A 40,422-nucleotide genomic window follows, 5' to 3' on the forward strand; every position below is an offset into this window, starting at 1 on the left:
GTCGATGATTTCGCGGTACTCTTTGCCGCCATCTTTCTGGTACGCACTTTTGCCATACCAGAACGCTTCGTTCATGGGGACGCGAACACAGTTGGCGTGCCACTGGTCGATGGCGACCACAACGGACTTGATCACTTGACGATCGTGGGGCAATGTTTCTAAGCCGCCCGCGTTGACGCCTTGCAGCCATACTTCGTGACCGTTTGTGTCGTGCAATCGGTTGCCCACCACACGCAGTTCGCTTGGCCAATTCGACCGCTTGGGTTGTTCCGGTGGAACATAGCGAGCCTTTGCTTCCGCTTCACGCTGCTTGGCCGCAGCGATCAACGCGTCCGGGCTAACAGGTCGGAGTGCAAAGTCATCCAGGTCGAGTGTGCCCGATTGCACCTGAAACAAACTTGGCATCAACACCAACGTCAATGCGTCCTCGGGAACTAAGAACTGAGTGCTGCGGTCGGTCCAGCCATCGGTGTCTTTTTGCGAATACGGAGGTGAGGGTGACTGCTTCAGCTTCTTTCCATCGACCCCTAAAAACTCCATCATGATCCGCGCATCAAACCAAGGCGAAGTGCCCTTTTTCAGACCGGTCACACGCTGACGCCATGTCAACTCAAGTGCTTCGGTCGCGGCAGGAAGATCGATGGTGCGATACGCCATGACCATGGTGTTCGGCGCCGGGGACTTCAGTCGCAAGAAGTGATTGTCTTGCTCTTGTTCCCAGCTTCCGCCGACTTTCAATCGCCCCCAATCGTCCGGCCAGCCGTCGGATTTCGCGTCCGTTTCAAAGTCGCCATTGGTAATCAGTGAACGGTGTTCGGCCAGCACGCTCGCCGCTTTCGACCTGCGTTTCGCTGCATCGGCCGCAAGCTTCTCTTGTCGCTCTGCTGCAGCGGCCTCGGCTTCGCGTCGAATCGGTGTGGCGTCCACGCTGCGTAGGACGACGTCATCCAAATCGAATGTGCCGGAGTGAACCTGAAAGAGACATGGCATGAACTTTAGTGTTTTCGCGTCTTCAGGCACCAGGAACGTCGAACTCTTTTCAACCCAACCATCGGTATCGCTACGCGATGCCGGTGCCCGCGGCGTTGGGGTGACCTTTTCACGCGATGCGTTCAAAAACTCCATCAGGATGCGGGCGTCGAACCACGACTGCTTTCCGACTTTGAGTCCACGAATCCGCTGCTTCCACGAAAATTCGATCGCCTCGACACCCGCCGGAATGGCAATCTCCTGATACATCATCACCATCGTTCCAGGCGATGGGCTGGTCATTCGCACAAAGTGGTTGCCGTCTTCTTCGACCCACTTTCCGCCTGAGTTGACCTTGGCCCAGCCATCGGGCCATTGGTCGCCATCTTGATCCAATTCGAATTGGCCATTGGGAATCAGTGCCCCCGCTGGCGTGGATTGAGCCTGCGACTCCGCTGTCAATAGACTTACAAGTAGTAGCGACAGCAACGTCACGAATGATCGGTGGATTTGCATCATGGCTTCAACTTGTTTCGGACGCGTTGCATCGGGAAGTTTTGAGGATCACTTTAACTGAAGCATCTTAATTTACCAGCAATCGCAAGTCACTTGGACGATCGCCCGTAGCGAAAGTCGCCAACGACTTTCGTTTCATTGCGTATGCCCTCCGAAACTGAGGCACGAGTTTAGCTATGACCTGAAAATGCTCGCCGCGTTGACCGTCATCCCTGACCGCCTTCACATCCTGGTCATCCCTATCTGTCTCTTGAACATCGCCGCGATGAACGCGTTGTTCGGCCAATGGTGGTCTGCCACCGATGACGCCGATGTTAGCCAGCCTTGATTGCTTGTGATGTCACCTAGTCTCTATTCGCCACTGCGGCCCCACCCTCGCAGCGATGGCTGTTAGAATGATCGGTCCGTTCGTGACGCGTGTGCCCTGCTGTGAACCAAACGTCATGATTCAGCTGGATTGTTTATCTGAACTGTTCGCTTTACCTCGTTTTGTCGGATTACTGTTTGTTTGCGACGAGCTCACGACCGCTTCGGCTGATCCGCATCACGCTGTTGCTCGCAGCCATCCTCGGCGTGGCGGGATCGATTGGATATAGCCGGCAACTGGCTCGGCTCCGCCACACGCACGCGGAGTTGCGCGAGCAGGTGGGATTGTTAGACGTCGAAGATCCGACGAAGGTGGCCATCGCGTCTGTTTCTTACTTGCAGGAGGATATCCCGCCGGGGGTGGACCAAGCGTATGTGTGGCAATACCGCATCCACATTCCGGCGAACTATGGTCAGCGTTATAAAACTCAGCGTGGATTGGTGACGGCGGATTCGCCACGCGGTCGTGGCAGTTCGGGTGGAAGTTGGAGCGGTTCAAATTCCCAAGCCGAGGAAGTGCTTGTGACGATCGCACTGATTCACGCCGACGGCAAATGGATGTTCTGTCGCACTACCGGAGGCAGTTCCAGTACGGCGACCATGCCTGACGAATTCGTAATCGATGCACTTGAGGATCTCGTCATCGACGTGCCGGTAACGCCCGAACAGGCCACCCGTACTTTTGAAATCGACGAGGCAATCTGTTTGTTTCGACTGCGTGAAAAGAGTCTTGCAAAGAAGCGAAATGGCGATCCCGAGGCCGACTTGTATCCAGGACTCGTGGTCTACCTCTACAGCGACAAACACAGCGACGCCTTTGACACTTGGGCTCGCGGAAAGGCCGGATCGATGCAGGAAGCCATGCCATGAACCGATCGGATTTGTGCACGCAGGTGCAATCAGATGAGTCGACAGGCAGCGAACCGGTGGCACCTGCGGCAGTTAATCGCCGATGGATGCGATTTGGGTTACTCGAGTTGCTGTTGTTGACCACCGTGGTCGCGACGTGGTTGCCCGTTATCTTTGCTCGGCGTCAAATTCCGATGCTCGAGTCCGAGATTGAGACGATGCGGTATGCGACTACTCAATTGATCATTCTTGACGACCAGAAACTAAATGTTCGCTCGTTGCCAAGTATTTGGAACCATATCAACAGTTGGCGATGCCATGTGCCCGCAGGTTCTGATTTGGAATTGAGGTTGGCCACCGAATCAATCAATGGGGTTGGGTTCCCTGCAGACTACAAAGCCGTTGCCTTGCCCGACGGAGAGCATGTCATTCATTTAAAGTGTACGAAGGATGCCGCGGGGCACCACAGTAAAGTGTTCATTGATGACGAGTTGGTGTTACAACAACATCATCCTGTGACGTGGATCGAGTCCTATGGCAGTTCAAGTACTGGCAGCGTCTCACGTCAATCGAAGGCGTATCCATTGGACGTGCCGCTCAAGATCAAGGTACAACGTTACTCGCTCAAGCATCCGCTGAAAAAGTACGGATCGATGGACGTGCCCGATGTCTACGACAGTAAAGGGAATTGTCTCTGGATTTCGCCTGCGTCTACTGTTCCCACGCCATCGCCTCGGTTCTACCTGCCACAGGAGCGGCACGGGCACGAAGGCATCGGGCATCGCGAAGGGATCAAGGTGGTCCGAGCCCATCGATCGAACTTGGTTGGATTGATTGGCGTTGTGCCGTCGCTACGTTCGGTCATGGGGGACGACCTAGGAGGGTACCCGTATTGTCCGCTGGGCATCTCGGTCCGCCCTATCCTGGAGCGCGATGTGTCCGCTGCTGAAATCCCCGAAGCCCAAGCAAATCTTTCGGATGGGATTCCTGTTTCACTGCGGGAATCGATCGTCCCGCCCACGCAATACGACGAAAGCTATTCGCGTGAATTGATTAGCGAGAATGCGATTCAGCAAGATGGTACGACGATGCGGATCTTTGCGCACTTTAAACCTTTTCCATCGGGAGCCAAACCGATTGTGGAAATCATCTTTGATGCGGCCCACCCCGATCGGGTCGGCTTTCTGCCCCACGCCGCTCCTGATAGCCCGCCGCTGAAAGCGTGCCAATTGGTGACGCGTTTTGATGCAAAATTTCATTGGCGTGAAATCGAAATGTTGGCTGATACTCAGGACGCTTCCAGCGAGTTGAGCAATCTGTCGCGTGAACCACTCTCCGTATTCTATGCCGATATCGATTTTGCAACGCTTGCAGGTGACCGCGGAGCGGTTGCTGAACCGTTTGGATGGCGAAGGTTACCGGTGAATCGGCTGCCGCGAATCGCTGTGCCTGAAAGTCAACGCGAAATGACTCGATTAAGTTTGACGACGGATGTGGCCGACTCAACAAAGTTAGCGTACCCACCAGGACTGAGTCGTCATTGGCAATACGAAGGCATACCGAATCGGCAAGTTTGGTGGCTGCCAACCGCTGATGTCCAAAAGCAAGACGGAATCAAGGTCGAGATTCAGGGTGGAGCCGAATACCCGCAAACCACGCTCCCGATTCCCGGCGGCCCTGCGATTCAGAATGTTCGCATCACGGTGCCAATGCCGGCGAAGAGCCCCGTATGGCTAGAGATCGCCGCCGAGCCAGAAGTCAACTAGCGTCTACTCTCATCATAGGGACATAGCATTTTGTTGACTTGGTGTTTTGTACTCTCAGATTAGGGACATAGCACTTTGTCGTAGCACTTTGTCGGAGTAACTTCCTTCACCCTGATAGACTGGGCATTGGCAAATCGGCGAATCTTTGGCGAGGTTCGACTTCAATTTGATGCAATTCGCGTCTTCACTAACGCTGTGAAGCAAGAAAGTTAGTGACGGGGCGCAACATCATTTATCGGAGAGGACTATCCGCTCGCTGCAACAAAAAGAGAAAAAGGCAAGTACCCGCTAAGCCAGCGTGGTTAGTAGTTCGCGTGCCCGTCGCCGCAAATGATAGCGGCGGTGCGTGCGATGACTTCGCATCGAATCCACACACTCCGGTCGCCCGGCCACCGTGCAAAACAACTTGCCAAAGTCGGTGACTAATTCGCACCATGAGGCCGCGTCTAGTCCCAATCGCTTCAGTACCGGAGGCACGTTGGCAGGAGTCCGCCCACGTTTGCCCGGCGCCACCTGTCGAGCCGTCCAGTCGAGCATTTGAAGATAGTCTTCAAGCGACATCGCCAGAAAACCTTTGTCACTGCAACGCTGGCCAGATTCGCTCTCGCAGGGGCCGATCGGATCGGATTGCACATCGATCTTCAGCGGAGCAAGGAAGCGGTCCATTGCGTTGCTCTGAACCGTTGAGCTCGGTTCGTCCCCGCCGGTCACATCCTGCGGAGCAGTGGTGATTGCTCGGATTCGCCGCTGCACCGAAGTGTGATCGCTCTGTTCGAGCGTTTCGGCCATCGCAGCTCGAATCGGATTGAGGTCTACGTAGGCGGCGCAAGCCAGAAGCGACGCTTCGTCAGCAATCCGAGTCGCACGGAAGCGATCTTGGAAAAAATGTCCCGATTCTTCGTCCTCCTGGTTGGCCCGCATGGCGACACGTTGGCAGAGCAGTCGCATCCACCAACTGATGCTGCTGAGTCGCTTGCGAATCTCGCCGCATTTGTCCGGACATCCCGCGATCGACTGAATTTCGGGTTCTGTCGGCGGCATCGGCAACCCATCAGCACTGCGGCGATGCGGACAAATCATCATCCATCGCCGGGCCACCTCTTTGTCATTCCAAGTAGCAACCACATCCGGGCGAGAGCGAAGAATCAAGTGGAAATGTGTCGAGAGAATCGCGAAGCCTAGTAAATCTACGCCAAACGCGGCTGCAAATTGAATCAATCGCTGTTCAATCCAAACTTTGCGATGATCAAAGTTTTTTCCTGAGATTGGATCGTCGCCCATCAAGAAGCATCGCCGGACGGTGCGATTATAAGTGTGAGCGATCGCGATTTCATCGGGATCGAAGACTTCCGAGCGTGCCAAGCGGACCATCACACACCTCACCCAGATTGAAGGGACCAGCAACGTCACCAAAGGAATCCTTCCCCTCGTCGGACGCAAAGTCAACCCCCGAAAAACAAGCTATGTCCCCAGGCGGATGATGTCACCAGGAGATGGCTGTTGGGGGTTTGCTGGCTGCGGAATGGTTAGGTCACACCGCGAAGACCTTCTTCGACTTGCGGCAGATCGTCAAGCGATTCGAGTTCGAAGAGCGTCAAGAATCGCTCGGTCGGGTAATAGTGCGGGACCGCGCGGCCGCCTTCCTCAGGAATTTTACGTTCGATGCTGAGAAGTTGGCGACGCACAAGTTGGTTTAGCAGCGGACCACATTCACGGCCACGTTGGTCTTGAACCTTTTGAGCGGTAATGCCGGGTTGGTAGACAACAAGCGCCAAGACCTCGATCGCGGCTTGGGCGAGTTTTGCTTCGCGGATCTTGCCCAAAAATGATCGTTTGACATTCTCGACCTCCGGTGAGATCGTCATCCGGTAACCTTGGTCGTCGCGAACGATACGCAGCGCCTGGTCGGCTTCGCGATAAGACTGATTCAGCTTTGCGATCAACTCGACCACTTCTTCGGGAGTGACCTCACGCATCAACGAGGCGAGACGTTGCTCAGTAATCAGCTTGTTTTCAGGGTGCCCAATAAACAACGCCCCTTCGATGATGGCCTCGGGTGTTACTAGCTCGTCTTCTTCAGGCTCTGCCTCATCCTCGAGTGCCGCGTCGAGTTCGTCTTCGGACGATGCGTTCGCCGCGTCGGTGGCCTCTTCGCTGGGAGCAAAGGCTTCGGGATCATGCTTGGCCGCGGCTCGCGCATAGGCCGCTCCGAGATCATCCAGCGACAGTTCTTCGCCGTCGTCGTTCCACAGCTCGTCACCCGTTTCTGCCGCGTTATCATCCTCCGCATCATCATCCTCCGCATCATCATCCCCTCGCGTCCGGTGGTCACTGCCCGCGGCCTCGTCGCTGGTTTCTAGTTCGCCGTTCTCTATCTCTAGCTCATTGGTTTCTAGTTCATCGTTCGGTACTTCCGGTACTTCGCCCGCCAGCTGCGCATCATCTTCGGCTGGTTCGTCGACATCCTTGTTAGGGTCCACCATTGTGTTTCCTGTTGCAAGCCTGCGAGGGGAACTTCTTTTGGATTGAAGTGTATCAGTTCCGCGAGTGAAAGATCAAACCGCGATGGTCTCGGTCATTCCGGTTCGGTCGCTGGTGTCTTTCGCTGGAACGCTTTCGGCCGCGACTCGTGATTCGCCGGTGCGTTGCACAAAGATCCATAAGATGATGGTGACAAACAAAATCGAGACGATGGCCGCTGCCCCTTCCGTCAAAAGTACCGAACGCATTTTCCCGACCGGCGCCATGACTTTTGAAAGTCGGTACTGCACCAACACCAATAGATCGGTGGTCTCTTTGGGGATCTCGCTGCCGGGCGGATATTCAAGACTTTCGGGATCAGGCAATTCCACTCGCTGCATCGCGACGATCCAATCGCCGGCGTAGGGTTTGCCATCGACACAATTGGAAACGGGATCGCGGTAATCGACATCGCCTCCTTCCATTATCCGGTCGATCAATTTGGCATCGACTTGGAACTTTTCGCCTGCCAACGTTTCACCTGCTTCACGTCGCTGATCCATCAGGGGGTGTTGCAGCACCGTGCCCCGCATCGGGCCTTCGCGTGCTTCGATCAGCACGGCGATTTGGTTCGCTCCCTGTTCGCTTTGCAGCAATTGGAAATCACCGAGATTGATCGTGGCCACGAACACCGCGTCGGGACGAGAGTGGTCGTCGGTGAAATAAATCGGAGTGCTGACCGCAATTTTCCAAAGCCCGGTTGCCGTACTTTGAAAAGCAGCTGACAAATGAGCTCGTTGGAGCGGGGCGATGGTTTCAGGTGGAGTATCTGGATCGAGATCGTTCCGCCCACCATGGAAATAACCACGGAACGCAAAGTTACGCCCCGCACTGTTTTGGGATCGTGGAATAGTTTCGTCGTAGACGATTCCAATGATCGTTCCCATCGCATCGGTGATGAACATCGTCGCGAAACGTGGTCGACGCGACGAGGGAGATGGATCATCGTATCGCTGCAATCGTTCACTCAGCCAACGGTCGATTCTTAGCCGAGGTTCAGCGTCAAGGATCGCTTCGCGAGCAGCGATTTTCTCGGCCTTGCTGCTTCGCGAGGATCCAATGATCTCGCGTGCCGCTTTCATCTCGGGGTGGTTGAATGATTCTTGCAGTAGTTTGCGAAGTTCCTGACCGCGTGTTTCCGTTCGCGCGGCTTGAAAGTAACGTTCGATTTCGCTTTCCAGCGTGCGAGCGGCAAACTTGGCCGCCAATTGATTGCTGCCAAACGCTTCTTGGCGAAGCGCCTTGATCGTGCTCTGGCTTGCGTGCTCGACGCTGCGAGCTGCGAAGATCCCGGTTGCCAGCAAAACCAACAGCGGGCCGACGATTCCCAGCAACATCAGCGGGCGACGCGCATGGGTGCGTTCGCGACGATTGAGGTCCTGCAGGATTTGCTGCACATTCTCGTAACGATCAGCTGGATTCGGAGCGAGGCATCGGTTCACGATCCGGGCTAGCATGCGATCCACACCGCGGACCAAGAAATGGCCGTTAGGAGGCTCGCTTTTCTGAATGGCTTCGCGATACCGCTCGAGTCGTTTGGGAAGCGACCCGGCGGTATCAATTTCGTCGACGATGGTTTCGTCGCGATACGGCGGCGTTCCCGTCAGCAACCGATACAAGATGGCACCGGCGGCGTACACGTCCCACTGTGCATCGGGACTCGAGTTTAGATCGGCTTGCTCGGGAGCCATGTAAAACAGCGTTCCCAACGCCGGCGTCTGGTCATGCGACATCCGGCTTTGCCCAAAATCGGCCAAGCGGGGCTCGTTGTCGTCGCTGAGCAAAATGTTGGCGGGTTTCAGGTCACAGTGCAGCACCCCTTTGCCGTGGCAATGGTTCAGCCCCACCACGATTTTGCGGAACATGTCGACCGCTTCGGTTACGGGCATTTGGTGGTTATGTTCAAGGAAGTCTTCGAGCGATCCCCCGGTGACTAATTCCATCACGTAATAGGGTGGAACCGCGTCCCAACCGACCTCGAGCACTTGCACGACGTGGCGATCCGCGGAAAGTTGGACCAGATTTTTGACTTCGCGACTAAGTAGCGACCAATTGACACCTCCGCGGTGCAGATAGAATTTCACAGCCACGCTGCGTCCGGTGTTCAAATCGAGTCCGACCCAAACTTGGCCAAACGCCCCGGCGCCAAGAAATTGCTGCAGCCGATAGCCAGGAACTTCCGCGGGGGGCGTGGTAGCCTCTAGCGAGAGTTTTTGGCTGGCCGATTGGCCGCCTGCCGTCTGGTACTCCGTTCGATCCATGTTCACCCGTGTTTACCAACCAATGACATTCAATGACCCAAGACGATGATGGCTAACTTAGACGACGTTATTGTACCGGAGAATGTTCATATGGCTGCCGCCCAAACGTGGTGCCGCCGCAAGAACATGCCAATCACTCGAACCGGAAAAATTTTCTTCGCAAACCCGCGTCGTTTCACCCATTTTGCGATAACCGCGATGCCGCGGATCATTTCAGCGGTTCTGTGCGTGTGCGTCGTCTTATTTCCAATGTCCATCGCCGCCGGACAGTCGCCTGAATCGCCTGAATCGAACAAAAACGCTACGCTCGCTGCCCCCCCGGACGCTCCGCTGGACGGGCGTGACGGCCGAGAGCTTTTATTGCGGAATTTTCGTCCTCGCAGCCAGCTTCGTGTGCCGGCCCACCCCCGCACCCACGCGGCGTTTCCCGTGGTCGATGTGCACACTCACTTCTATTACAAGTTGCGGGGGAATTCACAGGCGATCGACGACTTTGTCCAGCTGATGGATCGCAATCAAATTGCCGTGTGTGTTTCGCTGGACGGCAAACTTGGCAGCCAGCTTGATGCTCACATGAAAGAACTGTGGACCGAACATCGCGATCGCTTTGTGATTTATGCCAACATCGATTGGCAGGGCGATGGCGCCGCCGAGGATCCTGCGAGCTGGGATTGTCATCGCCACGGGTTTGCACAGCGGACCAGCGAAAAACTGCGTGATGCCGTAACCAAAGGCGTCAGTGGGCTGAAAATATTCAAGCGATTTGGACTCGGTTACAAAAACCCCGACGGATCGCTGATCAAGATTGACGATCCACGCTGGGATCCAATCTGGCAGACGTGTGGCGAGCTGGGCATCCCGGTGATCATTCACACCGCCGATCCCGCCGCCTTTTTTGATCCCATCGACGAAACGAATGAACGTTGGGAAGAACTGAGCCGGCACCCGGATTGGAGTTTTTACGGTGACGAGTTCCCGTCGCGTGATTCGCTACTCGCCGATCGCAACCGTGTGATCGCACGGCATCCGCAAACCCAATTCATCGGCGCCCATATGGCGAACAATGCCGAAGACTTGGCGACCGTTGCAAAGTGGCTGGACACGTATCCCAATCTTTGGGTCGAGCCTTCGTCGCGGATTAACGAGCTGGGACGTCAACCGTATACCGCACGCGACTTCTTCCTGCGTTATGCCGATCGGATTCTGTTTGGGACCGATGGCCCGTGGCCCGAAGCGAGGCTTCGCTACTATTGGCGGTTCTTTGAGACCCGAGACGAGAACTTTCCGTACAGCGAGAAAGTGCCTCCCCCGCAAGGCATGTGGACGATCGATGGCATTGATCTGCCAGAGGACGTGCTCAAGAAAATTTATCATGAAAATGCCGCGAAATTGATCCCCGGAGTCGCAGAGCGGCTCGCCGCATTTCGCCGCAATCTCCCCAACCGTACCCCCGAAAAGTCTCGCAGTGAATAAGAAAGCACCATCAACGACACCGTCCTCAGGTCCTTCGTTCGCAATGATGTGTTGCGCCTACGGGGCCGAGAAAGCGGTCAAAGCATCGATCACGTCCGAAGGCTGGCGACTCGCGTTTTCGCGGCCTGGATTTGTCACGGCCAAACATGACGAATCCCGCACCCCGCCTAAAGGGATCTTTATCCGAACCTCGGCGTCATCGCTTGGACAAGCACGCGGAACCGATGGAGCATCGCTGATCAAAACGCTTCGCGAATTGCTCGAACAGCGTTATCCCGCGGAATTTCGCTTTGACCAATTGCATCTGTGGCCCAAAGATCGTGCCCCAATCGGTCGATTCGATTTTGAGCCAGGAATTGACGAGGTCTCCCGAGCGATTGCAGAGGAAATTTATGCAAAGATTGCAGCGGATTGGATTCGCTCGGACGCTCCGAACCGCGTCGCCCAGCCCGGCGAAAAAATTCTTGATGTCGTCTTGCTTGAACCGTCACATTGGTTCATCGGCACGCACGAAGCCGAGACATGGCCAACACGTTGGCCCGGAGGAATCCAGCCCATCGATTTGGCCGAAGAACCGGTTTCGCGTGCCTATTACAAAGCCGCCGAAGCGATCCAGTGGAGTGGGTTTGAGATGCAGCGAGGTGATCTTGCCGTCGAGATCGGGTCAGCGCCCGGCGGCGCCTGCGGTCGTCTGCTTGAATTAGGCATGGATGTGATCGGGATCGATCCAGCCGAGATGGATCCGCGAATCGCCCAGCACCCTCGTTTTCGCCACATCGTCGCCCGCGCTGATGATTTGCCTCGCCGCGAGTTCCGTGGCGCGAAATGGATGCTGGTCGATTCCAGTGTCACGCCAAACCAAACGTTGGCGACCGTCGCCAATATCGTCACCAATCGCAACAGCAATTTTCGCGGTCTATTGATCACGTTAAAGCTGGGGGACTATGACGCTGCCGAGCGAATCGAAGCGTGGCGAAGGAAGGTCGAGTCCTGGGGAGCGACCGATGTTCAAATTCGCCAACTCGCTCGCAATCGCTGCGAAGTCTGTTTCGCGGTGCGGTTGCCAGGACGACATTCGTCATGATGAAACGAAAACCTCCCGCTGCGATGCTGGTGTCGCAGCGGGAGGTTGATTCAACGTTGGGCTTCAATCGAATGCGGGTTACAGCCGAATGCGATTACGAGCCGAGTTCGACATCGATCTTCGCTTCGTTGGCAGCTTCACGCAATTTCATCAACGCACGGACTTCGAGTTGACGAATACGTTCCTTCGTCACACCCATCTCGTCGCCAACCTCCTTTAGCGTGAGCGGTTCGTTGCCACGGCCGAGGCCGAAGCGAGCGGTGATGATTTTCTGTTCGCGTTCATCCAAGCGGTCCAAGATTTTTGACAGCTCACGTTGTCGTGAACGCTGCACGGTTTCTTCGGCATAAGGATCAAGTCGATCGTCCTGACGCGACAGGAACAATTCTTCGGTCGTCGTGCGGAATCGATCGCGATGTTTGAACTCGCTTGGAATCGTACGAGCAAAGTTCTTCATGATGGCCCACGAAGCGTACGTGCTAAATTTGTTGCCACGTGAGTAATCAAATTTTTCCACCGCCCGAATCAGCGACATATTGCCATCGCTGATCAAAGCGAAAAAGTCATCGCTGCTGGCAACGTGACGCTTGGCGATCGAAACGACCAAACGCAGGTTGCTTTGCACGATCTTGTTCTTCACTTTGACCGCTTCTTCGTACAGCGAATCAATTTGGTCCATGATCGCCGTACGCGATGCACCGGCCGTTTCGAGACTGTCTCGCAATCGGCTCGCCTTGTGCTTCAAGTAGTTCATTTTGCGGAACAAGTGGTATTCTTGTTCACGATTCAGTAGCGGCACGTCGTACAACGCGGCCAAGTAGCTTGGCAATCCGCTGGGCACACGCACTTTGCGTGGCGGCGTGGTGGCTTCAGGAAGCGGAGCCAAAATTTCGGCTTCGCGGGCTTCGAGAATTCGTGCTGGTGCGTCAAAGTCTTCGTTGTACATGTAGTCCAACGGCAACTCCATCACGTGCTGCATCCGCATGTCCAACAAGATCCGCTGGATACTTGAACGCGTGCGTTTGAATCGCTTGCACAACTGGGACACCGAAGCGCCCTGCGTCGCCAATTTGAAAATGGCGCGTTTGTCGTCGTCGGTCAACGTCGCACGATGGTTGGGGAAGATCGCCAGCGACTGGTGATCGGCATCAAAATTCTTCAGCGTGTAACGAATCGTTTCCGGGCTGCGATTCATTTGCTCGGACAATTGCCGGGTGACGTCGGACAGACTCGCTCCGCCTTCGACCAATTGGCGGGCGCGTTCGACCATCTCGCTCTTTTCGTCATCACTGAGCTGGCTAAAGCGTTCGCCGCGACGGATTTTTTCGCGGTTATTGGCAATGAACGCCTCGACGCTGCTGTGCAGGAATCCAACGCGTTTTCGTCCGCCGAAAAGCAGTCGGCGGCTGACCAAACCGGCATCACGCCAACGGCTGATGGTCTTGGTGGAAACACTGAACAAACGGCTCAGGTCATCGACGGTGTGAACCGGTTCACTGAACTCGTTAACCGCCACGTCGGCCGAATCGCTGAGGTCTTCGATCAGCAAATGCAGATCGTGCTTCAGATCCGCCGCCTCGACGTTGTGTCGACTTGGCTTTTCGGGACGATAATTCGTGATGCGGAAACAAAGGTAATCGAACGAGTACGGCCGATTGGGCTCGATCTCGCTGCAGAGCTTTTCTGCCAGAGCAGCTTGCTCGACCTTTTTTGCCTTGGGGGCAAATCGAGTCAGCTGATCACGGAGTTCCTGAATTTTTGCGTCGCGATATTCTTCGTGCATCGCCATTCCCTTCCCAGTGCTATGGTACGTGATGTCGATTGAATTCCCTGCGACCCCGGCGGATCGCTCGACTTCGTACCGGTGTTGCCCGGGTATCACCCTATCCGTAGGGCAAGATACTGTTTGTTTCGCTTCCGAAAAACGCGATTGGAAAGAAAGTTTCCAATCCCACTTCGCGTTGCGAAACCACCAACGACTCCTTGCCATTGGCATTCACTCATAGTACGCGAAAAACGCACACTACGTTTCCATTTCTGACCAATTAAATCCGGTGGATGTTCACTTTTTTCTAAGGATTAAGCAATTTCACGCGAAATCCGACTTGGAGGTGCCTTCGCACTGAAAACTAACCACCGGCTAACTGACCAACGGAGATGTATAGGAAATTTGGGGCCAAAGTGTGCCGATTCAGACAAAATTCTTCCGAAAAATTTACGAAACTTGTTCGTCTGCAACGCTTTAGCGTCCCTCCAGCAGAATACCCGTTCTGGGGCTCTGCCCGCCAATAGTCCAGTTCGATTGTAAAAATTTCTAAATGTTTGCAAGTTTCGTCCCGTCCGTGGTCACCTCGTCTCATTACGAGACTGCCTCGCTGCACATGACAGGTCAGCTAATGCTACAGGGGGGTGTCGCTGCTGTCGACCCTGCTGCGCCGATTGGGGTGATTGTTGTCTGCGAAGAGGGATTGCAGATTGCGAATTGCTGCCATTGTGCTTGTCCCGTTGGCGGCTGGGGCGAGCGAGGGTTTGTTCACCGCATTGCGCCGTTTCTGTGGATTGTGCCGGTTTTTTCTTAGCTGTCCCCCTCAGGATGGTCGATCAAACAGAGGCATGGTGGACGCTTCGTAGCGCGGATTTCGCAACCGCCACTCGCCATGGTCGCAATGGTTTTCGAAGCTCGTATTAACTCTGATTACTGAAATAGGTTGGATATGTCACGCCAAATTCTTTCGAACGCCCTGGCCCGCGAAACCACCGCAAGTCGGCGAAAGTTCTTAGGAATGGCCTCGGTTTTGATCGCAGGCACTGCGGTATCAGCCAGTTCGGTCTCGGTCGCTATGGCCCATGCAGAGGAACCGGCGGCGGCCCAGACCGCCAACGAAGTGAGCGAGCCCGTGACACTTGCGGTCGATGCTACTTCGCAATTGTTCCGCGTTCGCATGGAGCTGGATGTCGAAGGGAATGTCAACATTCCCGCCAACTCGTTGGTGTCGCGAAAAAAAGCGATGGTGGTACCGCTGAAAAGCGAAGCGGTGTTTGACTACGAAGAACGCTACCGATTGCCCAGCGACGCAGAGATCGGTTCGTTTGTTACGGCGACCGAGCGTTTCTATCACGAAGCCGCAAGCATCAATGAGCTGAACGGTCTGAAACGCCACTCGAAATTGCGATCGGCGGTGGCGCATATGATGTTGCGTCGAGACACGTTGCCCGAGGTTTTGTACTCGACGACCGAATCGCTGACCAATGATGAACTCGGTTTGTTGCGAGTTCCGGTTTCGAGCGTCGCGGTCGACGGGATGTTGCCTAGCGATGCAGTGGTGGTTGGCGACCAATACGTCATTGATTCCGAACCGATGCGTTATCTATTGAATCTGTCATCGGTCGAACAGAGCGAAGTCAAAGCCGAAGTGGTCTCGGTTACCGCAAGCGATGCTCGCATTCAAATTCGCGGCAACGTGGACGGCAGTGTGGAAGGCGTCCCGACCAAAATCCGCGTGGTAGGCAAGATGACGTTCGATCGTAAAGCGGGCGTGACCACTTGGTTTGCGATGGCGGTTCACGAGACCCGCGAAATCGGGATTGCGGTTCCTGGATTTGACGTGGCTGCGACGATCAAGATGGTTCGGCAGCCACTTGCAAAACCGATCAAAATGTCTGCAGAGCCGCTGCCAACGGATGTCACCGCAGCGGTCGATCCCACCCATTTGTTGGTGGAATTGCAGAGCGACCAAGTGGGAATTTCCACTCGAATGGATCGACGTTGGCGGATGATGACCGATTCCCGCGGGGTGGCGATGATGCGAATGATCGAGAACGATCGCAGCATCGCGCAGTGCGATTTCCGGCGTCTTTCCAAGCTTGCCGAAGGCAAACAGTGGACGATCGCGGCGCTGCAGGAAGACGTTAAAAAGACGTTGGGCGAGCAGTTGGTCCAATTGGAATTGGCCAATGAAACGGTCAGCGACGAGGGGCTTTCGGTGTTGACCGTGATTGCTCGCGGCGCGGTTCAAGAGGTTCCAATCCGCTGGATTATCCAGCATTTTTCCGATGATTCGGGCCGTCGTGTCCTTGCCACGTTTACGATGGAAGGTGATTCCGTCGACGCTTTTGGCGGCTCGCATGTACAATTGAGCGAGACGTTGCGGTTCCGTGATCCCAACGTCGCCGCTGAAGGTCATGTTGAGATCGCCACCAGCGCGAAGATCCAAACCCGTCGCGATGGCGACCAACCGGTTTCCTCGGCAAGCGACGTGCGGTAATCGTCGTCCCCATTGCCAGATTCAAAATCTTATAGCCGTAATGATTCCTCACCACACCGATGGTATGAATATGTTTTCTCGTCGAGCCATTTTATCCTCAGGGCTTTGTCTCGCCTTTTTCAGCAATACGTTCGCGCAAGAGGCGGCCAAGGAAGCAGCGGATGCTGTGAAAGATCCCTCGTCGACTGAGCAGACCAAGTTCGCTCCGGGCGTGGTGACGGTGATCCCGCCTGCTCCGGATCCCGTGGAAACGTTCGACGGACCGCTGACGCTACAGACCTTGCTCGACGGGCATCCAGAAATTCTGTGGGGCGGCGATTCGCATCCCGAAGGGACACCTCATTTTGATCCACGCAGCCGAATGTTGGCCGAGATGGCTCAGCAGGTGTTCTTGCGGCGAGAGATCTATTGTTTTGAATTTGCCTTCAAACCGCTTCGCCAAATTTTGATCGACGTACCGCGTGCCGATGGGCGATTGCAGCGGAAATTGGTGTGGTACATGGTTTTCCGCGTTCGCTATCTCGGTGGCGATCTGCGTCCCGCCGCGGACGAAATTGGCGGCAAGGACGTGTATGAGCGGATTGAATCGGTCAGCTATGAATCACGCCGCGTGTTTCCGATGTTGGTGCTGAACAATCGGATCACCGGAAAGCGTTACCTCGATCGAATTTTGCCGACCGCGAAAGAGAAGATTGCGATTCGCGAACAAATCACCGCTCCGCTGTACAACACCGTCGAGATTTCACGCGTCAACGTTCCGCGAACCAGCGACCCTGCGGCGCCAGGCGTCTGGGGTGTCGCGACGTGGGAGGATGTCGATCCGAAGTTGGACTTCTTTTCCGTCGACGTTTTCGGTTTGACCAACGCGTTTCAGCAGGATGGCGAGGGGGCCGATGCGCCGTATCGCAAGAAGGCCCTGCAGCTGAACTTTTATCGCCCCGGCGACGCCATCGCTCAAAACCTCGACACGATTCGGTTTGGCGTGCCAGCTTACGAGAAAGCGAAGGAACAGAAGTACGTGTTAGAGCACTACGGGCTGGACGAGCGACTCGACTATCGCTGGATTTTCAGATAGGATGCGTTTTAGCTGCATGATCGAGTAAAAGCGAGTTTTCACCCGCTGCGAAAGTCCGTCAACTTTCTCGGCAGAAACCCGAAGCACGCTTGGCATCCGAACGCGGCGCGTTGCCACCATCCAACCGCGGCTGGCCCTCATTTCACTGGGGTCAGCCGTTTTCTGTTCTGTAAGAATCCCCAACATGTTCGTTGATCGCGTTCGAATCGAGCTTCACGCCGGCAAAGGTGGTGATGGCTGTATGAGTTTCCGCCGTGAGAAATTCGTTCCACGCGGTGGCCCTGACGGTGGCGACGGGGGGGATGGAGCTAGTTTGATTCTAGAAGCCCGTGACGGTGTGAACTCGCTCGCCGCGTTCGCCAACCGGCGGATGTATCGAGCGACCAAGGGGCAACCTGGACAAGGCTCGATGCGAAATGGCCGTCGAGGCCAAGATCAAACGCTGTTTGTGCCTCCGGGAACCACGGTGATCGATGCCGAAAACGGATTTGTCATCAAGGACTTGGCCGAGCCAGGCGATCGCTTCGTTGTTGCCCGCGGCGGCAAAGGCGGCCGCGGCAATGCGTCCTTCAAATCCAGCACCAACCGCGCTCCTTATGAAAAAACGATGGGCGAGTTGGGCGAGTCTCGTGATGTGATTCTCGAACTCAAATCGATCGCGGACGTCGGCTTGGTCGGGATGCCGAATGCCGGCAAAAGCACGCTGCTGAGCCGCATCACCAGTGCTCGTCCCGAGATTGCCGATTATCCATTCACCACCAAACACCCGAACCTTGGCATCGTCGAGATCGGAATTGAAAGATCGTTTGTGTTGGCGGACATTCCGGGATTGATCGAAGGGGCCAGCGAAGGCATCGGACTCGGCCACGAATTTCTGCGTCACGTTGAACGAGCGGGATTGTTAGTCCATCTTGTCGAACCCTCACCCACCGATGGCACCGAACCGCTACACAACTATCAAGCGATCCGCGCCGAATTGGCGCAGTACGATGCGTCGCTAGGGGAACGCGAAGAAATCGTCGTGGTTAGCAAATCGGAAATGGAAGGCGCCGAAGAACTGCGCCAATCGCTTGCCGAAGTGACGGGCAAGCATGTCCACATGATCAGTGCCCTCAACGGCGAGGGGCTCGAGGAACTGAAAAACGAGATCATGGATCGGGTGCAAAAACGCCGTGAAGCCGCATTGGCCGCCAAGGCAAAAAAGAACGCGCCCGTTAGCGATTCGTCCGCGGATCAGCCCGACAAGCCCCACCGGCGCTTGCCACCTCATTTGGCTGGTCCGACGGCTTTGATGTCCGATGACAATCAAGCGACCGACTTTGACCTCGAAGCATCGCAGGAAAAAGCCAAGTCAAAGTCGGAGGATGCGACGTGAAGCGGCCGGCCGGCGTGATCGCGGTCGATGTGGGCAACACGGCAGTGAAGTTGTCGCTCCGTAGCAATAGCATGCCTTCGTCAGCAGTGACTGCGGACGAAGCAAACTCGGATTGGATTCATCAGTCCTTTGCCTTGGATCGGTCGCGATGGTGCGACTCGGTTGTCGATTGGGTACGCGAACAAACACGTGATGACAGCGACGCATGGCAGTGGCGAATCGCCAGCGTCAATCAGCGTGCGTCGGATCCGCTGTGGAAACAAGTCGAGCAGTCATTTCCGCAATCGACGCGGCGTCTGATTTCGTATCGCGATGTGCCGATGGCGATTGACGTCGATTCGCCCGCCCAATTGGGAATCGATCGATTGCTCAGCGCCTTTGCCGCACACAATCGCTACGCGGCTCCGTTGATCGTGATCGACGCAGGCAGCGCCGTGACCGTCGATTGGGTGAACACCGAGGGGGCGTTTGCCGGCGGAGCAATCTTGCCGGGATTGACCCTGCAGACCAACGCATTGACCATGGGCACCGCGGCACTGCCGATGATCGATTGGCAGAATCCAGACGTCGTCTCGATTCCAGGACGCAACACCGTGGCCGCGATCCGGCTCGGGGTGTTGACGAGTGTAACGGCGTCGATCGACCGATTGATCGCCTTCTATTGCGAGCAGTCCGCTGTCGACGGGCATACCGCCGCAGAGAAGCCACCCGTCGTAATCCTCTGTGGTGGCGACGCCGCAGTGATCTCGCCACATATTCAAAGCAAGCACGTCACCCATGCGCACTTGGTTTGCCAAGGCTTGTTGGATCTTGACTGAAGCAATGTCGCGAGACGTCGCCCCGGCGTCGGCAAAACGAGTGGGAAAGCCGTCAAGCCGGTCATAGCATCCCCGGCTCGCTGGAAAGCCTTTTCTACATTGTCAGAAGTGCAGTTCTAGCGTCGGCGGCGATGGTCACCACTTGATGAGTCATCGCTATCCCACATCATGCGGTTTCGGTTTCGGCCGCGACGTTGTCCGGCGCGGCGTGCATGCGCCTGCATCGCACCGCCTGCGGCATGCGCCATTGCGTTAATCAACACCTGCGTCATCGGATGTGTTGCCGCTTGGGTGATCTTTTCGGCTGCGGTGGGCCCCCAGCGTTGAGCCGACCGGATGCGTTCCCACAAACCATTCACATCACTGACGTCACGGGCCCGGTACAGGTCGTCTAGCACGTCGAGCGTGCCGACGAATTGCGACCGAGACGAATCGAATTGCAACGCGCGAAACCGCTGAATGACTTGCCCCAACGCATCCATCATCGCTTGCATGTGGACCAAGCTGTCTCGCCGCGACTCCACCGTTTTTTCTAACTCGTCGATCTCCAGTTCGACTCCCACCAATCGGGCCACGATTTGGTCGTCGGTCAACTCGGGAGTTTCCTTGGCTCGTTCACGCAGTTCACGGCTGTCGGTCTTTTCCAGCATGCCTCGGAAAATAGAAATGGCTTCGCGATAGTACGGCCCTCGACTGTCATCAAGCTCGGTTAATTCACGTTCGATTCCATGAGTGCTTTCGGTCACTTCGTTAAGAACCTGCAATTGAGCTTCCCGCTTCGCTTCGAGATGTTGGCGTGCTGAAATTTTGGCTTCTAACCCCAGCTTCCTGGCGACATCGTCCCGATGCCGCTCGAGTTCATTCATCACGGTGTCAAACGCTTGGCGGTCCGACGCAATGATCTCACGCATTTTCTCGGGTGTCTGTTTTAGAAACTCGTAGCTCTTTCTCGCCTGTTGGTAATTGATGAACTTGGCCAACCAACGGTCCGCCCGTCGTGCGAATCCGCGTTTGGTGTATTGCTCGGTGCCAAAACGCTCATCGTATAAATAGCGGAACAATGCACTGTCGTCATAAGCGGGCAATTTACGAGCGGCGTCCTGATCGATCTCTTGCAAATTCGCTTCCGCGCGTTCAAGTGCCGCTTCGGCCACGGCGGCGCGATCCGAAAGCCGCACAAATTCGTCCGATTCTCGCAGCCGTTGTTCGACTTGGTCAGCAATTTCTTGTTCGGCCTCCCTCGCGGCATCCAATTCGATGTTGATTGCCATCAACTCGGCCTCGAGCTGCTCGCGTTTGCGATTGGCGTCGGCGAGCGACTCACGCACGCGGCGGCGATGATCTTCTTTCCGCATCAAAACGTCGGCGACACTCGAACGAACCTCGCTCCACGTTTCACGGATCGCTTCGACGCTCAGTTCCGGCAAATAATGCTCGGCCAATTCGACCAATGCATCGCCACGATGATCTTCGAGGTTTTCGCGTTCCCCTTTGGAAGACGAGATCCGTTGCCGTTCTTGTTCAAGCCGCGTTTGCGCGTTGGCATAAGCTTCAATCAATTGACGATGAACCACGGGACCGGAAATAGGCATTGCAGTGAAACCTTGTAGCGAAGCAGATCCAACCGACACGAACGCGAACTAATCGACCATTTCAAGCAAACAAATACCACAGTAAACCGCTCGCGGCGGCAAGCGTGCCCGCACCATAGAGAATGCGATCTCGCCACACCCAACAATGAGCAAGAAAGCTTTTTAGTCCCGGCTCTGGATCTTCGTAGGTGTGCAGCGTCGACAAGTACTGATCGATTGCCGCATCGATTTCGGCTTCGGTGACGTTGTCGCCTGACAACTGAGCGGCACGCGTTAATTTTTTGCGAAGGTTTGTCCGCACGTCGTCGTGGCGAAACATTTCTTCGGCGGTTTGACGCTGGTCCCGCATCTCGCGAGCGACGTCCATCACTCGCAATGTTTCTTCGAGCGTCAAGTTTTGGCCGGGCAATTCGATCGCTGACATCGAATGCGGACGTGCTCGGCGTGGAGCCTGTTGCTGTGCGTTGGCGTTGGGCATTACACGTGGGATCTGGCAAACGAGTAAACGGGTGGGCGCGAAAACAAACGAGGCATGTCGCTTGGTTATTCTATGCAATCGTGCCTTTTTTCCGAGTGTGTTAGCTGCGAGTGACCGGTAAAAACATTTAGTTTCCGCTGAAACGTACCCGTGGAATGCCTTCACATGATGCGACTGCGGGATTCCAACGGAATTCGCGCTAGGCTGAAAAAATAGCCGGCCAGGGCGCGGCATTCCAAGTCGCTCCGGCACCCCCGTGTATGATTGCCATCTGAGCTGGTTGCCCCTAATCTAATGAGTGCAATGACTGATCACTCCGGCAATTTTATTGCCAATCAATCGTGGAGAATTACGGCATGTCCGACCAAGCACAAGCGTCCGCACCCGAACCCCAAAAGAGTGAGACTCGCTCGGCCGCCGAAGTGGCGAGGGAACGTGATTCCAAATCGATGCGTGAGTACCTCGATCGCGCGCTTAACGTGTTGCAGAAATTTGGTGGCGCTAGTGCAAACGAAGCACCTCAAGAGTTGATTTCGCTGCTCGAAAATGTTCGTCACTTGGACGAAGGCAAAGTGATTGCAATCGCCGAGGTGATCAAACACATGAGCGCGTTCAACTCGCTGGTACGCGACAATGTCGAAAGCATTCAAATCGGCAACCGCTACATGGAGATCACGCAAATGTTCGACTCGGTCCGCGAGGACAGCAAGCGGCTGATCGGACAGCTTGATGATGGCAAAATCAGTGGCACCGAAAAAGTTTCCAACTGGTGGATGAAGCTTCGCCGTGGGACCCCGAGCGATCGCTTTGAAAAGATCGTCGAGATCTATGGAGACGTGGCCAAAGACACCAAAGAAGCTCTGAAGACCGAAGAGCTGATCATGGATGCCTATATCGATTTCCGTTTCGCACTGAAGGAAGCCGAAATCCTGGCTCGCGAATTGTTGGATATGCAGGTTCCGATTCTCGAGGCGGCAAAGGCCGATTTGGCGAAAACGCAAGAGGCACTAGACAACTACGCCGGTGACGACGAAGGGGGCAAAAGCAAAGCCGAGCTCGCTCGCGATGAATCACGTCACCGCTACGAGAAAGAGGACGAAACGTACCAACTGCTCAAAGACATCGCCGAAAATTTAGAGATCGGCTATGACGTCGGTGAAACGTTGATCACCAAGCTAAAGCAAACGCACGACGTGAAAGAACGCGTTTATCGCCGCTCGGTCACGTTCTTTACCACCAACGAACACGTCTTCACCATCCTTGGCACGGTCTACACCAGCCAACATGGGTTGCACGAAGTCACACAGGCGACCGAGGCGATGAAGGCCGGAGTGAACAAGGGGCTCGAGGACGTTGCCACGCTCGGCCGCGAACTTGAACGGGCCGCACTGAAGGCTGGTTACGGCAGCACGATCGATCCGGAATCGGTTCAGAAATTGGTGGATGCGATCAGCGGATTCCAAGTCGAATCGTTGGAGATGATTGCCGAGTTACGACGCGAAAGCGAAGAGAGCACCAAGGCGATTCGCAAGAGCGTCGAAGAGGGCAAAAAGAAGTACCAAGAAACGCTCGCACGCCACGCCCGCGGCGAATTGGGCAAGAGCTAAACAAGCTCGCTGCTACTTTCCCGTAGCTACCTTCGCCAGAAGTGTGGTGATTCATATCTGCGCGGTAACCATCCACGCTCTGGCGAGCGTAGCTACAAAACACAAAAACTGCATTTGTCACCTCAAAATGCATTACAGCGTTCGGCTCTCGCCTCGTCATTTCTCACTCGGCAGGTAGGAGCCAGTGGTAGTGATTGGCGAGACGTCTCAAACACCACAGCGGCTTAATCCTGCGTGCTGAACCGATGCACGGTCACTTCGCTGAAGGTTTGTCCGGGCCGCAGCAGCGTGCTGGGGAACGATTCATGGTTCGGTGCGTCAGGGTAATGCTGGGTCTCTAAGCAAAATGCATCGTGACCACCCGCACCCGCGGAATGTTCGTTGCCCGGTAGATGGTTGGCACTGTACAACTGCATTCCCGGCTGAGTGGTTTCGATTTCCAGTACGCGTCCCGATTTTGGATCAACCACTTTGGCTGCTTTTCGAAGCGTTCCTGCGTCGCCGCGAACGACGTAGCAATGGTCATAGCCTTTGGTTGCAGGAAGCTTTTCGACGCGGTCGCCAATCGCAGTGGGGGTGCGGAAATCGAGCACGCTGCCATCGAGGCTGTTGATTTTTCCGGTTGGGATCAAATCGTCGTCGACATCCAACACTTCGTCCGCTTCGATCGTGACGATGTGATCCAACGCCGTGCCGCTGCCGGTGCCGCCAAGGTTCCAATAGCTGTGGTTGGTTAAATTGATGTGGGTGGGGGCGTCCGTGGTCGCTGAAAATGCGATCCGCAATTCGTTTTGGTCGTTCCAGCTGTAATCGACGGTGGCGTTGACGGTGCCGGGAAAGCCTTCTTGCCCGTCGGGGCTGGTCAAATGAAAGCGAACGCCGACGGCCTTGTCGTCCTGGTAGCTCTCACCTTGCCAAAATTGGTAGGTAAAGTTCTTTTTGCCACCGTGAAGGGTGTGTTTTCCGTGGTTCAAGGTGACTTGGTAATCTTGGCCGTCGATCGTAAACTTTCCGTTTCCGATGCGGTTGCAGAAACGGCCCACGGTGCTGCCAAAATAGGGATGCCCCGACAAATAGGGCTCGAGCTCTGAAAATGCCCAGTTGACGTTTTCAACATTGCCCTGTGAATCCGGGACTTTGACGTCCAACAGCGTGGCTCCCCAATTCATCACCGAAACCGAATTGCCGTGCGAATTGGTCAACGTAAAACGTGTGACTTCGTCACCATCAGGCGTCGTTCCGAATCGGCTTGTTTCAATTTTCATGGTCGGCGGAGCTTTAGCTATCGTGAAGGAAGGGACAAGAATGGCCAACAAGAAGGCACAGAATTTGAATGCTGAATTTAACATGACGCCTCTTTTTTGAGTATGTGCCACCACCGAATCGGGCATGAACGGGGCAACGTCCAGAAATCATCGATAATATGACTACCACATTTCAAACACGACCGCTCACGATTGGCAACGTCTCGATCGGATTTCCGGTCGTTCAGGCGGCGCTATCGGGCTACAGCGATTTGCCGATGCGGGTGATCGCACGCCGGCACGGGGCCAGCTATACCGTTTGCGAGGTGATGCTGGATCAGTTTTTGGTCGCACTGAGTAAACGCCAGAAAACCAAGCACTTTCTCGAAATCGATCCGGATGAACCGCCGGTCGGAGGCCAATTGATGGGAGCCGAACCAGAGCAGTTCTCTGCCGGCGCGATGAAATTGGTCGAAGCGGGGTTCAATATCATCGATGTCAACTTCGGCTGTCCCGTCAAAAAGGTGCTGGGCCGTTGCCGAGGCGGTTTCCATTTGTCGCAGCCCGCGGTGGCGATCGAGATCCTCCGGCGAACTCGCGATATCGTTCCCGATCACATTCCGGTCACGGTGAAAATGCGACGCGGCATGGACGACACCGCAGAATCACGTGATGCGTTTTTCGAGATTCTCGATGGCGCCATGGATGCCGGGCTTGCCGCGGCGACGGTTCATGGACGCACGGTCAAGCAGCGCTACATCGGCCCGAGTCGCTGGGAATTCCTCAGCGACGTGAAACAGTACGTCGGTGACCGGTTGAAGATCCTTGGCAGCGGCGATCTGTTTTCCGCAGCCGATTGTTTACGAATGCTCGAACAAACGGGGATCGATGGGGTTACGGTCGCACGAGGCGCGATCGGCAATCCGTGGATCTTTTCGCAGGCCCGGGCACTCGCCAGCGGTGATCCGTTGCCGCCACCACCGACGCTTCACGAACAAGCACGTGTGATTCAAGAACATGTTGAACTTTGCGAGCGAACGTACACGCCCGAGCGAGCATTGATACTGATGCGAAAGCACTGCATCAAGTATTCGCAAAGCCATCCCAATCACGAAGCGGTGCGTCAAGATTTGGCGAGAGTGCGAGAACGGACTGAGTTCGACGCCGCACTCAAACGTCATTACGGCACCGATGGTCCTGGACGCTATGTTCCCGATGATTACCATCGCAAGGAAGCCGAATAAGCACGCCGCCTATATTCCATCGCCCCCGTAGCGGAAGTCGCGGGCGGCTTGTTGTTTTAGTCGTACGATGGGCTTCCTAGTCCGTCGAATCCACCATTGACGGACTAGGAAGTTCATCCTACACCCCTTGCCGCAGGAACCTTCACTAAATCAACAAGCCGTCAAGACTTTCGTGCGTTCCGCATCCCAAACGAAACTTTTGGCGAGTTTCGCAGCGCTGAGTTTCGCAATGCCGGTTACTGCTACTCGGCTTGTTCTTCCTCGCCGCCTTCTTCTTCGTTCTTGTATTGGTCCAATCGGCGATACAGCGTTCTCGCCCCAATCTTCAAGATTTTGGCTGCTTCCTCGCGATTTCCGCCGGTCAATTTCAGCGTCTCTTCGATCGCCCAGCGCTCGACCGTGCTGAGCGGTTGACCGATCAAACTGGATTCGCCGCCGCCCACCAATGCAACCGGTTCGCTGCTCTCGGGGGCCTCGTCGGCCAATTCCGGTGGCAGGTCGTCGATGTCGAGTGAGCCGTCGGTGTCGAGCACCACCATGGTTTCGACAAAGTTACGAAGCTGGCGAATGTTGCCTGGCCAATCGTAGGCAAAGAACCGTTTGGTGACCGCGGGGGTGAAGTGGGCGGTTGGTTTTTCGTGTCGACGCAGAAACATCTTGCGAAAATGATCCATCAACGGGATCACGTCGTCGCGGCGTTCACGCAGTGCGGGCAACTCCACCGTGACGACTTTCAAACGAAAATACAGATCGTTTCGGAACACGCCCGTTTCGATCATGTCTTCGAGCGGCCGATTGGTCGCCGAGATCAAGCGGACATTGACCTTGATCGATTTGTTGTCGCCCACGCGAGTGATTTGGCTTTCTTCGAGCACCCGCAGCAATTTGATTTGCGTGCTCATCGGCATGTCGCCGACTTCGTCCAAAAATAAGGTCCCGCCATTGGCGTACTGAAACGCTCCGACGCGATCGGCAACCGCGTCGGTGAACGAGCCTTTGACATGGCCAAACAGTTCGCTTTCGACCAGGTTCTCGGACACCGCGCGGGTGTTCAGTGCGACGATGCGTTTGTTGCGGCGTGGGCTGTTTTGATGGATCGCCTGAGCAATCATCTCTTTGCCCGTTCCGCTTTCGCCCGTGATCAGTACGGTTGCGTCGGTGGCAGCGATCCGTCGCAAGCGATCGATCACGCCTTTCATCTTGTCGCTGGTGTAGACGATCCCTTCGAAACCATAGCGTTCGTCCAACCGCTGCATCAACTCGGTGTTTTGTCGACGCAACGCGACCGCATCGGCCGCTTTTTCCACGATCGCGCGTAGTCTTGCGGGCGTGATCGGTTTTTCGAGGAAGTTGAACGCCCCTTTCTGCATCGCTTCGACCGCGATCGGAACGGTGGCGTGACCGGTCACCATCACGACTTCGCAATCAGGCAACTGTTTGCGCGCGAGCTTCAGTATCTCCATCCCGTCGACATCGTTCATCACCATGTCGGTGATGATGATGTCGTAGGTCTCTCGCTGGACAAGCTTTGCTGCTTCGGGGCCACTGGTGGCGACTTCGCACTTGTAACCGACTTTTTCCAGGCTTTCCGTCATCGCCCGAGCATGCGCGGCTTCGTTGTCGACCACCAGTAATCGAAGTTCGCCCGGATCGTACAATCGGGCCGACTCACTAGAGGCGTTTGGATTGGCTGACTCGTCACTCATGGATCACTCATTGTGGAACCGATCTCGCGTCGATGGGTAAATTCCATCGAGCGAGACCGCTACGCGTGGCAAAAAAGGGGCCTCGATTAGGTTACAGCGAACGGGCGTAACGGGTTTGCAGCGATTCGACTTCCATCGAACCTTCACGCATCGCCGTCATCGCTCGAATCGCGGCATCGGCAGCGTCCACCGTGGTAATGCATGGCACACCGGATTGGACCGCCGCAGCGCGAATCTTGCCTTCGTCCGTCCGGGCTCCTTTGCCGCTCGGAGTGTTAATGATCAACTGCACGTCGCCATTTTTCAAGTGATCGATCAAGTTGGGATGCCCTTCGGCGATCTTCTTGACGCGAGTCACCTTGACGCCGACTTCTTCTAGCTTGGCCGCGGTGCCACTGGTCGCTAGCAACTCGAATCCAAGCTCTGACAAGCTTTTTCCGAGCGTCACGACCGAGTCCTTGTGGCGTGGGGCGAGGCTTAAGAAAATCTTGCCCGACTCGGGAAGCACCGATCCGGCGGCAATTTGGCTCTTCGCAAACGCCAGCGAAAACTTCTCGCTGATCCCCATCACTTCGCCTGTGCTTCGCATTTCCGGGCCGAGCACGATGTCGACGCCGCTGAACTTGCGGAACGGGAACACGCTTTCTTTGATCGAAACGTGACGTGGAATGGGTTCTTCGGTGACTCCCTGTTCTTTCAGCGATACACCGGCCATCACCTTGGTTGCAATGTTGGCCACCGGAACGCCGGTCGCCTTGGCGACAAACGGTACCGTACGGCTAGCACGCGGATTGACTTCGAGGATGTACAGCGTCGGAGTGCCGTCTTCCATCTTGATTGCGTATTGAATGTTCATCAAACCGACGACTTTCAATCGCATCGCCAATCGCTTGGTGGTCTCGCGGATTTCCGCCAAGATCGGCTGAGTCAAGCTGAACGGAGGAATCGCACAAGCCGAGTCACCCGAGTGAACGCCGGCCTCTTCGATGTGTTCCATGATTCCCATGATCACACAATCGGTGCCATCGGCGACCGCGTCGACGTCCACTTCGGTGGCGTCTTCGAGGAAGCGGTCAATCAATACAGGTTGCCCATCGGCGACAATAAATGCTTCGGCAACGTAACGTTCGAACTGCGATTGGTCGTAGCAGATTTCCATCGCGCGTCCGCCCAGTACGAAGCTAGGACGTACCAACGCGGGGAAGCCGATCTTTTTGGCTTCGCGGCGAGCTTCGTCCATATTGCGAGCGATGCCGCTCGGAGGCTGACGCAGCCCCAATTCTTCGATCAGATTTTGGAACAGCTCTCGGTCTTCGGCTGCTTCGATTGTCTCGACACTGGTTCCGATAATCGGCACACCGGCTTCTTTCAATCCACGAGCGAGATTCAACGGCGTTTGGCCGCCGAACTGGGCGATCACCCCATCGGGCTTGATCTCGTCACAGATGTTTAGCACGTCTTCGATCGTCAACGGTTCAAAGAACAGCACGTCCGATGTGTCGTAGTCGGTGCTGACGGTTTCAGGGTTGCTGTTCACCATCACGCTTTCGATACCGATTTCACGCAACGCGAAACTGGCGTGACAGCAACAGTAATCGAACTCGATTCCCTGGCCGATTCGGTTCGGACCACCACCTAGGATGATCACTCGCCGTTTGCCTTCGACCGGCGGCGGAAGCTCGTCCTCGTGCTCGTACGCGCTGTAGTAATAGGGCGTGTACGCTTCGAATTCAGCGGCACAGGTATCCACGCTCTTGAACACCGGTTTCACCCCGTGGCTCAACCGTTTGGCTCGCACTTTCAATTCCGTCGTGGAAGTCATTTTGGCGATTTGACGATCCGAGAAACCGAATCGCTTCGCTTGCCAAAAATCATCCCGCGTCATCGTGTCGATCGATCCGATGGCACGGATTCGATCTTCCTCTTCGACAATTTGGAACATGTGGTCCAAGAACCACGGGTCGATGTGAGTCAACGAATAGATTTCTTCCAACGACATGCCCGCCTTGATGGCGTACCGCATGTAGAAAATGCGTTCGGCACCAGGCGTGCTCAACTTGGCGACAATCTCGTCTTTGTCGGACTGGTTCTCGGTACCCCAGGTGTCTTTGTTGTCGCAGCCCAAACCAAAGGCGCCGACTTCCAAGCCACGCATCGCTTTTTGCAGCGATTCTTTGAACGTACGGCCGATGGCCATCGTCTCGCCGACGCTCTTCATTTGCGTCGTCAACGTCGCATCGGCTTCGGGGAATTTTTCAAAGGCAAAGCGTGGCATCTTGGTGACGACGTAGTCGATCGTCGGTTCAAAGCACGCTTTGGTTTTCTTGGTGATGTCGTTGGGAAGTTCCCACAACAGATAGCCGACCGCCAATTTGGCGGCAATCTTTGCGATCGGATAGCCCGTAGCCTTACTAGCCAATGCACTCGATCGGCTGACACGCGGATTCATCTCGATCACGATCATGCGGCCCGTTTTCGGCTCGATCGCAAATTGGATGTTGCTACCGCCCGTTTCGACGCCGATTTCGCGAATGACTGCCAACGAAGCATCACGCATGCGTTGGTATTCTTTGTCGGTCAAGGTTTGCGCCGGAGCGACGGTGATCGAGTCGCCGGTGTGAACCCCCATGGCATCAAAGTTTTCGATGCTACAGATGATGATGCAATTGTCGTCGCGGTCACGGACGACTTCCATCTCGTATTCTTTCCAACCGATGATCGATTCTTCGATCAACACTTCGGTGACCGGAGATTGATCGAGTCCATTTTGGACCAGCGAATCAAATTCGTCACGGTTGTACGCAATCGCCGATCCCGAACCGCCCATCGTAAAGCTAGGTCGTACCACGGCTGGCAAACCGACGTCCGCCAATGCTTCGCGAGCTTGTTGTAGCGTATTGACGGTGTGGCCTTTGCAGACGTCCAAACCGATCTTTTCCATCGCCTCTTTGAATTGGTCTCGCTCTTCGGCCTTGGCGATCACCTTGGCGTTGGCGCCGATCATCTCGACACCGTATTTCTCGAGCACGCCGTTGGCTTCGAGATCCATCGCGACGTTCAGCCCGGTTTGTCCGCCGAGCGTGGGCAGCAAGACGTCGGGACGTTCTTTGGCGATGATTTTTTCAACCATCTGCCAGGTCAACGGTTCGATATAGGTCGCGTCTGCCGTCGCGGGATCGGTCATGATCGTCGCCGGGTTGCTGTTGACCAAGACGACCTCGTAGCCTTCTTCGCGCAAAGCCTTACATGCTTGTGTACCGGAATAATCAAATTCACAAGCCTGCCCAATTACGATCGGACCACTACCAATAAGCAGGATTTTCTTGATATCGTCTCGACGAGGCACGGAGTTTTCCCGAATTGTTGGGGGATGGAAGTTGGTTCGAAATCCGACACGCGGGGGCAGCGAACGATCCGGTGGCGGCGAATCCTGAGGAAAAGACGGCTGCTCCGGACGCTGCTAAACCAAACGCATGCAAATTGCCGCAAAGAATAGCAAAGAATCTTCCGTTGCCGTAGTGGTCGCTCCGCTCAGAAACGTGTTGTGTGCCTCTTAATGTCGCTGAACTAGCCTTTAGGGAAGTCAGAATCGATGGCTTGTCGCAGCCGTTTTTGGCTACGGACGGCTCCAAAATGCTCGAAAATCATGCACCCGGTTTAGATGCGGGGCATTCAAACGATCCGCCTTCTGAATTTGCTCGGATTGCTGCCGAGTGGGGGGGTAGGTGGTCATCTGCTTAAACGGCAAAGGCTCTGCACTTTGCCCACTCAGCGTGTTCAGGTCGGCGTCTTTGTCCCAACCAACGCAGTGCAGGATAAAGTCCCGTTTCCAGCCCGGGGGTGGTGAATCGACAGGAGCCGTGAACTGCAATGCGATCTCATCGCCGCTGCCCATCACCACCATCGCGTCGTCCCAAGCCGCCAACAATTCAGCGCAGTCGCCGTAGCGGGTAAAGCGTCCACGCAGCGGTGGCCAGCGAGGCGACTCGCTGCTTTGTTGGTAGTCGTACCATTCCGGCGTCTGTGGCGATTTTTTGATTCGCCTCGAAAAACCGCGATAATCGAGTTTGGCATCGACCAGCGAAAGCGAGTGCGTCTGGTACGTCGCCGGTTCGGAGGCGATGGCCAACTGAGCCGCATCCCAGTAAATCTGTGCCGACGTGCGAATCCGCATTCGTGGATCGTCGCGATTGATCGCGTCGGTCACGTCCACGACAATGGTCTTGGTCTTGCCGCCGGGGAAACCGATAAACGGAATCGCTTTCCGCCATCCATCCTTTTCCCCCGCGTCGGGAACCCACAACGAAGGAAACTCGATCGGTTGCAGTTCCGGGTTCTGGTCGATCTGAATATTCAGCGACGTGTCGGTCGGTAGGATCCAGCCGGTCAAGACCAAGTAGATCGATTCGTTCGACGCTGATTCGCCTGCTGCCGAATCCGTTGTTACCGATGGCTGCGATAAAAATTCGGAACCAAAATCGACGTCGATCCAATGAGGCTCGCACAACCCCTGACGTAATCGTCGATCAAATCCCTGCACAAAATTCCGGTCGATCTGCGAAAGCTTTTCACTGACGTCGCGACCGTGGGTGTCCACCGCGTGCTGTAGCGTTGACAAATCTTGCTGGTCGAATGCATAGATCGTCGGGGTGGCAAGTTCAGCTGGCCCGACTTTCTCATTGGTCCAAATGTCGATCGCCTCGGGATGGTCGACCGCCATCAACGACACATGGTCAAAGTAGGCGACTTCCCAAAGTTCTTCGGTGATTCGCAGTTCGTACTTCCCGTCTCGTTCTCGGACGTGATCGCCATCAACTTTCAAATACTCCCATGGCCGATCCTTTGCCACGACGCCGTCGGCGACTTGCAATCCCAGTGGCGCGGCCCACAAACAATCGGTCACAAAGACATATTGTTGGCCATCCCAAGCATACAAATAGGGGCATGACCCCTTTAGCGTTTGCTCTTCTTCGACCAATGCGTCGATTTTGGGATCCCGAATCGTTTGCGTTAATCCGTTGGGGAAAATGACTCGAAGCGATGCGGATCCATCGAACGAACCGAGACCAAAATGGGTGACAGGCGACCGGATCACTTCCGCTCGGTAATGCGGTCCAAATCGCAATTCGACCACCGAACCGATCGCATAATGATTCACCCGCCCGCTGTTGGCGTTGTTGTCATCAATGCCACGAAAACGGACATCCAGATAATGTCCGTCGGATTCGGTTTGATTGAGCGAAACGAGGACGTTGCCGTCGCGGATTCCAACGACATCCAACAATCCGTCAGAGTTGAAGTCGGCAGCCCGAAGCGAAGATCCGCCCAGCGACGAGTCCATCGATTGCACAGACGAATCGGTGGCGGTTCCCAGACGAAAAGCCGACGCCGCTGATTCGTTTGACTGCAAAACATCCAATAAAATGTCATTGTTAAAGTCGCCGACCAGCATCGCATCGCCCGTTTGCTTGGTCGTCGTCACATGGTCAACACTCCAAATGCCTGCGGCGGCGGTTTGCGAGTACGCGACGGTGGTCGTGTCGGCGGCTCCAACGATAACATCCCACGAAACGTTGCCGTCCAAATCATCGACGGTGATGGAGTGGGCGGCGGTGACCTTTGGAATTTCCGCTATTTCACGATAGCGAAATTGCAGATGGAGCAAATTTTCGACCAAGCCAACTTGGCCGACGTCATCAAGTGTCACCACGTCTAGATCAAGGTCGCGGTCTAAATCGACCATCTCCATCGCAATGATGTTGTTGGTTTTCGACAACGAGGTGGCGGTGTCGGTTGCGGCTGCTTCGAAAAACGTTCGATTGCCTCGGTTGACGAAGACGCGGATGCCGTTGTGCTTGGTCGCCATCAGTAAATCCAAATCGCCGTCGCCTTCCAAGTCGCCTGCGATCGCCGCTGTGATCGCGGTGACTTCTTCGAGTCCTGTTGTTTTGTCGACAATCTTCAAGCGATCGTCATCGGCGGTGTCCTTGCGGCCATCGACGGCAATCAATTTGACGCCGTCGTTGCCAAACGCGATCAAGGTCACCAACGTGTTGTGCCGGGCTCCGGAGACGACTTGGTTATCCGTTTCGCTGTCGCCGCTGCCCCGGTTCACTTGAATTCGGCTCGGATCGCTGCTGTCGACCATGAACAAATCGGCCGCCAGCAATCCGGTCACCGGCATCCCCAGCTCGAGCGACGCAAATGGTTTCCAATTCCCCGCATCGTTGGCGATCAGCGTCAGCGTTCCCGTGGACGAAGCTGCCGCAACATCGGGAACGAGATCCAAATCGAAATCGACCGGCATTACGGCGGTGATTTCGGCGGCATCAAAAATCACGTTGCTGCTGAACTGCAGCGGTGCTGCGTCGCCAGTGGCAGGCGATTGTGCGGCGACTTCAGCGGCAACGCGTCGCAGCGAATCGAAACTTAATCGATCCAGTGGGTGCGGAGCGGCACGGCGTCGATCGGTTTTCACCAGTTCGGTACTGTTGAGTACGTTAAACCACAGCAGCATTTGGTTTTCGGCAGTGGTCCAGTTGGCGGATTGGATCGAATCAAGGATCGCGGTCACCAGCTCGTCAGGCGTCAAGCCGATCGGTTCGGTCTGGCGACGCAGTGAAGGTTCGATAGAACGTGACAGCCGCAGGGTCCGCGTGACTGCGTCGGCTGCATCGGTCGATTCGATCGCAAGGTTCAACTTGGCGGCCCGCAGCGCTATGAACAGGTTGTCTTCGTTTTGGTTTGACAGGATCGCCAGTGCCTTGGCTGCGTTGATGCCGACATCCTTGGGCAAACCATCGATTGGGTCTTCCAATTCATCCAAAACCTGCGTGAGTGGTCCGCCCAAAATGATCGACTCGGGGCGTTTTCCTAAGTCACCTTTGATTGCGGCGACAATCCGGTCAAAGATTTCCTTCCGTAGCGTTCGCGTCATCGTCGCTGGCAACAGCGATGCTTCGTGTAGATCGACGCGGCTTTTCAACCACAATGCGATTACCGGATTGTCTCCGGCAGCAGCAAAATCATCGATGGCATTCCGTGCCGCGTCGATCGCTTGCGGCAATTCGCGACGAGCGGCTTGCTTTTCCGATGCATCCAATAGCGAGTTGTTGGCCTGTTCGGTCAATACATCCACTCGCAACACACGATTCAACGCCCGGTTCAAAGCGATGGACGGATCGTTGGGCGATTCCTCGTACAATGCAGTCCAATCTGCGTCCGCCGCAGTCGACTCAAAGTTTTCGGTGGCTGCCAACGCGTTTCGCGTCCTTTGCAGTCGTTCGCTGGCTTGGCTTGATAGCGGCAGATTCGTAGCATCGTCTTGCGAACGCCGCACGACCAAGATCACAGCAATGATCAATGCCAAGGCGACGAGCAGACCCAATCCGATTTTCAATTTCTTCATCGCCGCTTCGCTCTACATCCGTGGTTTGACTTGCTTGCTCTCGAGATCGAACTCATAAACTTGCAACTGTTTTGGGTCGGCAACAAAGAGCGATTTTTCACCCAGCGATAAACCAACCGGGCCGACAAGGGGATCCCCCACGTGCCATGACTCGGTCTTGCCGTCGGCGGTAAACTTCCACACGGTTTTGCCATAGCCATCGGTCACAAAGCCGTGGTCATCTGCCCACACAAGTCCGTTGGGGTATTGGAACGGTCGCCCCGAAACGATCGCTTCGCTTTTCTTTTCGTCGACGTCAATTCGGTAAATCGCTTCGTCATCCGGCGTGACGGCCCAAAGTTTTCCATCGGCGTCAAACGCTAGCCCGCGTGCGTTGACGCGAACGACCAACTCGGGGGCGCCGCCTGTGACCGGGAATCGCAACACCGCTCGCTTTTCGGCATCCCCGACGTAGACCGTTTTTTGATCCGGCGAAACCGCCAACGCCATTGCGATTCCAACGCGTGCGTTACATAGCGGTTTGGGGTCCGCGTCTTGTTCGGCGATGTGATAGACCTCGCGGGTCGCTGAATCGCCTACCAAAATGCCGGTCTCCGGATGCATGGCGATGCAGCGAGGACGGTTCATCGGATGACGCAGCAAATTCGATCCTCGCACAAACAGACTGCGTCCGCCTTCGCCAATCTTCCAAACTCCAGGCAAATCAAGATCGACCACATACAAATCACCTTCGTCGGCGACCACGTTTAGTGGGTATTGGGGTTCGGCGGTCGCAGTCGATTTTGTTGCACTTTCCTTCGCCTCGTCGGCGTCCTGCGCCGTCACCGGGATGGCCAAGCAACAGGTCATGGCAAGTAACGCGTGACCAATAATCGGTCGAGAAAGCAAGACGCAGCTCATCGGATCAGACTCTAGTGGGAAGCGAGCAGTTAAAAAAACGTTATCGATCTACCAATCGAAAGAGTCTCAGTATAGCGAGTCCGCTTCGCAGGGCAGTACTACTTCGCCGCCGTTCGGTGGTACATATTGGGAATCGGCGGCGTAAACAGCCCGACGCGATTCAGCGGCGCGATTGATTGACGTATTTCTGCGATGAATGCATCGATCTCGTGATCGGTTTTCAAGGCATCCTGTTGAATCAACGAGCTTAGTTTGGATGTCAAGCTGGACACGCACTGCGTCACACGGGGCTGGTCCGCCGCCAGGAATCCCATCGAGGGATCCTTGCCGCTGAACGCATCAAAGTCGTGTTCAAACGTGGTGGCAAGGGCAAAGTAAATCATGCTCCACGCGGTAAACAACCGGAAATCACGCAGCCCGACGTAACATCCCCAGACCAATTTGTCGATCAACCGCAACTCGCTTCGCAGGGCATCGCTGTACATCTGCAACAAACTGTGGCGTGATGCTCCCGATTCAGCCAGCAAAATTTGTGAAAGCCGCTGGACGCCACTGATCGAATGAGCGATTCCGGTGCTGTGCAGCGGGTCAATAAATCCGGCCGTAAACGGTAACGCCGCCCAATCGCTTCCCGCCGCGACCGATGCCAATCGTTGCAACCGATCCGTCTGGAGTACGCGTCCGGGGAACGAGGCCAGTCGGGCATCGCCCAGCAATTCACGAAGTACCGGTCGCTCAGCAATCACTGCGTTTAAATCGTGTTGCCTAGCACGCGGTTGCGAGTGCGTGTTCTGCGACTCGTCAAACACGAACCCGACACTGGTTCGCCCGTTTTCAAAACCCAGGTTCCACATCCATCCATCGGCAAACAAATGGTGCACCGCAGAATCCTCGGCGACAAACGGATAGTCGCTTTGTTTTGCACCTCGCTGATCGAGCCATTCACTAAGCGATCGAACGTTGTCGAAGTGCGAAAATGTCGCCGACGAATGGGTTAGCAATGTTTCGGTTGCGTCTTTTACTTGCAGTTTTCGCAGCAGCAATCGGTTTCCGCCGGTGGCGTCGACAATGAACGACGTTTGGAGCGTTTCGCTGCGGTGGTCCGACGTCAGGCTTAACTGCCAATGGTGATCTGCCACATGGGCAATCGAGTCGACCACTGTGTTCACCCATGTCGACACGCCGCTGGTTCGAGCGACGTCAAGGAAGTAGCGATCCACGTCGGCACGGTACCACTGAGTATCCGCCACCGCACGGGACTCACTTGCCGAAACTAGCAACTCGTTACGATGGTCACCGCTCGCTTTGAAACCGTCCTCGTCGCCTTGCCAGAAATAACTGAAGCCTCGTTTACAGCCACACGCTAGTTCCGGCTTCGATTCACGCCACGAGCCAAAGCGGGTGAGCGGACGCAGTTCGTCCAGCTGGTAACGCTCGACCAAGTGCTCCAACATAAAATCGGCGGCCGGTGTCGAAGATTCACCAATGGCGAAGCGAGGGTGTTCGTCGCGATCGATGATCGAAACTCGCATGCCTTGTTTGGCAAGGATCATCGCTTGCAAGCTGCCAGCGAATCCGGCGCCGAGTACGACAACGTCATATTGGTTGAGGTTCGGTTTGGGCGGCACTGGGTTACTCCGAGCATGCATCACAGGAAACCGGAGGCGTCAGCCGCTGAGTCAAATTCATTTCGGCAAGCCGGGCGATTCTTGAGTCGCGACACACGTTGCATGGAAAAAGTGGTGCGGCATCCCACAGGTCGACAAACACGCGTCCCTTTTGTTTTGCAATCCCCTCTGCGGCAACATGCTCCAGCGAAGCCCCGCTCGGTGGTGAAAAATCACCTCGCTCGGCAAGCGTTTCCATCATTCCGTTACCCGACCGCGTGGGAATCATGACGCAGCAATCGGCGCCCCGGTCAAACGCATAGTCAAGCGAACGAAGTGACCAATCCATTGATTCGGATTCGTCCAAGAATGGCGGTTTCTGCAGTAGAAACACGCGTATGCGAATCCCCTCGTGATGTAGTCGATGTGCGGCCTCGTCAAAATCATCGAGTGTCATCGACTTGTTTAGGCTTGCCAGCACTTCAGGGTGGCAAGTTTCTAATCCAATCGCAACTTCCAATTGCGACGGTTTCAAAAGGTCGCGAAAACGCAGCACGTCATCGCTACAGAAACGTGGGTGATTTTCGACGATGACCGTGTCGAAATCGCGGACGAGTTCCGCGATCGCGGCATGATCCTGGCGAGGAATGGCTTTCCGGTCAAAAAAATTGCCACTGTTGTAGAGTTTGATTTCGCGGGCATTGGGCAGTGTTTGCAACGCCGTGCGAATTTGGTGAGGGATGTCGCCAACCTTGACGCTGGAGGTCAATGTGTTTTTCCAAAGGTCACACATTAAACAGCGAAAAGGGCATTCGCGATTGGTCAAAAAAATCGTTGCCACGTCAACGACTTGGCGATTCGCATTACATTCGGGCTCGACCAACGCCGCGTAGGCGCGACGAGCGTCCACCGGGTTGCGAGCGGTTCTCGCTGCAATGATTTGCTCTGACGAAAAATGCGGTAACGGCTTACGCATGAAGCTGGGTGAATTCCCGGCGATACTCCGCCTCGGATCCTGGAAACAAATCCGCGTATCGGTCGCTGGATGAGACGCCGTGCTGGAAACGTCGTTTGGGAAAGACTGGCATTTCCAATCCCGTCACCGCCTTGATGCCGCGGCTGACGATTTCGCCTTTAAGTGCATACAGTTTTTCGTGATCCCAATTCGTCAGCTCGATGAATGGAATCCCTTCGGCAACATCGATCACGCTGGGCAGTGCATAAGGGCTGAATCCTTGGAAACCAAGTTTTCTCGCCGGAGCCCACGAGCGAACATGGCCACGGCTTTGGCCGCCTGAGTAGGTTTGCGAATGTTTGACCGCATCGACTCCCCATCCTTCTTGGTAGAGCATCAAGTTGTTCAGCACACTGACGATTGTCAGTTCGGGATTCTCTTCAATTGGGTAGTCTTTCAAGTTTTCATCGCCGCCGTCGCCATCGACGAGGTACCGCCAATCGGGATAGCGTGCGCGAATACCTTGGCAAAGTGCTAATCCAACGGTGGCCGCTTGGACGTCGAGCGGTTTGTAGTCTTCAATCGTTGCAATTGCGCTGCGGTAATCGATGGCCGAGATCGGCACGTCAATCGTTTCCAAAAATAATTGCAAATCGAGTTGTTTTAAAAACTCAACCGCTTGCTTTGCGTCGTCTCCTTCGCCATCGACCGACAATGTGAACGCCTTTAGCCGGCTCGGCGATTCGCCGCGACGAAGAAGTCGATCGTACAGCACCAAGAATACTGACCCGCTATCGATACCGCCTGAGAACATCACCCCGATTGGTTCATTGGGGCCAATGCGATCGAGCCATTGGTCGCATGACTTGGCAAGTTGACCGATGTAAGCCTTGCCGATTTGGTCCAGGTCGGCTGGCAAACGATTTCGCTCAGGCGTCAAAAAACGATGATGAGCAGGGCTGGGATCGGGGCATCCAATCAATCGCAATTCGAGCACATGATGTGCGGGCACCATGCGAGTGTACGAAGGGTGGAATTGATCTGCTAACCCTTCGTTTTGCAGAAAGGTTTGGATCTCATCAATCCGCTCGGCGACAATCAAGCACGGTCCTTCGGTCCGTTTGGCGAGAAAGAAACGCATCGGGCGTGCCAATGTGCGGGCCATTCGAATCAATTGACCGTCTTTATGCAGCAGCGCGAATTGGCCTTCGATTTGACGCACTCGATCGGGATCGCCGCTCGCTACCGCTTCGATCGCCTCATCCGTCGTCATGTTTAGGATTTGGTTCGCCTTGGGATCGAGTAGATTCACAAGACGCTCGACATATTGATGGTTCATCCGATGGTCCGGCAAAAAGTGGGGAAACGGCTGCTCGACCCAAAGACAGGGTGCGCCGATCGAAGCACGCGGAGCGTAGAAGAAAGGAATCGCAAGCGGTTTCGATGATATCAGCAACCCCATCGTGTGCAATCCCGGCGTCATTTCACGGTTGTTAGCCGAATCAATCGAAGGCAATGCCCCATGGCTTGTGCCAGCGGATGCCGATTCGATTCAACCGCTTAGGCAGATTTCTTGGGGGCGGCCTCGGGCATTTCGGACGCGGTACGACCATAAACGCACCAACGCGAGTAACGTAACAACACGCCACTCGCGTTGGTGATTTAGTACTGCTGGTTTCACCCGATCGAGTTTGCTGCGGACGAAGACCGCTGTGAGATGCGTGGTGTGTCAGCGCCTGCAATATTGATCGAGCGACGTTGCCGTTGGTTCGACTAGTAAGGAACCTCGTTTAGCTCCGCCTTTTCCTTTTCGTCGGAGATCGCCTGCATCTCTTCGGCGGTCTTGTCGGGTTCGACCATGGTCGGTGGACCGCTTGTTCCGCAACCCGCGATGAACATGGACACGCTGCAGATCATCAGTAATAAGAATGATTTCAATGGGTTCATCGTGGTAATTCGTAGGACTTGAGTATGCTTAGGTTAAGGGACCACAAAAGGGACAGGGCCCTTCTATGTCTCTCGCCCGGGAGCTCGCTTGTCTGGGGACAGAGCCTGATCGTTGGGGGTTGACTTTTGATCAGGCCAGGCGAACGATTCATTATTGGCCCTTGGCTCGGTTCCTCCTGACTGACACGGAGGTGTGTGATGGTTCGCCTTACACGCTCGGAAGTCTTCGATCCCGACGAAATTGCCATCGCTCATACCTGTAGTCGGACCGTCCGGCGATGCTTCTTGATGGGCGATGATCCCTTTACCGGGAAAAATTTCGATCATCGCAAAACGTGGATCGAACAGCACTTGATGCACTTCGCCCAAAATTTCAGTGTCGATCTCCTTGGGTATA

General features: G+C 55.3%; 26 protein-coding genes and 1 pseudogene (1 of these 27 running past the window's edge). 11 read left to right on the plus strand and 16 right to left on the minus strand.

The window, feature by feature from the left end; translation table 11 throughout:
• A protein-coding gene (locus ABEA92_RS24365) for a glycoside hydrolase family 5 protein (protein WP_345687162.1) crosses the window boundary here: on the minus strand, window positions 1–1,488 show its 5' portion. Its footprint begins 750 nt before the window's first position; 1,488 of the gene's 2,238 nt are visible here — the first part of the coding sequence; its start codon is at window positions 1,486–1,488; the stop codon falls past the left edge of the window.
• Between the two features lie 501 nt (window positions 1,489–1,989).
• On the opposite strand from ABEA92_RS24365, the gene ABEA92_RS24370 reads away from it, so the two are divergent.
• A complete protein-coding gene (locus tag ABEA92_RS24370) occupies window positions 1,990–2,721 on the plus strand; it encodes a hypothetical protein (RefSeq protein ID WP_345687164.1) in 732 nt (243 codons plus the stop codon).
• Window positions 2,718–4,466, plus strand: coding sequence for a hypothetical protein (locus tag ABEA92_RS24375; protein ID WP_345687166.1), 1,749 nt, complete (start codon window positions 2,718–2,720; stop codon window positions 4,464–4,466). Before ABEA92_RS24370 ends, ABEA92_RS24375 begins: the two co-directional genes overlap by 4 nt.
• A 288-nt stretch (window positions 4,467–4,754) precedes the next feature.
• Here the strand turns inward: ABEA92_RS24375 and ABEA92_RS24380 are convergent, their stop codons facing one another.
• The 3 genes from ABEA92_RS24380 to ABEA92_RS24390 form a co-directional block, all read right to left on the minus strand.
• Window positions 4,755–5,837 carry a hypothetical protein gene (locus tag ABEA92_RS24380; protein WP_345687168.1) on the minus strand — a complete coding sequence of 361 codons (1,083 nt, stop codon included), beginning with the start codon at window positions 5,835–5,837 and terminating at the stop codon, window positions 4,755–4,757.
• Between the two features lie 155 nt (window positions 5,838–5,992).
• On the minus strand, window positions 5,993–6,949 hold the full coding sequence (locus ABEA92_RS24385; protein WP_345687170.1) for an SMC-Scp complex subunit ScpB: 957 nt from the start codon (window positions 6,947–6,949) through the stop codon (window positions 5,993–5,995).
• Between the two features lie 72 nt (window positions 6,950–7,021).
• The gene (locus ABEA92_RS24390) at window positions 7,022–9,247 is read right to left on the minus strand and encodes a serine/threonine protein kinase (protein WP_345687212.1); all 2,226 of its coding nucleotides are present in this window, start codon (window positions 9,245–9,247) and stop codon (window positions 7,022–7,024) included.
• 249 nt (window positions 9,248–9,496) lie between these two features.
• Between ABEA92_RS24390 and ABEA92_RS24395 the strand changes: the two genes are divergently transcribed.
• Window positions 9,497–10,720: an amidohydrolase family protein gene (locus ABEA92_RS24395; RefSeq protein WP_425572487.1), complete on the plus strand. Its 1,224-nt coding sequence runs from the start codon at window positions 9,497–9,499 to the stop codon at window positions 10,718–10,720.
• 43 nt (window positions 10,721–10,763) lie between these two features.
• The gene (locus ABEA92_RS24400) at window positions 10,764–11,804 is read left to right on the plus strand and encodes an SAM-dependent methyltransferase (protein WP_425572488.1); all 1,041 of its coding nucleotides are present in this window, start codon (window positions 10,764–10,766) and stop codon (window positions 11,802–11,804) included.
• A gap of 94 nt (window positions 11,805–11,898) precedes the next feature.
• Here ABEA92_RS24400 and ABEA92_RS24405 read toward each other — a convergent pair whose 3' ends face one another.
• Complete coding sequence (locus tag ABEA92_RS24405) at window positions 11,899–13,587, minus strand: sigma-70 family RNA polymerase sigma factor (RefSeq protein WP_345687176.1); 1,689 nt, start codon at window positions 13,585–13,587, stop codon at window positions 11,899–11,901.
• A gap of 931 nt (window positions 13,588–14,518) precedes the next feature.
• Between ABEA92_RS24405 and ABEA92_RS24410 the strand changes: the two genes are divergently transcribed.
• From ABEA92_RS24410 to ABEA92_RS24425, 4 genes are all read left to right on the plus strand, one after another.
• Window positions 14,519–16,069 (plus strand): hypothetical protein, encoded by a 1,551-nt coding sequence (locus ABEA92_RS24410; protein WP_345687178.1) that lies wholly within the window; start codon window positions 14,519–14,521, stop codon window positions 16,067–16,069.
• Between the two features lie 70 nt (window positions 16,070–16,139).
• Window positions 16,140–17,144 (plus strand): hypothetical protein, encoded by a 1,005-nt coding sequence (locus tag ABEA92_RS24415; protein ID WP_345687180.1) that lies wholly within the window; start codon window positions 16,140–16,142, stop codon window positions 17,142–17,144.
• 184 nt (window positions 17,145–17,328) lie between these two features.
• Window positions 17,329–18,519, plus strand: a complete 1,191-nt coding sequence (gene obgE, locus ABEA92_RS24420; RefSeq protein ID WP_345687182.1) for a GTPase ObgE — start codon at window positions 17,329–17,331, stop codon at window positions 18,517–18,519.
• Entirely contained in the window at window positions 18,516–19,337 is an 822-nt protein-coding gene (locus tag ABEA92_RS24425) for a type III pantothenate kinase (RefSeq protein ID WP_345687184.1), read from the plus strand. The genes obgE and ABEA92_RS24425 overlap by 4 nt, the downstream gene beginning before the upstream one ends.
• Before the next feature lie 116 nt (window positions 19,338–19,453).
• Here ABEA92_RS24425 and ABEA92_RS24430 read toward each other — a convergent pair whose 3' ends face one another.
• Both ABEA92_RS24430 and ABEA92_RS24435 read right to left on the minus strand, forming a co-directional pair.
• Complete coding sequence (locus tag ABEA92_RS24430) at window positions 19,454–20,929, minus strand: coiled-coil domain-containing protein (RefSeq protein WP_345687186.1); 1,476 nt, start codon at window positions 20,927–20,929, stop codon at window positions 19,454–19,456.
• A gap of 61 nt (window positions 20,930–20,990) precedes the next feature.
• Window positions 20,991–21,407, minus strand: a complete 417-nt coding sequence (locus tag ABEA92_RS24435) for a DUF6384 family protein (RefSeq protein ID WP_345687188.1) — start codon at window positions 21,405–21,407, stop codon at window positions 20,991–20,993.
• A 356-nt stretch (window positions 21,408–21,763) separates the two neighbouring features.
• On the opposite strand from ABEA92_RS24435, the gene ABEA92_RS24440 reads away from it, so the two are divergent.
• Complete coding sequence (locus ABEA92_RS24440; protein ID WP_345687190.1) at window positions 21,764–23,014, plus strand: cell surface protein; 1,251 nt, start codon at window positions 21,764–21,766, stop codon at window positions 23,012–23,014.
• Between the two features lie 224 nt (window positions 23,015–23,238).
• On the opposite strand, the gene ABEA92_RS24445 is transcribed toward ABEA92_RS24440, so the two are convergent.
• Window positions 23,239–24,279, minus strand: coding sequence for an aldose epimerase family protein (locus tag ABEA92_RS24445; protein WP_345687192.1), 1,041 nt, complete (start codon window positions 24,277–24,279; stop codon window positions 23,239–23,241).
• A gap of 158 nt (window positions 24,280–24,437) precedes the next feature.
• On the opposite strand from ABEA92_RS24445, the gene ABEA92_RS24450 reads away from it, so the two are divergent.
• Entirely contained in the window at window positions 24,438–25,502 is a 1,065-nt protein-coding gene (locus ABEA92_RS24450; protein ID WP_345687194.1) for a tRNA dihydrouridine synthase, read from the plus strand.
• A 242-nt stretch (window positions 25,503–25,744) separates the two neighbouring features.
• Here ABEA92_RS24450 and ABEA92_RS24455 read toward each other — a convergent pair whose 3' ends face one another.
• The 8 genes from ABEA92_RS24455 to ABEA92_RS24490 form a co-directional block, all read right to left on the minus strand.
• Window positions 25,745–27,208, minus strand: a complete 1,464-nt coding sequence (locus ABEA92_RS24455) for a sigma-54-dependent transcriptional regulator (RefSeq protein WP_345687196.1) — start codon at window positions 27,206–27,208, stop codon at window positions 25,745–25,747.
• Window positions 27,209–27,299: 91 nt separating this feature from the next.
• The gene (carB, locus tag ABEA92_RS24460; RefSeq protein WP_345687198.1) at window positions 27,300–30,554 is read right to left on the minus strand and encodes a carbamoyl-phosphate synthase large subunit; all 3,255 of its coding nucleotides are present in this window, start codon (window positions 30,552–30,554) and stop codon (window positions 27,300–27,302) included.
• 270 nt (window positions 30,555–30,824) lie between these two features.
• Window positions 30,825–34,616: a CRTAC1 family protein gene (locus ABEA92_RS24465; RefSeq protein WP_345687200.1), complete on the minus strand. Its 3,792-nt coding sequence runs from the start codon at window positions 34,614–34,616 to the stop codon at window positions 30,825–30,827.
• Between the two features lie 12 nt (window positions 34,617–34,628).
• Complete coding sequence (locus tag ABEA92_RS24470; protein WP_345687202.1) at window positions 34,629–35,516, minus strand: SMP-30/gluconolactonase/LRE family protein; 888 nt, start codon at window positions 35,514–35,516, stop codon at window positions 34,629–34,631.
• 98 nt (window positions 35,517–35,614) lie between these two features.
• A complete protein-coding gene (locus ABEA92_RS24475; protein WP_345687204.1) occupies window positions 35,615–37,144 on the minus strand; it encodes an NAD(P)/FAD-dependent oxidoreductase in 1,530 nt (509 codons plus the stop codon).
• A 4-nt stretch (window positions 37,145–37,148) separates the two neighbouring features.
• A complete protein-coding gene (locus ABEA92_RS24480) occupies window positions 37,149–38,099 on the minus strand; it encodes an archaeosine biosynthesis radical SAM protein RaSEA (protein ID WP_345687206.1) in 951 nt (316 codons plus the stop codon).
• Window positions 38,092–39,417, minus strand: a complete 1,326-nt coding sequence (locus tag ABEA92_RS24485) for an asparagine synthase-related protein (RefSeq protein WP_345687215.1) — start codon at window positions 39,415–39,417, stop codon at window positions 38,092–38,094. Before ABEA92_RS24485 ends, ABEA92_RS24480 begins: the two co-directional genes overlap by 8 nt.
• A 434-nt stretch (window positions 39,418–39,851) precedes the next feature.
• On the minus strand, window positions 39,852–40,025 hold the full coding sequence (locus ABEA92_RS24490; protein ID WP_345687208.1) for a hypothetical protein: 174 nt from the start codon (window positions 40,023–40,025) through the stop codon (window positions 39,852–39,854).
• Between the two features lie 198 nt (window positions 40,026–40,223).
• Between ABEA92_RS24490 and ABEA92_RS24495 the strand changes: the two are divergent.
• Window positions 40,224–40,422 (plus strand): annotated as a pseudogene (locus ABEA92_RS24495) (hypothetical protein); the annotation flags it as partial.

Origin of the sequence: Novipirellula caenicola (assembly GCF_039545035.1) — a bacterium.
GTDB lineage: Bacteria > Planctomycetota > Planctomycetia > Pirellulales > Pirellulaceae > Novipirellula > Novipirellula caenicola.

Excerpts from the sequence above, each read along its gene's own strand:
- ABEA92_RS24375 (WP_345687166.1), top strand. The coding sequence starts at position 2,718 with ATGAACCGATCGGATTTGTGCACGCAGGTGCAATCAGATGAGTCGACA.
- ABEA92_RS24380 (WP_345687168.1), bottom strand. The coding sequence starts at position 5,837 with ATGGTCCGCTTGGCACGCTCGGAAGTCTTCGATCCCGATGAAATCGCG.
- ABEA92_RS24385 (WP_345687170.1), bottom strand. The coding sequence starts at position 6,949 with ATGGTGGACCCTAACAAGGATGTCGACGAACCAGCCGAAGATGATGCG.
- ABEA92_RS24390 (WP_345687212.1), bottom strand. The coding sequence starts at position 9,247 with ATGGATCGAACGGAGTACCAGACGGCAGGCGGCCAATCGGCCAGCCAA.
- ABEA92_RS24395 (WP_425572487.1), top strand. The coding sequence starts at position 9,497 with ATGTCCATCGCCGCCGGACAGTCGCCTGAATCGCCTGAATCGAACAAA.
- ABEA92_RS24400 (WP_425572488.1), top strand. The coding sequence starts at position 10,764 with ATGATGTGTTGCGCCTACGGGGCCGAGAAAGCGGTCAAAGCATCGATC.
- ABEA92_RS24405 (WP_345687176.1), bottom strand. The coding sequence starts at position 13,587 with ATGCACGAAGAATATCGCGACGCAAAAATTCAGGAACTCCGTGATCAG.
- ABEA92_RS24410 (WP_345687178.1), top strand. The coding sequence starts at position 14,519 with ATGTCACGCCAAATTCTTTCGAACGCCCTGGCCCGCGAAACCACCGCA.
- ABEA92_RS24415 (WP_345687180.1), top strand. The coding sequence starts at position 16,140 with ATGTTTTCTCGTCGAGCCATTTTATCCTCAGGGCTTTGTCTCGCCTTT.
- obgE (WP_345687182.1), top strand. The coding sequence starts at position 17,329 with ATGTTCGTTGATCGCGTTCGAATCGAGCTTCACGCCGGCAAAGGTGGT.
- ABEA92_RS24430 (WP_345687186.1), bottom strand. The coding sequence starts at position 20,929 with ATGCCTATTTCCGGTCCCGTGGTTCATCGTCAATTGATTGAAGCTTAT.
- ABEA92_RS24435 (WP_345687188.1), bottom strand. The coding sequence starts at position 21,407 with ATGCCCAACGCCAACGCACAGCAACAGGCTCCACGCCGAGCACGTCCG.
- ABEA92_RS24440 (WP_345687190.1), top strand. The coding sequence starts at position 21,764 with ATGTCCGACCAAGCACAAGCGTCCGCACCCGAACCCCAAAAGAGTGAG.
- ABEA92_RS24445 (WP_345687192.1), bottom strand. The coding sequence starts at position 24,279 with ATGAAAATTGAAACAAGCCGATTCGGAACGACGCCTGATGGTGACGAA.
- ABEA92_RS24450 (WP_345687194.1), top strand. The coding sequence starts at position 24,438 with ATGACTACCACATTTCAAACACGACCGCTCACGATTGGCAACGTCTCG.
- ABEA92_RS24455 (WP_345687196.1), bottom strand. The coding sequence starts at position 27,208 with ATGAGTGACGAGTCAGCCAATCCAAACGCCTCTAGTGAGTCGGCCCGA.
- ABEA92_RS24465 (WP_345687200.1), bottom strand. The coding sequence starts at position 34,616 with ATGAAGAAATTGAAAATCGGATTGGGTCTGCTCGTCGCCTTGGCATTG.
- ABEA92_RS24470 (WP_345687202.1), bottom strand. The coding sequence starts at position 35,516 with ATGAGCTGCGTCTTGCTTTCTCGACCGATTATTGGTCACGCGTTACTT.
- ABEA92_RS24480 (WP_345687206.1), bottom strand. The coding sequence starts at position 38,099 with ATGCGTAAGCCGTTACCGCATTTTTCGTCAGAGCAAATCATTGCAGCG.
- ABEA92_RS24485 (WP_345687215.1), bottom strand. The coding sequence starts at position 39,417 with ATGAACCATCAATATGTCGAGCGTCTTGTGAATCTACTCGATCCCAAG.
- ABEA92_RS24490 (WP_345687208.1), bottom strand. The coding sequence starts at position 40,025 with ATGAACCCATTGAAATCATTCTTATTACTGATGATCTGCAGCGTGTCC.